Here is a 55,060-nt window from a genome sequence, read left to right on the forward strand (position 1 = left end):
GAGGTCACGCCCCGGGTAGCGCTCGGCCAGTTGGTCGGCGGGGTGGGCCGCGAGCAGCTTCTGTAACGCGGGGGAGGCGTAGTACTCCCCAGCCCTCGGGGTCGTCGGGATGCCGACCGGGGTGGGCGCGCTCGGGCCGGTCGCGGCGACGTCGATCCGGATGATCTGCTCGCCGTGGAAGTAGTCCTCCCGGGTCGACCACCACAGGGGATCGGCGTCGCCGCCCGTCGAGGCTTGGGGATGCACCGACGCGGCCCGGGTGAGCTGGGCGTTGACGGCGTTGACCCCGGCGAGGGTGGTCAGCAGCAGCCCGCTGCCGATCGCGACGGCGGCGGCGATGACGGCCAGGCGGGTGAGCGCCTCGCGGCCACCGGCCACGGCGAGACGGAGCCCGAAGCCGATCATGAGGCGATCCGGTCCGGCGCGTTGACGCGCCCGTCGCGGACCATGACCTCGCGGTCGGCGTACGCGGCGATCCTGGCCTCGTGGGTGACCAGGATGACCGTGGTGCCCTGCTCGCGGGCAGCGCTGACCAGCAGGTCCATGACCTGCTCGCCGGTGAGCGAGTCGAGCGCGCCGGTCGGCTCGTCGGCGAAGAGGACCTGCGGCTCGGCGACCAGGCCCCGGGCGAGGGCGACCCGTTGCGCCTGCCCGCCGGACAGCTCACCGGAGCGGCGCTGCTCCATGCCGTCCAGGCCGAGGCGTTCGAACCAGGCGTACGCCCGGCGCAGCGCCAGCGTCCGGCGCACGCCGCTGAGCAACAGCGGCAGGGCGACGTTCTCCGCCGCGGTGAGCTCGGGGACGAGCTGACCGAACTGGAACACGAAGCCGAAGCGGTCGCGCCGCAGACTGCTGCGCTCGGGCTCGGACATGGTGTCGACGCGGACCCCGTCGAAGAGGATCTCGCCGGAGTCGGGCACGAGGATGCCGGCCAGGCAGTGCAGCAGGGTGGACTTGCCCGAGCCGCTGGGACCCATGATGGCGAGGATCTCGCCCGCGTCCACGGCGATGCTGGCGCCGCGCAGCGCCGGGGTCCGGCCGAACGCGAACTCCGCGTCGCGTGCTTCGATCACGACGCTCATGGCCGCACCGCCTTCCTCAGGGCGTCCAACCGGGCGCCGGTTATCTCGATCCATCGGAGGTCCGCCTCCAGGTGGTACAGGCCGTGGTCGGCGAGCAGCGCGTCGACCAGACTGCCGCCACGCTTGATCTCGGTGAGCTCGCGCATCCGCCGCAGGTGTGCGCTGCGCTGGGTGTCCAGGTATTCGTCGGCGGGGCGGTCCAGCATCAGCGCGAGCACGACCTTGGCGAAGAGCACCGTCTGCAGGTGCGGCTCCGGGTCGACCGGCTGGGTCAGCCACTGCTCGACCTCGGTCGCGCCCAGATCGGTGATGATGTAGCGCTTGCGGTCGGGGCCGGAGCCGGGGGCGACGTCGCTGATCACCACCTTGCCGTCCCGGGCCAGTCGGCTGAGGGTGGAGTAGACCTGGCCGAACGGCAGCGGCTTGCCCCGCCCGAAGAAGGCGTCGTAGTCGCGTTTCAGGTCGTACCCGTGGCTGGGCTCCCGTTCGAGGAGGCCGAGAAGGGTCAGTGGCACGCTCATGCCAGGAGACTACCCTGAGGGTATACCCCGCGTATATACCCTCGGTATCTTCTTCGCGGGCGGCCGGGCAGGCGTGGGCACTCGGCATGAGGGGTGGACCGCCGCGCGGTCAGCCCAGCAGGGCGCGGGCCAGGGCGTACCCGGCGGTGGCCGCGGCGAGCCCGGCGGCGACACTGCCCGCCACGTTGGCCAGCGCGAGGAGGCGGTGGCCGCCCTGCGCCAGTCGCAGCGTCTCGTAACTGAAGGTGGAGTAGGTGGTCAGCGCGCCGCAGAATCCGGTGCCGAGCAACGCGCCGACCACCGGGCCGGCCGGCATCCCGACGAGGGCGCCGAGCAGTAGCGACCCGATCACGTTGACGGTCAGCGTGCCCCAGGGGAACGCCGAGTCGTGCCGGGACTGCACGGCCCGGTCGGTGAGATAGCGCAGGGGCGCGCCCACGGCCGCGCCCAGGGCGATGAGCAGCACGGTCATCGGGCTGCCCTCCGTCGTAGCAGTCCGGCGGTGACGGCATCGCCCAACCCGACCGCGACGAGTGCCCCGAGCACCGTCGCGGCCAGGTACGCCAGCGCGATGCCCGGAGCGCCCGCCACCAGCGCCTGCTGGACGTCCACCGCGTAGGTGGAGAAGGTGGTGAAACCGCCGAGCACCCCGACCCCGAGGAACGGGCGGACCAGCGGACGCCCGCTGCCGAGGTGCCCGAGCACCGCCATCAGGACGCCGATCAACAGGCAGCCGGACAGGTTGATCCCGAACGTCGCCCACGGGAAGCCCGTCGGCGGGTGCGGGGCGGCGTGTTGCAGGCCGGCCCGGGACAGCGCGCCGAGCACCCCGCCGGCCGCGATGGTGAGGAGGATCGTTGCCGGGCGCGCGGTCAGCTCGCCCCGGTCGGCGGGGACGCGGAGGTCGACGTCGGGGTCGGTGCGCGGCTCGAACGGCTCTGACACGTGTCCTCCCCACCAGCACGGGCGTCACTGGCAGGGACCGTTGGCGAGCGGCGTCGCGGTTCTCCCGGCGCGTACGCGGGACGGCGGGCCCCACCGCCGGGAGCCGTCCGGCTCCGCGGCCAGCATATCGTCGTCGAACCGTGCTCCCTCAGCGCGTCACGCGACGGCAGGTCAGCGCACGGCCGCGACGGCGGCGTCGGGACCGCCACGCCACACGGTGCCGACCTCGCCGAAGCCCGCCGCGGTCAGGGTGGCCAGGTGCCAGGAGACCGGCGGGTTCCACTCCGGGCTGTGCCCGGTCGGGTAGATGGCGCTCCGTTGGGCGACCAGGGGCGCGAGCGCCGGGTCGGCGCCGGCCCGCTCCCACCAGTCCGACCAGGAGGGGACCGCTCCTGCGGCGTACCGGGCGGCGCGACGGTCCCGCGCCCGGTCGAGCAGCCGCTTGGTCAACTCGGGAAGGGTGTCGTCGGGCATGTGGTCGGCGTTGACGAAGATCCCGCCGGGCCGCAGCACGTCGCGGATCTCGCCGTAGAGCAGTCCGAGGCGGTCCGCCGGCAGCCAGTGCAGCGCGGTGGCGGTGAGCACGGCGTCGTACTCGCGGTGGGGCAGCGCGGACAGCCAGTCGGGGGTGCCGAGGTCGGCGGTGACGATGGTGGCCCGGTCGGTCAGCGAGGCGCCGGCGATGGCCAGCAGCGCCGGGTCGAGGTCCACGAGGGTCACCTCGGCGGTGGGGAAGCGCGCGAGGGTTCGCAGCGAGATGGTGCCGGTGCCGCCGGCCAGGTCGAGCAGGCGCGGCGGTCGGCCGTCGAGGACCGCGTCGACGGCGTCGAGCATCGCGGTGAACCGGTGTTCCCGATCCGGCAGGTACGCCTCCTGCTGGCGGTCCCAGCTCTCCTGCCACGCCGACGCATCCGTGATGTAAGGAGTCATGCCGATCAGGCTAGTTACCACTCGCGGAGCCTGTCCAGACCTTGTTGCACATAATTTGCAATTGCTGGATGATGGCAACGCGATGATCACCGTGGCGCCGGGTCGGGCGGTCCGCCCGACCCGGCGCCACCCGCGCCAGCGGCGCGGCAGGGGTCACGCCGCGGTGCCGACCAGGTCGGTGTCGGCCGTCGTCGGCCCACTCCGGCGGGCCAGTCGGATCGCCCCGAGCAGGACGACCAGGCCGGCCAGGGTGATCGCGGCGCCGGCCCAGATCGGCGCGGTGTAACCGAGCCCGGCGGCGATGGTCACCCCGCCGATCCAGGCGCCGAACGCGTTGCCGAGGTTGAACGCCGCGATGTTCGCCCCGGAGGCGAGGGTGGGCGCCTGGTGGGCGTACCGCATGATCCGCATCTGCAGCGGCGGCACGGTGGCGAAACCGAACGCTCCCATCAGCACCAGGGAGGCGATGGTCAGCGTCTGGCTCGTCGCGGTCAGGGCGAACCCGACGAGCACCACGGTGAGCGCCGCCAGGACGGTGACCAGGGTGCGCGACAGTGACACGTCCGCCGCCCGGCCGCCGAGCAGGTTGCCGGCGAACAGCCCCACCCCGAAGAGGACCAGCAGCCACGGCACCGTGCCGGTGGCGAAGCCGCTGACCTCGGTCAGCGTGTAGGCGATGTAGGTGAACGCGCCGAACATGCCGCCGAAGCCCAGGATCGTGACCACCAGGGAGAGCCATACCTGCGGGTGGGTGAAGGCGCGCAGTTCACCGCGCAGCCCACCGGTGGCGGTCTGGGCGTCGGCGGTGCCGCGACCGGGAACCAGCAGCGCCAGTCCGATCAGTGCGACCACCCCGATGCCGGTGATCGCCCAGAACGTCGACCGCCAGCCGAAGTGCTGGCCGAGGAAGGTGCCGAAGGGCACGCCGAGCACGTTCGCGATGGTGAGCCCCGCGAACATCATGGCGATCGCGCCCGCGCGGCGGGCCGGTGCGACGAGGCCGGCGGCCACCACCGCGCCGATCCCGAAGAACGCGCCGTGGCAGAGCGCGGCGACGATCCGGCCGGCCATCATCACGGCGTAGTCGCCGGCGACCGCGGAGAGCAGGTTGCCGATGATGAAGAGCACCATCAGGCCGAGGAGCACCGGCTTGCGCGGCAGTCGGGTGACCGCGGCGGTGAGGGCCACCCCGCCGACGGCCACGCTGAGCGCGTAGCCGGAGATCAGCCAGCCGGCCACCGGCTCGGTGACCGCGAAGTCGGCGGCCACGTCGGGCAGCAGCCCCATGATCACGAATTCGGTGAGCCCGATGCCGAAGGCGCCGAGGGCCAGGGCGATCAGGCCGGGCGGCATGGACGTGTGGCGTACGGACATGGTCGTCCCATCGGGGAGGGGTCAGATAGCTGGCGCGTGCAACTACCCGCGCCTACAACAAGATAGTTGCACGCGCCTTATATCGGCGCAAGCGTGGTAGCCTGGGCCGTCCAGGTCACACCCGAGGAGGCCGGCATGGGCATCGCCGACGACGCGGTCGAGATCCGCGCGCAGGGCTGGCGCACCCTCGCCGCCCTGCACGGGCTGATCGAGACGTCCCTGGAGCGGGCGTTGCAGGCCGGCCACGCGCTGTCCGTCGTGGAGTACACCGTGCTCGACGCGCTCTCCCGGCAGGACGGCTGGCACATGCGCATGAGCCAGCTCGCCCGCGCGGCCGCGCTCTCCGGCAGCGCCACCACCCGCCTGGTCACCCGGCTGGAGCACCGCGGCCTGCTGACCCGGATCCTCTGCGCCGACGACCGGCGCGGCATCTACACCGAGCTGACCCCGGCCGGCTCCGACCTGCTCGCCCGGGCCCGACCCACCCACGACCGGGTGCTGGCCGACGCACTGTCCCAGGCGGAGGCCACCCCCGAGCTGGCACCACTGGTCGACGCGCTGCACCGCCTGCCGACCGCCCGCTGACAGCCCCCACCGCACCACTGGTGCGGCCGGGCGTACGGTACCGGCAGCCACGCCGGGACCGTCGCGCGAAGGAGGCAGGGCGATGCAGGACCGCACCCCTCGTCCGGAGGAGCTGGAGCCGATCGAGCGGGCCGGCGTCGACGAGCTGCGCACCCTGCAGCACGAACGGCTGCGCTGGTCGTTGCGGCACGCGTACGACAACGTGCCGCACTACCGCCGTGCGTTCGACGCGGCCGGGGTGCACCCCGACGACTGCCGCGACCTCACCGACCTGGCCCGCTTCCCGTTCACCGGCAAGGCGGAGCTGCGGGAGAACTACCCGTTCGGCATGTTCGCCGTACCCCGGGAGCGGGTCGCCCGTCTGCACGCCTCCTCCGGCACCACCGGCCGGCCGACGGTCGTCGGCTACACCCGCGACGACCTGCGCACCTGGGCGCGGCTGATGGCCCGGTCGATCCGGGCCTCCGGTGGCCGTCCCGGCGACCGGGTGCACGTGGCGTACGGCTACGGGCTGTTCACCGGCGGGCTCGGCGCCCACTACGGCGCGGAGGAGCTGGGCTGCACCGTCATCCCCGTCTCCGGAGGCATGACCGAACGGCAGGTCATGCTGATCCGCGACTTCGAACCCGAGGTCATCATGGTCACGCCCAGCTACATGCTGGCGATCGTGGACGAGATGCAGCGCCAGGGCGTGGACCCGCGGGCCACCTCGCTGCGGGTCGGCATCTTCGGCGCGGAGCCGTGGACCGAGGACATGCGCCGCGAGATGGAGGACCGGCTGGACATCCACGCGGTCGACATCTACGGGCTCTCCGAGGTGATGGGCCCGGGCGTGGCCACCGAGTGCGTCGAGACCAAGGACGGGCTGCACCTCTGGGAGGACCACTTCTACCCGGAGATCATCGACCCGGTCACCGGGGAGGTCCTGCCCGACGGCGAGCAGGGTGAGCTGGTGCTCACCTCGCTCACCAAGGAGGCCATGCCGGTCGTCCGGTACCGCACCCGCGACCTCACCCGCCTGCTGCCCGGCACGGCCCGCCCGATGCGCCGCATCGAGAAGATCACCGGTCGGACGGACGACATGATGATCGTGCGCGGGGTGAACATCTTCCCGACCCAGATCGAGGAGCTGATCCTGCGGACCCCGCAACTGTCGCCGCACTTCCAGTGCGTACTCGACCGGCAGGGCCGGCTGGACACCCTGACGGTGCGGGTGGAACGGCGGGCCGAGGTCACCGTGGACGCCGCCGAGCGGGCCGGCGCGACCCTGGTCGAGCTGGTGAAGAACACCATCGGGGTGAGCGTGGCGGTCGACGTCCTGGCCCCGGACGGGGTGGAGCGCTCGGTGGGCAAGATGCGGCGCATCGTCGACCAGCGGCGGGCCGGCTGACGTGCCGGAACAGCGCAGTCCGGCATACGCCATGTTCGACGCCGACGCGGCCTCGCGGGGCCTCGGCATCGAGCTGGTCGAGGCCGGCGAGGGTACGGCGGTGGCCCGGATGCGGGTGACCGACCAGATGCTCAACGGCCACGCCATCGCCCACGGCGGCTTCGTCTTCCTGCTCGCCGACACCGCCTTCGCGCTGGCCTGCAACAGCCACGGCCCGGTCACCGTCGCCGCCGGCGGCGAGATCACGTTCGTCCGGCCCGCCCGCGCCGGCGACCTGCTCACCGCCCACGCCACCGAGCGCACCCGGTACGGCCGCAGCGGCATCTACGACGTCACCGTCACCCGCGACGACGGCGAGGTGGTCGCGGAGTTCCGGGGACGCAGCCGCACCCCGGCCGCACCACCGTCGAGCTAGGACCCCACCGCCCCGCGTGGCCGCACCGGATGGCTGCCCACCTGGGGCAGGATGACCGGATGCGACACGTCGTGCTGTTCCACTCCGTGTACGGGCTGCGGCCCGCCGTGCGCGCCGCCGCGGACCGGCTCCGCGCCGCCGGGCACCGGGTCGTCACCCCCGACCTGTACGGCGTCCCGGCCGCCGACACCGTCGAGGAGGGGTTCGCGCTGCTCGACAAGATCGGCCAGGAGGTGGTGCTCGACCGTGCCCGGACGGCCCTGCGGGAACTGCCGGCCGAGACCGTGCTCGCCGGCTTCTCGATGGGTGCCGGCGTCGCCGGGGCGCTGCTGGCCGAACGCCCCGACGCCACCGGTCTGCTCCTGCTGCACGGCACCGGCGGCGCACCGGAGGCGGTCCGCCCCGGGTTGCCGGTGCACCTGCACCTCGCCGACCCCGATCCGTACGACACGCCGGACGAGGTCGACGAGTGGCAGCGGGCGATGACCGACGCCGGCGCCGACCTGGCCGTGTTCCGCTACCCCGGCGTGGGGCACCTGTTCACCGACCCGGACCTGGCCGAGTACGCCCCGGACGCCGCCGCGGCGGCCTGGCCCCGCGTGCTGGCCTTCCTCGACTGAGCGTCGACACCTGCCGGGCCGGCACCGGTTTGTCCTGCTCCGGCGGTCAGCGGGTGCCGGCGCCGATGCGCGGGGGCGTGGCGGTGCCGTGAACGCGCTTGGCGTGCGCGGCATACACCCGGGGTGCCATGACCGGCATGAGCAGCCGAGCCGGCAGCGGGGCGTGCGCGAGCACCGCCTTGATCACCTCGGGGTCTCCCTCGTACATCGCCATGCCGAAGCTCAGCGGCAGCCGCTTCTTCGGCGTGTCGCGCAACCCGTGCTCACCGAGCTTCGCCCACTCCGCCGCGGTGACGTGCCTCTTGGCCAGCGGGAGGATCTCGGCCTCTTCCATGGCCATGTGCTCGGTGGTCACGGCGCGGAGACGCTCCAGGGCGTCAGCCAGTTCGCTTCCCTCCCGCGCCGTCCGACGCCAGTCGGGAAGCAGGGCGACCACCGCCGCGTAGGCCTCCTCGATGGCGTGGTGCTGTGCCTGCATGGTGGGGACGATGGCGGTCGCCTCCGCGCCACCGCGCCCGGCGAGCAGCGGCCACAGGAACATGTCCTCGCCCTCGTGGTGCAGGTGTAGCTGCTGGCACATGAGCGCGGCGTGGGCGCCGACGACCTCCGCGCGCTTCACGTCACCCGGCCGCACGTCGCGGACGAGCTGCGGAAGCAGGCCGAACTCGCGACGGAACATGATGTGCACCATGTACATGTCGCGGACGTCGGCCATGGCTTCCTGGTGTTTCTGGTTCACGGTGACCTTTCCAAGGGCTTCAGTGGGTCGAACACGTCGATCATGTGTGCTGTGACTTGTAGGCGGCTTGGAATCCCGCAACCGGGACGGGTCAGTCGGCCAGCGCCGCCGTCGCCTCGGCGAGCCAGTGCGGCGACTCCCACCGGCGGGCCACCGTGGCCGCCAGCGTGAAGTGCCGCGCCGCCTCCTCGGTGCGGCCCAGGAGTCGGAACAGCTCCCCGAGCGTCAGCGCGACCGGCCGCAGCACCGCCGCGGTGGTGGAGAAACCGGCCAGTTGGTCACGCACCGGGAGCAGTGCGTCGACCACGGGCTGCGCCAGGTCCCGTCGACCCAGCGCCACGATCACCATCGCCCGCACGGAGAGCAGCGATGACTCGAAGTAGTCGGGGCGGTAGGTGTGCCGCCCGATCGGCATGGCCCGCGCCTCGTCCACCCGTCCGCTCTCGATCAGCGCCAGCGCCAGCAGGTCGTCCACGATCGGCCCCAACAACCCGCGCACCCGCCGGGTCGGCTCCAGGTGCTCGCCGAAGCGCCGCTGGCTGATCAGCAGGGTCGCCGTGGAGAAATAGTGGAAGGCCTCGGCGTGCAGCGAACCCTGTCGCCGCATCTGCTCGGCAACCTCGTCGTAGTGTCGCCGCGCGGCGACGAAGTCACCGGCGATGTGTGCGAGGGCGCCCCGTGCGCACAGGTGGATCACCTGCGCCTCGTTCAGCTGGTACGTCTCGGCCAGCCACCCCTGCCGGGCGACACTGACGCGCAGCTCGTCCGGCTCGTTGAGCGCGGCGGCGGCATGGCCGAGCACCTGCTCGGCGACCCAGCGGTAGGTCACCAACCCGTGCTCGTCGGCGAGGTCGCGCAGCTCCAGGGCCAACTCCCGGCGTTGCGACGCCTCCCGCTCGTAGCTCATGGTGCGGACCCGCGCGGCCAGCCCGAGGGCGCGCAGCTCGGGGTCGTCCAGCCGCCGCGAGATCGCCAGCGCCTCCCGTCCGGCCGCCACACCCCGAGGATCGGATTCGCCGTCCAGCTCCGTAGCCAGGGCGTCGAACAGCCGGCAGCGCTCGACCGGGTCCAGGCCGTCGGCACGCAGCAGCCGGGTGAGCAGCTCCACGACCTTGTGTTCGACGACGCCGTACTCGTGCGTCAGCCACGGGGTGGGGACGGTCCACGCGGTGAACGCCGCGACCAGCAGGTCGTCGCGGCCCGACGCGGCGGCGACGTCGATGGCCCGGGCGCGGGTCCGCTGGGCGGCGGCCACGGCACCGGCCCGAGCCTGGGCGCGCAGCAGCCGGCCGAGCAGATCGACCCGCAGAGCATCGCGGTCCCCGGCGACCGTCTCGACGGCGTCGACGGCGTTGCTGAGCAGCTCGATCGCGGCGTCGTACGCGTACCGGCGCTCGGCCAGTTCGGCCGCGCGGACGGCGTAGTCGACGGCGAGGGGCGCGGTGTCGGCCGACGCGGCACGGGCGTAGTGGTGGGCCAGCGCCGGATAGTCGTCGGGCGCCAGCCGGCGGGTGGCGGCGGCGATCCGCGCGTGCAGGCGGGTGCGGCGCAGGTGCGGCAGATCCGTGTAGATGGTGTCGCAGACCAGTCCGTGCACGAACCGCACCCGACCCGGCGCCGGTTCGGTGAGCAGACCGGCGGCCAGCCCGGCTTCCAGCGCTTGCAGGACGGTGCCCTCGTCGGTGCCGGCGGCGTCGACGAGTGTGCGCACGTCAGCCTCCCGGCCGACGGCGGCGCAGAGGCGCAGCACCGATACCGCCGCCGACGGCAGGCGGGAGAGGCGCCGGCGCAGCACGTCGCGTACCCCCTCCGGCACGTCCGAGATGGCGACGAGCGTGCCCTCGGAGGCGAGCAGCCGGGCCGACTCCCGGACGTAGAACGGGTTGCCGCCGGTCCGCTCGGCCAGCGCGGCGACCGTGTCCCGGTCGACGGTGGTCCGGGCCAGCGCGCCGAGCAGCCGTTCGACCTCGGACGTCGTCAGACCGCCCAGCTGTATGCGGTGGGGTGACCGGCGGGCCAGCACGGCCATCGTGTCGGCGAGCCGTTCGGGGTTGTCGGCGGGTCGCAGCGCCGCGACGAACAGGACGGCGCCACCGGTCATCTCGGTGACGCTGTTCAACAGGAGCAGCGTCTCGGCGTCCGCGGCGTGCAGATCGTCGAGAACGACGGCGACCGGTCGGCCGACCGCGGCGGCGTCCAACCAGGCGGCGACGGCGCGGTGCAACCGGAACCGGCCGGCGGTGACGTCGCCGCCCGGCTCGCCGTCGCCCCCACCGAGCAGCGGGGCGAGCGCCGGCGCGAGATCGCCCGGCGGTGCCTCCGTGGCGAGCTGCCGCAGCGCCTCGACCCAGCCCCAGGCCGGCGGGGCGCCCTCGACCTCGGGGCAGCGGCCGACGGTGACCAGCCAGCCGCGGGCGGTGAGTTCCTCCTGGAGCCTGGTGAGCACACTCGTCTTGCCGGCCCCGGCCTCCCCGCTGACCAGCGCGACCCGCGGCCCGCTCACCACCGCCTCGGCGGCTGCCTGCCCAAGAGCCGCCAGCTCGGCCTCCCGCCCGACGAACACCTCCTCCGACACCGATCGCTCGGCGTCGACGCGCGCCGCCGTCGCGGCCACCGGTGGGAGCAGGTCGAGACGCTGGCCCAGGATCGCGGACTCCACCTCGACCAGCGCCGGACCCGGGTCCAGGCCGAGCTGATCGGCCAGGGTCGCCCGGGCCCGCCGTAGCGCCGCGAGCGCGTCGCCCTGCCGACCGGTACGCCACAACGCCAACGCCAGCAGTCGCCAGCTCTCCTCCCGCAACGGCGCCTGCCGGGTCAGCGCCTCCGCCTCCGGCACCGCCTCGGCCGCGTCGCCGCAGCGCACGGTCACGTCGAGCAGCAACTCCCGGGCGGCGAGACGCAGCTCCTCCAGCCGCATCACCTCGGCCTGCGCCCACGGCTCGGCAGCGAATTCGGCGTACGCGGGACCGCGCCACAGGTCGAGCCCGGTGCGCAGCAGCAGGCGTGCGCGCCCTGGGTCGGCGGAGCTGACCGTGCGCGCCTCGGCCAGCAGCGTCTCGAACCGAGCGGCGTCCACGGCGTCGGTGGGCACCCTGATGGCGTAGCCGGGCGGCACGGTGACCAGGACCCGCGCCGGTGCGCGGCGCTCGCGGCCCGGCTCCAACACGCGGCGCAGATGCGAGACGTACGCCTGGAGGGAGACGATCGCCCGGGGTGGCGCGTCACCCCGCCACAGCTCGTCGATCATCCGACCGACGGAGACGACCTCGCCTCGGGCCGCCAGGAGGAGCGCGAGCACGGCGCGTTGGCGGGGGCCGCCGAGGTCGACCGGGCCGCGTGTGTCGACCTCGACCTCTAGCGGCCCGAGCACCCGTAGCAGCATGACTGCGCCAATCCTAGTCACGCGTGTGGGCGGCTTTCCGATCCCGGCGCAGACACCCTCGTCCGATACGGTGGCAGTTCGGCGGGCGGTGGCGGACCCTCAGGCGGCGGCCAGGCCGTCCCGCCTACGGATCAACGGTGGGCGGGGTACGGCGCGCACCGTGCCCGGTCCAGCGCCGACGCCAGCAAGCGCGCGGTGTTCGGCTGACCTCCCAGCCATCGGGCGGATCGGCGCCGAGGGTCGGTCTTCGACCGGGGGCCGGTGATTCGTCCGGTCCGGTGACGCCGCTGCGGCCCGCGTCGGCGCCACGTCGCCCGCCGACGTGATGGCTCGGAGCCAGCGGGAGGCCGGGGGACGGTTGGTCGCTGGAGCCAGCGCGGCCGCTGTCGGGGTGCGGACGCGTCCGTGTGACGGCGCCGGACCAGCCGGGCCGGCCGGCCGTGCCGGAGTCAGTGCCGCGAAGGCGTCGTCGAGGCGGCCGGCTCGGGCCCGAACGGCGTCGAGGCGCACGACCTCGGCGGACCGCGCGACGGAGCCACCGACCTCGGTGCCGGCGTGGACCGCGGCAGGTCGGCCCGCACCGGCGGGGAAGTCGGAGTTGACGGCGTCCGGGCGGACGGTGTCGAGGCGCGGGGCGTCGGTGGCCCGGTCGGCGAAGACGGCGCGCAGGGCACGGGGCAGCCGCTCGGCGGCGATCCGGCGCAGCGCGGGCGCGGCGAACGCGTACCCGCCGGCACGGTGGGGGACCAGCAGCCCGGCGGCGACGAGCACACGCAGCGCCGGCTCGGCCCGCCCGGGCGTCCAGCCGAGGGCCCGGTCCAGCGCCGCGCCGGAGACCACGCCGCCGAGGGTGGCGGCGGCCATCAGCACCGCCCGGCGTTCGCCGTCGAACCGGTCCAGCTCCGCGCCGACCGCCCGGCGCACCGGCTCCGGCAGCGGGGGCGCAGCCGGGTCCGCGCCGTCCACGATCGATGCCACGTACGCCGCCGCGTGCCCCGGCCGACCGCCCACCAGCGGCAGCAGCCGGTCCACCAGGGCCACCGGTTGCCCGGCGCGGGCCAGCAGTTGGCGCAGCAGTCGCCCCGACTGCACCGTGGCCAGCGGCCGGATCGCCACCCGTCGGGCGGGACCCGGCCGGGTGTCGGCCCACTGCGGCTGGTGCAGGGTGACCAGCGCCAGCGGCAGCCGGCGCGCCGTGGCCGCGGTGAACAGCGCGTGCAGGAATCGGCTCACGGCGGGCGCGGCCCGGTCCACGTCGTCCACGGCGACGATGAGCGGCCGGTCGGCGGCCAGTCGCAGCAGCGCGTCCCGGCAGATCGCCGCCCCGGACAGCGCCTCGGCCGAGGAGTCCGGGGCGGCCAGCAGCCGTTGCAGCGCCCGCACCGCCGCCGCGACGCGGGCCGTCGGGAGCAGCGGCGTGAGGGCTTCGGCCAGCCGGTCGCGGACCGTCTCCGGGCCGTCACCGTGACGGATCCCGGCGAGGTCGCGGAGCAGCTCCGCGACCGGCGCCAGAACCTGATCGGGGTACGGCTGGCAGGTCGCCACGCACCAGCGCACCGCCACGCCGTCCACAGTGGTCAATGATCGGGTCAGCTCGTGCAGCAGCCGGCTACGGCCGCTGCCGGTCGGGCCCACCAGGGACACCCAGCGGGGGTTGTGCTCGCGGACCGCCCGGTTCAGCTGGTCACGGACGGTGGCCAGCTCGCGGCGACGGCCGATCAACGGACCGTCGTGCCGGTCGGCACTCGGGCGAACGGGGCCGACGGCGTGCCACACCGGCATCGGGGGCATCCGGCCGCCGACCGGCACCGGCACCAGCTGGCGCTGGGCGATCAGGCCGGCGGTGGCCCGGGCGGTGGCCGCGCAGAGCGCGACGGCGCCGGGTGGCGCGTACTCCTGCAGGCGGGCAGCGGTCGTGATCACGGCACCGCTGGCCACGCCGTGGCCGCCGCTGACCGCGACGCCCAGGTCGACCACCACCTCGCCGGTGGCCACGCCGACGCGTACCCGCAGTTTGACGCCGCCGACCAGCTGCCGGCGGTCCAGCGCGGCCTGGATCTCCAGTCCGGCGCGGACCGCGCGGTAGGCGTCGAACCCGTCGGAGTGTCGCGCTCCGAAGAGGGCCATCACCGCGTCACCGACGTACTTCTCGACCACGCCGTGCCAGCGGTGCAGCACGCCGGAGACGGTGTCGAAGTAGGCCCGTTGCAGCGCCCGGACGTCCTCCGGGTCCAACCGCTCGACCAGCGCGGTGGAACCGACGATGTCGACGAAGAGCACGGTCACCGTGCGTCTCTCCTCCGGCACCGGCCAGTGTGGGCGAGTGGTCCGCTGCGTGTCGATGACGGTGGTGGTCATGGGTATCGCACCGGCCTTTCCCCTCGCGGTGATGGTTGGCGACCTCCGGAGATTGGCATTGCTGGGCCGACAGGGGATCGGCAGAACGACGTATGTCGGCCACACGCAACCTTTAGTCGCAATGTCGACGCGAGGAGTACCACAAGCGGCAGATGGCCGTAGAACGTTACGGGGGCGTGTGATTAGGCTGCGTGCCATGGCCAGCGATGTGGACACCGCCCCGCTCGTGGGCCGAGCGGAGCTGGTGCAGACGGTTCGGTCCGCGCTGCTCGGTGACGGCGCGCACGGGCAGACCGCCGCCGTCTTCCTGACCGGTGAGAGCGGCGTGGGCAAGACCCGGCTGCTCGGCGAGATCGGCGCCCGGCTGCGCGACCAGGGCGCCCTGGTGCTCACCGGCAGCTGCCTGGACATCGGCGACGCCTCCCCACTGCACCCGCTGTTGCAGGCGTTGCGGCGCTTCGACGCGGATCTGTCCACCGCGCACGCCCGCACCTCGTCGGCGGTCCGCGGGCTGTTGCAGATGTTCGCCGACGAGACCGCCGGCCCGGACGGCGCGGGGGCCCTGCTGGAGCGGGTCTCCCGTGGGTTGCACCTGATCGCCGAGGGGCGGCCGCTGGTGCTGATCCTGGATGATCTCCAGTGGGTCGACCGGAGCACCCGGCAGTTGCTGCTGTACCTGCTGGCCGGGCTCGGTGACCTCCAGCTCTCGGTGCTGGCCGCGGTGCGTGCCGAGTCGTTGCAGGGCGCGCACCCACTGCGCCGGGTCCTCACCGAGCTGCGCCGACTGCGGACGGTGCGCGTGCTCGACCTGGCCCCGCTGGACCGGCCGGACACCGAACGGCTCGCCGCCGCCGTGGTGGGCCGGCCCCTGTCCGCCGACGCGGCCGAGCAGGTGTGGCAGCGCAGCGGCGGCAACCCGTTCGTCATCGAGGAACTGGCCCGCGACCTGCGCGACGGTCGGGACGGGCTGTCCGAGACGCTGCGGGAGATCTTCCTCGACCGGGTCGACGCGCTGCCCCAGCACGCGCACGAGGTGGTGCACGCGGTGGCCGCCGGCGTCGAGCCGGTGCAGCACTGGCTGCTGGCCCAGGTGCTCCGGCTGCCCGAGGACGAGCTGATCGACGCGGCCCGCGCCGCGGTGGCGCACCGGCTGCTGGTCGGCGACGACGACGGCTACCGGCTGCGGCACCGCCTCGTCGCCGAGGTGCTGGCGCACGAGCTGCTGCCGGCCGAGCGCTCGGGGCTGCACCGCCGCTACGCCGAGGCGCTGACCTCGGCACCGGGCGAGCTGCACCAGGCGCGGCTGGCGCACCACTGGCGGCTGGCCGGCGAGCCGGCGCGGGCACTGCCGGCGGCCGTGGCCGCCGCGCAGGAGGCCGAGCGGCTGCACGGCTACGCCGAGGCGCACCGCCACTGGTCGGTGGCGTTGCAGCTGGCCGGCGACCCGGCCTCGGTGGCGGTGGACCGGGTCGAGTTGCTCGGGCACGCCGCCGAGGCGGCCCACCACTGCGGTGAGCACGCCCGGGCGTTGGCCCTGCTGGAGGAGTTGGCCTCGGTGCAGGGTGGTGAGCCGAGCTGCGCACTGCACATCCGTCGGGCCCGCTACCTGGCCGCCGCAGGGCGTTCGGCGCTGGCCGAGGAGGAGTACCAGCGGGCGCTGGAGGCGGCGGACTGCTCGCCCCGCGACCGGGCCACCGCGGCCGCCCACCTGGCCGAGCTGCTGCTGCACCTGGGCCGGTACGCCGACGCCGGCCGGCGGGCCCGGGAGGCGCTGGAGTTGGCCGCCTCGGTGGAGGGCTCCGCCACCGAGGTGGTGCTGGCCAGTGCGGCGCTCGGCTTCAGCGACGCCTACCTGGAGGACCCGGACGCCGGGCTCGCCGTGATGCGCCAGGCCCTCGACACCGCCGAGCGGGCCGGCAAGCCGGAGGATGTGGCCTGCGCGTACCTGCACCTGGCGGAGCTGCTGACCGGGCCGCTGAACATCCTCGAAGAGGGTGTGGTGGTGGCCCGGCGGGGCGCCGAGCGGGTTGCCGAGTTGGGGCTGGGCCGCACCTGGGAGACCCGGCTGCTGGCCATCGCCACCAACGGCCTGTTCCGGGTGGGCCAGTGGGCCGAGGCGGAGAAGGTGGTCGCCGCCGCACTGCGGCACCGCCCGTCCGGCGCGGACGCCGTCGAGCTGCTGCTGGCCCGGTGCCGGCTCTCGGTGGGCTACGGCGACATCACCGCCGCCGACCGGGACCTCGACGCGGTCGCCACCGTGCTGGCCGGCGGCGGCGCACGGCACGTCATCCCGCTGCTCACCCTGCGCGCCGGGCTGGCCATGTGGGAGGGCCGGCACGATGTGGCGCGGCAGGCGGTGCAGCGCGGCCTGACCGAGAGCCGCTCCGACGACGTGACGATCCTGTCCGCGCTGGTCTGGCACGGCCTGCGGGCCGAGGCGGAGGCGCACGCCAGCCGCACCGTGGCGGTCGACCCGACGGCGGTGCGCCGGCTGCGGGAGACCGCCGAGCGGGTGGCCCGCAAGAGCGCGTCCGCCGCCCGGCCGGTGCGTTCGGTGGTGGACGCCTTCCTGGCGCTGTGCGCCGCCGAGGTGAGCCGCCTGGACGGCAGCGACCCGGAGCTGTGGGCCAACTCGGTGACCGAGTGGGACCGCCGCAACCACCCCTATCCCGCGGCGTACTCCCGCCTGCGCCAGGCCGAGGCGCTCCTGGCCCGGCGCAGTCGGGTGGCCACCGCCGGCAAGCTGCTGCGCGAGGCGTACGCGGTGGCGCAGGGGTTGGGCGCGGTGCCGTTGACCTCGGAGATCCGGGAGCTGGCCGGGCGTGCGCGGGTGCCGCTGGAGGAGCGCGAGGCCCCCAACGGTGCCCCGGGCGCGGCGGCGGCCGAGCCAGTCGACGACGAGCTGGCGGCGCTCACCGCGCGGGAGCGGGAGGTGCTCTCCCTGGTCGCCGAGGGGCTGACCAACAGGGAGATCGGGCAGCGGCTGTTCATCAGCGAGCGGACCATCGGCGTGCACGTGTCGCACATCTTCGACAAGCTCCAGGTCCGCACCCGCGTCCAGGCAAGCGCGATCCAGCTGCGCAGCCGGCGCGCCTGACCGACCGGTCGGTCAGCCGGCGGCGTGTGCGCGCCGGGATACGTCGTTCTACTGATCCGGCGTACGGGTGTCGGCTGAAAGGCTGAGCATCGTCGACGACGGCACGGGGGTGCCGCGGACCACCATGGAGGAGAGATGACCGAACCGGTCTGGGGACCCGTGCACCGGGACATCGTCGACCTGCTCGCCGACCATCCCGCGGACGTCCCGGCGGTGGTCGACCACCTCACCAAGCTCCAGGACCTGCTGGTGCGGCTGCCTCCGTTGGAGGAGAGCTGCCCGTTGGCCGACTTCAACAAGCTGTACCTGACCATCACCAGCAGCGTCCTGGACGGGCTGTACGACGACCGTTTCGTCGACCCGGCGTTCCTCTCCCGGTTGGACGTCGAGTTCGCGGCGCGGTACTTCGACGCGATACGACTGTGGACCGACTCCAGCCCGGGCACGCCGAAGGCCTGGTCGTGCCTGTTCGAGCGGATGCGTGGGCCGGATGCGCGTCCCCTGCCCTCGGCGGCCGCCGGCGTCAACGCACACATCAACTTCGACCTGCCGTTCGCGCTGGTGACCACGTTCGATCACCTGGAGTCGGAGCCGGTCGACGGCAGCGACCAGCACCACGACTACCTCGAGATCAACAACATCTTCGCGGACAAGATCCCCGGCCTTCGCCGGGGCTACCTGGAGCGGTGGCAGCTGCTCATCGACATGCTCAACGGTGACATCGACGACTGGTACCAGGGGGAACTGGTCGAGTACACCCGCGATGTCGCCTGGCGTAACGCGCAGAAGATCTGGCGGTGCCGGCACGACCCGGACGCCCGCGAGTGTGAGCGCACGCGGTTGGACGACAACGCCGCGGCGCTCGGCCGGCTGCTGCTCTCGCCCCTGGGGGCGTTCCTGCAGTAGCCGGGACGGGGGGTTCCCGCGCTCCGCCCCGGGGGGTGGGCGGAGCGCGGGGACGCGTCCCGTCCGCCAGCCCGCGCATCCCGTACGGCCGTCCGAGGGTTCCGGGCGGCACCGGGGGAACGGTCGGTCGGCCCGGGGGGTGTCGACCGGCTGTCACCGCCGGCCGGCCCGGGGCGGGCCGGCCGGCGGGTGGGGGCGGAAGATCCGGCGATCCGGGGGTGTCGCCCGGCCCGTTGCGGGTACGCCCGCGCCATGACCGTCCTGGCCCGGCGCCGGCCCGCCGCCCGCCCCCGGCCCGCGCGGCCCGGCCCTCTGCGGCCGGGTGGCCCGGTGTCGCGACCCGTGCTCCGACCGGGTGCCGGATGACCGGCGCCGTGACGCGGTTCCCGTTCCGCTTCGAGCCGGTGTTCCGCCCGGCACTGGCGCTGCTGGGCGTCCGTCCGGCTACGGCGTGGGTCGCCGTCACCGACCGGGAGCTGCTGATCCGGTACGGGCCGTGGCGGTTGCGGACGGACCGGGCCAACGTGACCGGCGTCGAGGTGAGCGGCCCGTACCGCTGGTGGCGGGCGATCGGTCCGCACGTGTCGCTGGCCGACCGTGGCGTGAGCTTCGGCAGCAGCACCGCCGCCGGGGTCTGCCTGCGCTTCCGGGTGCCGGTGCGGGCCATCGCGCCCGCGGGGTGGCTCCGGCATCCGGCAGCCACGGTGACGGTCGCCGATCCGCCCGCGCTGGCCCGGTTGTTCGCTCGTCCGGACCTGCCCTGAGCAGGCCATCCGCCTGCCCGGTTCCGCCGGTCGGGTCGCTGGGCACCGCCTACCGTCGGATCAGGACCTGCGAGGGTGGGACGGGCGATGGCTGAGGAGCACCGGGGGAAACCTCGACGCGGGGGCGGGCGTCGCCACCCGCCCACCGGTCTGGACCCGGCGCTGCGCGCCGCTCGCGACCCGGCCCGCCCGCACCGGGGCGGCCGGCAGGGCGTGGTGATGCCGGAACGGGTGGCCAGCCCGGTCCGGCCGGCGGCGCCGGACAGCCCGCTGCGCCGGTGGCTCTTCCAGCACCGGGTGCAGCCACCCGGCCCGGAGGCCACCGAGGGGCAGAGCCGGGCGCACGCGTGGTGGCAGGTGATGTGCCTGACCGGCGTGGACTACTTCTCCACCCTGTCGTACCTGCCGGGCATCGCGGCGGTCGCGGCCGGGGCGCTCTCCCCGCTGGCGACTCTGCTCATCGTCGCACTCACCCTGTTCGGGATGCTGCCGATGTACCGCCGGGTGGCCCAGGAGAGCCCGCACGGGCAGGGCTCGGTGGCGATGCTGGAGCGGCTGCTGCCGTTCTGGCGAGGCAAGGTCTTCGTGCTCGTGCTGCTCGGTTTCGTGGCCACCTCCTGGATCATCACGATCACCCTGTCCTCGGCCGACGCGACCGTGCACCTGTTGGAGAACCCGTACCTGCCGGACGCCCTGCACGGCCCGTGGGTCCCGGTCGTGGTGACCGTGGTGCTGCTGCTCATCCTCGGTGGGGTCTTCCTGCTCGGCTTCCGCGAGGCCGTGGTGGTCGCGATCCCGCTGGTCGCGGTGTTCCTGCTGCTCAACGCGGTGATCGTGGTGGTCGCGGTGATCCGGATCACGACCGAGCCGGCCATCGTGTCGGACTGGACCGCCGCGCTGACGACGGAGGGTGGCGGGCCGGGCCAGGTGCTGCTCACCGCCGTGCTGGCCTTTCCGCTGCTGGTGCTGGGGCTGTCCGGGTTCGAGACCGGAGTCAGCATGATGCCGCTGGTGGCGGCCGGGGGAGTGGACTCCCAGGCCCGGCTGGCGACCCGGATCCGCAACACGCGGCGGCTGCTCACCACCGCCGCGTTGATCATGTCGGTCTACCTGATCTCGACCACCTTCGTGACCACGGCGCTCATCCCGGCGGAGGAGTTCCAGCCGGGTGGTGCCGCGAACGGCCGGGCGCTGGCCTTCCTGGCGCACGACTCCCTGGGCGAGCTGTTCGGCACCGTCTACGACGTGAGCAGCGTGCTCATCCTCTGGTTCGCCGGCGCCTCGGCGATGGCCGGCCTGATCAACATCGTGCCCCGCTACCTCCCGTCGTACGGCATGGCCCCGGAGTGGGCACGGGCGGTCCGCCCGGTGGTGATCGTCTATACCGTGGTCAGCGTCGCCATCACGATCGCCTTCCGGGCCGACGTCAACGCCCAGGCCGGGGCGTACGCCACCGGGATCCTGGCGATGATGGTCTCCGGCGCGGTGGCGGTGACCATCTCCGCGGCCCGCCGCCACCGGCGCTCGGCCGCCATCGGCTTCACCGTGCTGACCCTGGTGCTGCTGTACGCGCTGTTGGAGAACGTCATCGAGCAGCCGGACGGCATCACCATCTCCGCGCTGTTCATTCTCGGCATCATCGTGGTCTCGTTGGTCTCGCGGGTCACCCGGACCACGGAGCTGCGCGCCGTGCGGATCGAGTTCGACGAGCCGGCCCGCCGGTTCATCGCCGAGTCGCTGGCCCACGACGGGCAGCTGCACCTGATCGCGAACAAGCGGCAGAGCGGCTCGGTGAAGGAGTACACGGTCAAGGAGCGGGCGCAGCGCGGGATGAACCCGGTGCCCGGGGCCGCCGACGTGCTGTTCCTGGAGATCGACGTGGTCGACCCGTCGGAGTTCAGTCAGGTGCTGCGCGTGCGCGGGGTGGAGGTGGGCGGTTTCCGGGTGCTGCGGGCCGACAGTCCCGCGGCGCCCAACGCGATCGCCGCGATCCTGCTGGCCCTGCGCGACGCCACCGGGGTTCGGCCACACGCGCACTTCGAGTGGTCGGAGGGGAGCCCGATCGCGCACCTGCTGCGCTACCTCATCCTCGGTCGGGGGGACACCCCGCCGGTGGTGCGGGAGATCATTCGCCGTACCGAGCCCGATCCGCTGCGGCGTCCCGGCATCCACGTCGGCGGCTGACGGGGGTAGGTGCGGCGTACGCGTGGGGCGAATTTGAAGGTGAATGACAGCACTATTCACGTTCACACCTTCCTGTCCGTATTGCGGATTTATCGTGGCGTTTGGTGGCCGGCGGCACGTCGAGCCCCCCGCGCCCGGATCGATGCGCGGTCACGTCACGCAGGCAGGAAGGTAGGCACCTCATGTCCACGTACCGAGGAGGAGACCGCCCGGCTCGACCAAGACGGCGGTCCCGATGGTTCTTAGCCGGTGGGTTCCTGGCCGGGAGCCTCGTGGTGGGAGCGGCCGGCGCGGCCGGGGTCGCCGCCGCCGCCGACCGGGACCTCTCCCTCCCGGGCCTGGGCAGGTTGACCGCCGCCGCACGGGATGACGACGACCGGCGGGCCGGTCCGGAGCGCGACGGTGGCGAGCAGGGCCGACCGGGCACGCCGGGCACCGGCAAGCGCGGGGTCGTGTCGGTGCCCTGCGACGCGGCGAAGCTGGTGGCGGCGCTGGTGACTGCCAACGCCGAGGGCGGCGCGGAGCTGCGGCTGGCGCCCAAGTGCCGGTACACCCTCACCGAGGCGTTCCACGAGACCGACCGGTACGACGGCGGGATCCGGGACGCGCGGGAGGCGGCCGACGCCGCCGAGACCCCGGGTGACGCTGAGGCGCCGCCGCGCAACCCGGCCGACGACACGGCCGGCCTGCCGGTGATCTACCAGCCCATCACGATCGACGGCGCCGGAGCCACCATCGCCCGCGACGCCCATGCCGCGGCGTTCCGCTTCTTCACCGTCCGCGACGGTGGCGAGCTGACCCTGCGCGACGTGGAACTGCACAACGGCCGGTCGGCCATCGAGGGCGGCAGCCTGCACGTGGTGCACGGCGCCACGGCCGTCGTGGAGCGGGTCACCGTCACCCAGAGCACCTCACTGTCCCCCGAGGGCGGCGGTGGCGGGATCTTCAACGACGGCAACATGGTGGTCACCGACTCCACCTTCATCGGCAACAGCGCCGCCGGCGCCGCGGGCAAGGGCGGGGGCCTGCTCAACGGTGGCGTGTTGACGCTGAAGCGCTCCGAGTTCCACCGCAACAGCGCGAACGCCTATGGCGGGGGGCTCGGCAACTACCGGGGCGCGGCCGAGGTGGAGAGCACCTCCTTCGCGCAGAACAGCGCCACCCAGGGCGGCGGGCTGGCCAGCTTCTCGGCCCGGACCAAGGTGTACGACACCGAGCTGCTGAACAACACCGCGCAGGTCGGCGGCGGCGCCGCGAACTCCGACGCGGTGCTGGTGATGCGTAAGATGACCATCCGCGGCAACACCTCCACGGTCAACGGCGGCGGCATCTCCAGCGTGCAGGGCCTGCTGCCGCTGGACGACAGCGTGGTCGACGGCAACACCACCCACGGCATCGGCGCCGGCATCTACGCCGCCAGGTCGAACCTTCTGGTGCGTGGCAGCGACGTGACCGGTAACGAGGCGGTCGGCGCGGCGTCCAAGGGCGGTGGCATCTACGCCACCGCGGGCTCGGTGGCGATCTTCACGAGCAAGGTCACCCGGAACGCGGCCACGGTGAAGCCGGGCGGCATCTTCGGCGAGCACGCCCAGGTCAAGATCGACGACGAGAGCGTGGTCGTCGACAACGAGCCGACCAACTGCGAGGGCAGCGCGGTGCCGATCGCGCACTGCTTCCGCTGACCGGCGACCCGCGCGCCCATCCCGAGCGCGACCGGCCGCCCCGACGATCGTCGGGGCGGCCGGTGTCGTCCCGGACGACGGCGTCAGCCCGACGCGCGCAGCCGCCCGGACAGTTCGCCGGCGAAGAAGTCGAGGAAGCCGTCCGGGTCGGGGCCGGCGTTCTGCAGCACGATGTGGTCGAAGCCCGCCTCCACGTACGACCGGACCTTGGCCACGTGCGGCTCCGGGTCCGGTCCGACGGCGAAGAGTTGGCGGATGTGCTTCTCCTCGACGTACGAGCTGGCCGCGTCGAAGTTGACCGGGTTGGGAAGTTCGCTCATCACCTTCCAGCCGGTGACCATCCACCGGCTGGTCTGCAGGACCGCCTGGACCGCCTGCGGCTCGTCCGTGGCCCAGGCCAGTGGCACCTCGGCGTAGCGGGGGCCCGCCCCTCCGGCGCGCCGGTAGTGCTCGACGATCGACGCCTCCGGCTCGGTGGCGAACAGCCCGTCGCCAAGCTCGGCGGCGAGCCGGGCCGACGCCTCACCGCTGGCCGCGACGGCGATCACGGGCGGATTCTCCGGCAGGTCGAAGACCCGCGCGTCCTCCAGGTGCAGGTGCCGGCCCTCGTACGACTGGTAGCCGCCCTGCCACAGCAGCCGGATGATCTTCAGCGCCTCGCGCAGCCGTTCGTGCCGGCCTCGCACGCTGGGGAAGCCCTGCCCGACCACGTGCTCGTTGAGCCGCTCGCCGGCGCCGACGCCGAGGGTGAACCGCCCGTCGGAGATCAGCGCCATGGTGGCGGCGGCCTGCGCGATGATCGCCGGGTGGTAGCGGACGGTCGGGCAGGTGACGCCGGTGGCCAGGCGCAGGGTGGTGGTCTTCGCCGCGATGGCGCCCAGGACGCTCCAGGTGAACGACGAGTGGCCCTGGACGTCGAGCCAGGGGTGGAAGTGGTCGCTCATCTCCACGAAGTCGAAACCGACCTGCTCGGCCCGGACGGCCTGCCGGATGATCTCCTGTGGCCCGTAGCCCTCCGAGGCCAGCTTGTAGCCGATCTGCATGCCACACTCCCGTGTTCCGTCCCGCGGCTGACGCCGCGTCGTTCCCGGCCTCCGAGCCGACAAACGTGACCGAGCCTGGCGAGATAGCCTCCTAGGACGGCTTAGGCGAGGTGGCGGTCGTCCCGGCGCTGACAGAGAACCCCTGCTGTGGAGGCGCGGTTCTGGTCCGGACAGAGAACGGCCCGCGCCCCGGAGGAGGGCGCGGGCCGGGCGTCTTCGTCCTACTTGGACGGCTCGGGCAGCTTGCAGTCGACCTTCGGGTTGGCGCCGATGTAGTTCAGGGGCCCGGCCACGATGGTGACCAGGATGGTGCCGGCTTCGGCGCAGTTGGTGTCGTCGCCGCTGTAGTAGCCCCGCTGGCCGCCGGCGATCGCGCCGATAATCAGCCAGATCACGACGATGACTCCGAGTATCGAGGTGCCGCGCATCGCTGCCTCCTGAGGGAATGTGGTGGATCGAGGTGCAGGCGTTGTACCCAATCCCGTCTCGCGGCTAACGGTTGCCCGTGACGACCCCCGGGGATCGTCCGTCCGGCCGGCACTGTCCGCCGTCGGTACGGCCCGGGATCGGCCGCCCGCATCGCCCGCGGCCGGTCGGCTATCGGATCGACGACCAACCCGGCCGCGGTACGGGCCGCCGGACGTAGAACTGCCTCAGGCCCCCGCCGAGGAGGACTCATGGACGCCCCGACACCGCCCCTGTACATCGACCGCCCCGAGGACGTCGCGGCCGCTGCCCGCGCGTTGGCCGGCGGCGCGGTTGTCGCGGCGGCGTTCGCCAACTTCTACGTCATCGTCACCCGACCGGACGCGGCCACCGTCCGCCGGGTCAACGTGGCCAAGGGCCGGCCGGTCCACCAGGTCGGCAGCATCACCACCGCGGTCGACCGGATCCCCGCGATGTTCGACTGGTCCCGGATCTCGCGCCGGTTGCCGGTCGGCCGGGTGCGGGCGCTGATGGACGCCCTCTACGGTGCCGGGCCGTTCGGTTTCCGGGGCCCGGCGGCGGACCGGCTGCCCGAGCACCTCACCCAGATCGACCGGGGGCTGCGCACCACCCAGGTGATCGCGCCCGGGTTGACCTGCCCGTCCAACGCCTTCTTCGAGCGGGCGCTCGTCGAGACCGGATCCGACCACCTCTACATCACCTCGGCGAACCGGTCGCGGCACCTCACCGGCGCAGCCGAGGAGCCGGCGCACTGGAAGGCCGACGGTCTCGCCGCCGACTTCGCCCACCTCGACGACCTCGTGGTGCTCGCCCACCCCGACGAGGCGGCCGCCCGCGCCGCCTACCCGGGCTACCTGACGACCTCGGTGACCCTGCTGTCCTTCCACGCCCCGGAGGGCGAGCTGGAGGAGCCGCCGGTGCTCACCGTGGACCGGCACGGCTCCCTGCACCTGGACGACGTGCGTCGCGCGGCCGCGCCGCTCGGCCTTCAGGTGCGCCTCGGCCGCACCGCCGGACAGCGCCTGCGGGTCCGGGGGTACGCCGGGGCGCTGGTGTGAGCGGCTACCGGATCGGCCTGGTGGTGCCGAGTTCGAACACCACCATGGAGACCGAGATCCCGGCGATGCTGCGCCGGCGTGAGACCGTCGACCCGACGGTCCACTTCACCACCCACGCCAGCCGGGTCCGGCTGCACCAGGTGACCCCCGACGAACTGGCCCGGATGAACCGCTCGGCCGTCCGGTGCGCCGCCGAGCTCGCCGACGCCCGCTGCGACGTGCTCGCGTACGCCTGCCTGGTGGCGGTGATGTGCGAGGGCGCCGGCGCGCACGAGAGAGCCGAGCGGCGGTTGGGCCGCGCTGCCGGGCGCGCCGGTCACGAGATGCCGGTGGTGACCAGTGCGGGCGCCCTGGTCGCCGGGCTGCGCGTCCTGCGTGCCCGCCGGGTGGCGCTCATCGCGCCGTACCTGCCGCCGCTGACCGCGACCGTCGCCGCCTACCTCGCCCAGCACGGCGTGCGGGTGACCGAGGCGGTGAGCCTCAGCGAACCGGACAACGTCGCGGTCGGCCGGATCCCGGCGCAGCGCCTGGTGGAGCTGGCCGACCGGCTGGACGTGACCGACGTGGACGCCGTGGTGCTCTCCGCCTGCGTACAGCTGCCGTCGCTGGCCGCGGTGCCGCGGGTGGAGGCGCGTGTCGGCCGTCCGGTGCTCACCGCAGCCACCGCCACCGTGCACCAACTGCTCACCGGTCTGGGCATCGAGCCGTACGTGCCGGACGCCGGTCGGCTGCTGGCCGGCACGCGCTGAGCGCAGCGGTACGCCGTTCACGTCTTCGTGCCACAGCACCGGTTTCAGTGTGGCGGTGCGGGCTCCTCCGGCGGCTTTCCGCGACTGCGCCGGTAATCGGCGTACGCGACACCGGTCAGCACCAGCAGTGCGCCCAGGGATGCGAAGACCGGCGGGAGGTACAGCGTAGCGGGGGCGATGGTCAGCAGCGCCAGCAGGCCGCCGGGGCGGGACAGCGACACCCGGCTGAACACCTCGTACTCGAAGGCGGCCCGGCCGGCCAGGAACAGTGCGGGGCCGCCGAGGATCACCGCGAGCCAGGCCGGCGGGGTGCGCCCGGTCGGCTCGTGCAGCACCAGGTGGAACCCGGCGGCCGTCGTCACCACCCCGGCGACCATCAGCAGATGGGTGTACGGGGCGGTGAACAGGAACTTGCTCGGCTCCCTGGACGCCTGGATGGCCACCGGCAGCAGTTCTCCGGACTTGTGTACGTAGATCCGCCAGAGCACCAGGGTGGTCAGGAACGCCACCGCGAACGAGCCGATGTTCTCCGCCTCGGAGTGCGCCAGGCTGAACATGGTGCCGATGGTCAGGATGGCGTCGCCGAGGGCGATGATGAAGAACTGCTGGTAACGCTCGGAGAGGTGCTCGGCCGTGACGTTGCGTTGCTTCTCCGGCACGACCCCGAGGCCGGGCACCGGGTACGCCAGCCGGAAACCGCCGTAGTCGATGGCGAGCGCGACGGCCCAGCAGATGATCCGGGCGTCGTCGCTGACGTATCCACCGATGATCCAGGGGATCGCCGACACGGCGAACCAGACGAAGATCCGCGCAGCCCTGCGCTGGGTCTCCGGATGGCGGCGCACGATGGGCATCAGGAACAACCCGCGGCCGAGGTGGATCGCCACGTAGGTGGCGGCGAAGACCAGCCCTCGGGCGCCGAACGCCTCGGGGATGGCGGTGGTCATCAGCAGCGCGCCGAACATCACCGCCGTGATCAGCAGCTTGATCTCGGTGCGTTCCGGGTCGTACATGTCGGTGACCAGGGTGGTGATGGCCCAGGTCCACCAGACGGCACCCAGCAGGATCAGCGCCTCGGCGGCCCGGTGCCAGTCGAGGCCGACGACCATGCCGCGGGAGATGAGCGCGAGCGCGACGACGTACACCAGGTCGAAGAAGAGTTCGAGCAGCGTCACCCGGCGCGGGGACTCCGGGTCGCGCACCGGGGGGCGGGACCCGGGCTCCGGCGCGGCGAAGTGCACGGGTTGCTCCTGCGGGGCCGGTCGACGTTGGCGGGCCGCTCCGGCCACCTCGACCGACGGTAACGAGCAGCCGGGAGCCCTACCCCGGATTCATCGCGTTTTCTCCCGACCGGGTTCGCCGCCGGTCCGATCGCCCTGCCTGGCGGTCGACCCGCGGGCTTTCCGCCCGAACGGCTGAGCCCCCGGCCGGCCGTCGCGTGGACGGCCGCCGGGGGCTCGGAGTAGGACCTCAGCCCTGGCTGCCGTCGGGCAGTACGGCGACCATCTCGTCGCCGGCGCCGGCCAGGACGCGGGCCTGCTGCGGCCAGGTGGCCAGGCCGGGGGCGGCGCGCAGGCCGGCGGCCCGGATCAGGTCGCGCAGCGCGGGCTCGTCCAGCTCGCCGAGCTGGCCGTAGGTGCGCACGCCAGCGGCCTGCAACGCGGCGGCCATCTTCGGCCCGACGCCCTGGATCCGGCGGAAGTCGTCGGCCGGGCCCGTCGGGTCGGTGTCCGCTCCGGTCGGCGGGGTGGCGGCGGTCGGGCGCACCGGCGGGGTGGCGGTGGCGGTCGGGCGGACCGGCGGCGTGGCCCGCACCGGCTCCGCGTCGACGTCAGCCGGCGTCGTGTCGACCGAGGCGGTGTCGGCCGGCGTGGTGTGGGCGGGCGTGGTGTCGGCCGGCGTGGTGTCCACCGGCGTGGCCTCGACCGGCGCGACCTCCGTCGGCGCGACCTCCGTCGAGGTGGCCTCGATCGGTTCGGCACCGGTCAGCGGGGCTTCGGTCAGCGGCGCGTCGGTGGGCGTGCTGTCGTCCACCGGCTGGCGGGGGGCGACGACGACCGCCGGAGCTGGCTGCTCCTGCACCGCGACCGGCGCGGGTTCCGGGTCCGTGACCGGCACCGGCGGGAGGTCGTCCGCGTCGGACCGTTCAGCGGCGGGGCCGGCGGGCGGGGCGTCGGTCAGCGCCATGTCGCCCGGGTCGACAGTGCTCGGCGCGGAACCGTCCGGCGTGGTGATCACCGCTGCCGGCGCGCTCACCGTGTCCACCGGGGTCGGCTCGTCGAGGACCGCGGTGGGCGCCGGGTCGACAGCCGCCTCCGGCCGGGCCTCGTCGGTGGTGGCCGCCGGCGCCGGGGTGGCGACCACGGCCAGGCCGGCGACGGGACCACCGTCCACGATCGACGGAGCGTGTCCGCTGGCCCGTACGCCCTGCCGGCCGCGCAGCAACCACCCGGCGGCCAGACCCAGCAGCAGTGCCAGTACCACTATCAGCGAGTGTCCGATAGACCACGCCACGGCGAACCTCCCTATCACCTCGTCGGAAAAGTCACGAGAAAAACTCGCCGCAGCTTTGCACACGCGCGTTCACGACGACAGGCAGGATGGGTCGGCTGTGGTACGGGTGGGACGGTCGCCGCACGCGGTGCGCGGCGGGTGACGCAGCGTCGCGCGGAACACGTCGAAACCCGGGCCCGGCGCGGTGCCGGGCCTGGGTTTCTCGAACCGGGATCAGTCCTGGTCGCCCTCGTAGGTGTGGAAGTCGTCGACGAACCGGCGCCGCAGTCGGGGCACCCGGCTGGTGACCCCGAAGTAGCCACGCGCGCCGAGCAGCGCGAGCCGACCCACCACCGGCCGGTACATCCGGTCGTCGCCGCTGGTGCCGCTGCGGTTCAGTGACTCGGTGACACGGGCGAAGCCGTACGGGACCATCGCGGCCTCGTAGTCGGCGACCGCCTGCAGCAGTGTCTTGTCGCCGGCGACGGCGCGGCTGAGCTGCTGGCAGAGCAGGCGGGCGTCGCGCAGCGCGGTGTTCGCGCCCACCCCGCGACCCGGTGTCATGGTGTGGATGGCGTCGCCGAGCAGGGTGACCGTGCTGCTCTTCCACGGCGGCACCGGCTCGGACGTGGTCACCTTGATCGGTAGGGCGCTGTCCGGGTCGCTGCGGGTCAACAGCTCCCGCAGGTGCGGGTGCCAGTTCGGGGTGAGGTCCAGGGCGACCCGCACGAGATCCTCGCCCCGGCGCTGCATGACATCCGCCGGGAAGCGGCGGGACGCGCTCCAGACGATCAGGTTGATGTTGTCGGTGGTGGTGTCGTGGGCCAGGCCGGGCCAGTCACGCAGCAGGGCCGCCTCGGTGTCGTCGACGCCGGGTTTGATCGCCCGCCCGGCGTCCCACCGGAACTCCATCACGTGCAGGACGCCCATCATCCCGCCCGTGCCGAAGATCAGCGAGATGCCCTGACGGACCCGTTCGGGGACGAGGTCGCGGGTGTGCGCGGTCAGCGGGATGCGGGTGGCGATGTTGATGGTGCCGGCGTCCCGGGTGACCGCGTGCGGCAGGTACTGGCGGCGCACCGCCGAGTGCGTGCCGTCCGCGGCCACCAGCAGGTCCCCGGTGGCGCTGGTGCCGTCGGCGAAGTACGCGGTGACCGTGCCATCGTCGCGCTGCTCGTAGCGGACGAAGGTCCGGTCGAAGTGCACCACGTCGTCCAGGCCGGTCAGCAGCACCTGGCGCAGCACCATCCGGGCCACCGAGTGCTCGGTGTGCACCGGGTCGGCATCCGGTCGCAGCTCGAACGAGGCGGTCTGCCGCAGCCCCTGGGTGACCACGTTGAAGTAGCGCGGCGGCCGGGCGCAGGTGGCCAGGAACGTGGCGAACAGTTCCGGTGGCAGGCACTCGCGCAGTGCCCGGCTACCGGTCGGGCCGATGCCCACCCGGTAGCCGAGCAACCCCTCGGCGCGGTGGTGGTGCCGCTCGTAGACGGCGACGCTGATCCCGGCGCGACGCAGCCCGTGCGCCAGGCACAGCCCACCGGTGCCGGCGCCGATGATCAGGACGTGCGGTGGCGGGGCGGACACGTCGGCCGTCCGCTCAGCCGGCCGGGTGCGCCGCGGGCGCCTCGGCCGCGTCCCACCGGTAGAAGCAGCCGGCGATCGCGTCCCGGGGGGAGCGCCACGTCGGCAGGTACGGCGAGGTGTGCGCGGAGAGCCGCTCGTTGACCTGCCGGAAGAGCGGGTGGTTGCGGGCCGCGGCGAGCGCGTCCGGGTCGACGTCCGAGGTCTCCATGAGGTGCACGTACAGGTCGTGCAGGCAGTACAGGGACCGGTGGGTGACACCGGTGAGACCGGGCAGTTCGGTGGCGTCGGATTCGGCGAAGATCTGCGCGACCCGCCCCTCCGCGCCCGGGATGATCCGGCTGACGATCAGTAGACGACTCATGGGACCCCTTCCGCCGGTGGCTCCCCGACCCTCGCGTCGACGGCCACGTGCTCCTGGTGCCCACCGTGCCGCAGCGCCTGTCACGTCACCGTCACGTGCGCCGGCCGACCGGTGACGGCCGGCCGGCCGCCTCCCGGCTCGCCTCGCGGATCGGGGCGAGGGTGTCGTCGAGCAGGGCGCTCATCGCTGGGCTGGGTTCCAGGCGCAGCTCCCGGCGCAACAGGTCCCGGTAGACGTAGAAGGCGTGCACGGCCTCGAACGCGTTGCCCTCGGCGAGGTGGATGCGCACCACCAGACGGTGGGGCGTCTCGCGCAGCGGCTCGGCCGCCATCGCCTCCAGAGCGGCCTCCAGCGCCTGACCGTGCCGCCCCGCGACGAGGTGCTGCCCGGCCACCTGCTCCAGCATGTGCAGGCGCAGTTGGCGCAGTCGTTCCCGGTCCAGCAGGACCCAGTCGTCGTACCAGCCGGGCAGCAGGTCGTGCCGGCCGGCGGCGAGCGCTCCGGCGGCGGTACGGGGGTCGTCGCCGTCGCGCACGCGGGCCGCCGTGCCGACCAGGTCGTCGACGTCGAGTCGGACGGCCGGGCCGAGGCGCACGGTGTCACCGGCCACGGTCATCGGGCAGCACGGGTCCTGCCGCAGCCGCCACAGGGCGGTACGCAGCGACGACAGCGCCCGCTCCTCCGACGCGTCGGGCCAGAGCAGGCCGGCCAGCTGGCTGCGGGTGGCGCCGGGGCGCAGCCCGATCAGGGCGATGACCCGTTGCAACCCGCGCGGCACCACGACCGGCGTCGCGCCGCGCAGTAGTCGGAAACCGCCGAGCAGGTGCAGTGAGACGCCAGCGTCGGGAGGACCTCCGGCGGTCGGCACGGACGGATCAGCGGCCACGGCGGCACCCCCTGCGGAACGCTCGTCCCGACTGTCTCCTGTGTCCCGGATGGCTGCCCGTGACGCCACTGTCGACCCCAACGTCGGGGCGCGACCACGGCTGTCGGGGCGGGGCCCCGCCCGCCGGAGCCGCCGGGCTGACCACGGTGAAGATTATCAATAGCGGTCACGGTGCGTCAACGGCGGCGTGGACCTTCTATCGGTGACGGTCAACCATGAGATCGCTTCTGAACTGGTCAAACTTACACGGGGATCCGTCGGTCGAGGGCGGCGCGGCACATAGCTGATACACAGGTTGCGTCAACGCAGCGTCACCAGTGAGCGTCGCAGAACGGCCCGTCACGGTGACGCCGCCGTGACGAGGACTGACGCATCGTGTCGGCAGTCGTCCAGCGCGTCCGGGGGTCACCCGCCGCCGGCCCGGACGCCGTGGGGGGAGGCCCAACCATGGACCGATCGCTGATCGTCGCGAAGGTGGTCCCGACCGCCGAGGAGCGGGTCGCCGAGATCTTCGCCGAGTCCGACGCGACGGAACTGCCGCGCCTGGTCGGCGTCCGGCACCGTTCGCTGTACCGCCTGCACGACCTCTACGTGCACCTGCTCGAAACCGAGCAGCCGGCACAGGGCGCGGTGGAGGCCGCCCGCGGCCATCCCGAGTTCGTCCGGGTCAGCGACCGGTTGCGCCCATACGTCTCGCCGTACCTGCCGACCTGGCGGGAGCCGCGCGACGCGATGGCGCGCTGTTTCTACCGGTTCGACGCCGCGGACGCCGGGCGGCGGTCGTGACGGCCACCGCGCCGCGCGAGGAGCAGCTCTGGTCCCGCTGCGCCGGCTGCGCGAGCCTGCTCTACCGCAAACGCCTGCGGCGCAACCTGGACGTCTGCCCCGAGTGCGGAGAACACGCCCGGCTCGGCGCCCCGGAACGCCTCCGCCAGCTCGTGGACCCGGGGTCGTTGCGCCCGCTGTCCGGGCGACTGCCCGAGGCGGATCCGATCGACTTCGTCGACGTGCTGCCGTACCCGCACCGGCTCACCGCCGCCCGGGCCAGCACCGGGCTGGCCGAGGCAGTCGTCTGCGGCACCGCCACCATCGGCGGGCACCCGGCCGTGCTGGCGGTCATGGACTTCCGGTTCCTCGGCGGGAGCCTGGGCTGCGCGGTGGGCGAGCTGATCACCCGGGCGGCCGAGCGGGCGCTGGACGACCGCAGCGCGCTCATCCTGGTCACCGCCTCGGGTGGGGCGCGCATGCAGGAGGGCGCGCTGTCGCTGATGCAGATGGCCACGGTCAGCCAGGCCATCGCCGCCCTGCGCGAGGCGGGTCTGCTCACCGTCAGCGTCCTCACCGACCCGACCTACGGCGGGGTGGCGGCCTCGTTCGCCACCAACACCGACCTCGTGCTGGCCGAGAGCGGCGCCCGGATGGGCTTCGCCGGCCCCCGCGTGATCCGCCAGGTCACCGGACGGGCGTTGCCGGAGGGCTTCCAGACCGCCGACTTCCTGCTGCGGCACGGTCAGGTCGACATGGTGGTGCAGCGCCGGTCGCTGCGCGGACGGTTGATGGCGCTGCTGGCCGCGACCCGCGCCGCCCGTCCGGTCCGTCCACCCGTACCCCGGCAGGAGCTGGCGCCGCGCCGCGAGCGCCTGGCCGGCGCCGAGTCGGCGCCTCCGCCGGCCGACGACGGCCGGGACGCGGTCACCGGGCGGCCGGGCACCCCCGCGCCCGGCGGCGAGCCGGGGTCGACGGCGTGTGACGCGTGGGACACCGTGCGGGTGGCCCGCCACCCCGGACGGCCGACCACACTGGACTATCTCGACTCCGTCTTCGACGGGTTCGTGGAGCTGCACGGCGACCGGCTCGGTGCGGACTGCCCGGCGGTCGTCGGCGGCGTGGCCCGCCTGGACGGCCGGCACGTGATGGTGATCGGCCACCAGAAGGGGCACACCACCGCCGAGCTGGTCGCCCGCAACTTCGGCATGGCCAGCCCCGCCGGGCACCGCAAGGCGCTGCGGCTGATGCGCCTCGCCGCCCGACTCGGTCTGCCCGTGGTGACCCTCGTCGACACCCCCGGCGCCGACCCGGGGGTGGACGCCGAGGAGCAGGGCCAGGCCGCCGCCATCGCGGAGAACATCCTCACCCTGACCGTGCTGCCGACCCCGGTGCTGGCCGTGATCACCGGCGAGGGCGGCAGCGGCGGCGCGCTGGCACTGGCGGTCGCCGACCGGGTGCTGATGCTCCAGCACGCCGTCTACTCGGTGATCAGCCCGGAGGGCTGCGCCGCCATCCTCTGGCCGGACCGGTCCGCCGCGCCGCAGGCGGCCCGGGCGCTGCGGTTGACCGCGCCCGACCTGCGGCGGCTCGGCGTGGTCGACGAGATCGTGCCGGAGCCGGCGCCTGCCGCGCACGACGACCCGGCGGAGACCGCCCGACGGCTGCGCGCCGCGTTGCTGGCCAACCTGCTGCCGCTGCTGGACGTACCGCCCGCGATGCTGGTCCGCCTCCGCCGGCAGCGGTTCCGGCGGTTCGGCGCGGCGCGCTTCGCTGCCCGGGCGGGTGCCCGGTGACCGCCGCCGAGCGAGTGTCGTCCGCTGTGGAGGACCCGGCCGGCGACGCCGCGCCCGCCGCCGGGTCGCCGGGCGCCGACCGTCGGCCGGCCGGGCACGACGGCGCGTGTCTGCATGCCGATCCAGGCGACCAGGTCCGCCCCGGGGCGGGCCATCCGGCGCAGGGGAGTCGACCCGACGACGCCGGGGCGCGCGACGAGGAGGTGCTGGCCGGGCTGCGCCGGCAGGCGCGGCAGCTGGTCGCCGAGCTGACCGGGCCGGTGCGCCGGATCCGGCTGCGCAGCGGTCCGGCGGTGCTGGAGGTGGAGTGGCACCCCGGCGAGGCGGCGCGACCGGACGTACCCCCGGCTCCGCTGCCGGATGGGGAGGCGACGGCGCCGCCGGCCGCGACGGTGCCCGGCCCACCGGCGGCGCTCATCCGCCCGCCGGTGCCGGGGCGCGGCGCGGTGCGGGCGCCCATCGTCGGCACCTTCTACCGGGCGCCGGAGCCGGGAGGGGCGCCGTTCGTCGCGGTCGGCGACCTGGTCCGCCCGGGTCAGCCGGTCGCCATCGTCGAGGCGATGAAGCTGATGAACGAGGTGGTCGCCGACCGAGCCGGTCGGGTGGTCGCGATCCTCGTCGACGACGGCCAGCCGGTGGAGTACGACCAGCCGCTGGTCGAGCTGGATCCGGCCTGATGGCGCGGGTGGGGTGACCGATGTTCGAGACCGTGCTGATCGCCAACCGGGGTGAGATCGCGCTGCGGGTGCTGCGGGCGTGCCGGGAGCTCGGCATCCGGACGGCGGTGGTCTACTCCGCCGCGGACGCCGACTCGGCGGTGGTCCGCCTCGCCGACCAGGCCGTCCGGATCGGGCCGGCGTCGAGCCGCCGCAGTTACCTCAACGCCGCCGCGATCGTGGAGGCGGCGCGGCAGGTGGGCGCGCAGGCCGTGCACCCCGGCTACGGTTTCCTCTCCGAGGACGCCGACTTCGCCGAGATCTGCGCCGACAACGGTCTGGTCTTCATCGGCCCGCCGCCGGCGGTGATGGCGGCGCTGGCCGACAAGTCCTCGGCCCGGGCCCTGATGAGCCGGGCTGGCCTGCCACTGCCGCCGGGCAGCGTCCAGCCGGTGCCGAGCGCCGCCGCGGCCGCCGAGGTGGCCGACGCCATCGGCTACCCGGTGATCGTGAAGGCCGCCGCGGGCGGCGGCGGCCGGGGAATGACCGTGGTACGCGCCCCGGGCGAGCTGGCCCGGGCGTACACCCGCACCCGGGCCGCCGCGCAGGCCGCCTTCGGCGACGACCGGGTGTACGTCGAGCGGTACCTCACCGAGGCCCGGCACGTGGAGGTGCAGGTGCTCTGCGACTCCCACGGCAACGGGGTGCACCTGGGCACCCGGGACTGCTCGGTGCAGCGCCGGCACCAGAAGCTGGTCGAGGAGGCGCCCGCGCCGGCGCTGCCCGCCAGCACCCTCGACGCCATCGCGGAGACCGCGTTGCGCGGCGCGCTGGAGGTCGGCTTCGTCGGCGCCGGGACGCTGGAGTTCCTCGTCGACGCGGAGGAGCGGTTCCACTTCCTGGAGATCAACTGCCGGATCCAGGTGGAGCACCCGGTCACCGAGATGGTCACCGGAATCGACCTGGTGCACGAGCAGTTGCACATCGCCGCCGGGGTGCCGCTGCGCTGGCGGCAGGAGGAGATCCGGCTGCACGGCGTCGCGGTGGAGTGCCGGGTCAACACCGAGGATCCCGAGCGCGGCTTCGCGCCGACCCCGGGCCGGCTGGAACGGTTCGTGCCGCCCGGCGGCCCGTTCACCCGCGTCGACACCCACGCCAGCGCCGGCTACCTGGTCGGTCCCTGGTACGACTCACTGCTGGCCAAGGTGGTGGTCTGGGCGCCCGACCGGGAGCTGGCGCTCAACCGGCTGGAGCGCGCCCTGGAGGAGTTCGACATCGCCGGGCCGGGCGTGCGCACCACCATTCCGTTCGTCCGGCGGGTGCTCGACGACGCCGCATTCCGCAAGGGCCGCTACACCACCGGCCTGGTCGACCGCCTGCTCGCCGCGCCCGGTCCGGCGCCGGCGCAGCGGCCGGCGGCCACCCCCGCACCGAGCCCTGCTCCCGTGGCGGAGCCCGACGTATCCCACAGGAGGACCCGATGACCGTCACCCATGGTCGCCCGTTGACCGCCGAGATCACCGACATCCTGGTGGCCCACTGCGGGTTGGACGCCGACGCCGCGGCCAGGGCGCCCGCCGCGTCGCTGGAGGAGCTGGGCATGGACTCGCTCGCCCTGCTGGAGCTGTCCGCGGTCGTCGCCGACCGGTGGCAGGTGAGCATCCCCGAGCAGGCCGGCGCACTGAGCATCCCGGCGGTGGCCGACCTGGTCGCCCGCCGCGCCGACCCGCCCGGGCACACCGAGAACGGCGTGCTCATCGACGCGCCGCTGGCACTGGTCTGGGAGATCACCAACGACGTGGCGAACTGGACGGAGCTGTTCACCGAGTACGCCGTGGTGGAGATCCTGCACCGCGACGGGCACACGGTGCGGTTCCGGCTCACCATGCACCCCGACGAGAACGGGGTCTCCTGGAGCTGGGTCAGTGAACGCACCGCCGACCCGGTGAGCCGGCAGGTCCGGGCGCACCGGGTGGAGACCGGGCCGTTCGAGTACATGCGCATCCACTGGCGCTACACCGAGGAGGCCGGCGGCACCCGGATGACCTGGACGCAGGACTTCGCCATGAAGCCGACCGCGCCGGTCGACAACGCCGCGATGACCGAGCGGATCAACACCAACAGCGCCATCCAGCTCGCGGTGATCAAGGACCGGGTGGAGCGCATCGCCCGGCAGCACGCCGACCAGGGCCGCCCGGCGGCCGGCGACGAGGCGACGGAGGCCGACGATGAGTGACCTGAGCACCCGGCCGATCGCCGCCAAGGACGTACCCGCCGACCGGCGGCGCGGCGGTGAGCTGCGGGTGCTGCTCGGCCCGCGCACCGTCGGCAGCACCTCCGGTTTCCTCGGGGTGGCCGCGCTCGCGCCGGGGGAGCGGATCGCCGAGCACTACCACCCGTACAGCGAGGAGTTCCTGTACGTGGCGCGCGGGTCGATCACCGTCGACCTGGACGACCAGCCGACGCTGCTGACCGCCGGCGAGGCGCTGTTCGTGCCCGTCAACGTGCGACACCGCCTGCGCAACACCGGCGTCGAACCGGCCGAGGTGGTCTTCCACCTCGGTCCGCTGGCCCCCCGCCCGGAGCTGGGGCACGTCGACACCGAGCTCGTCGAACAGCGAGGCGGGTCGTGAGCGCGAGGAGTGAGCCGGGTTTGCGAGCCCCGCAGTCGCGAACCAAAGCCGGCAGGGTGAGCGCGAGGAGTGAGCCGGGTTTGCGAGCCCCGCGGTCGCGAACCGAGGTGGTGTCGTGACCGGGCGACGCACGGTGGTGACCGGCATCGGGGTGGTCGCGCCCGGCGGTGCCAGCCGGGACCGCTTCTGGAAGACCATCACCGAGGGGCGGACCGCCACGCGGCGGATCAGCTTCTTCGACCCGTCGGCGTTCCGCTCGCAGATCGCCGCCGAGTGCGACTTCGACCCGGTCGCCGCCGGGCTCACCGAGGTGGAGCAGCTCCGGGCCGACCGGTACGTGCAGTTCGCGCTGGCCTGCTCCGCCGAGGCGGTCGCCGACGCCGGGCTGGTGCTCACCGACGCCGAGCGGGACCGGGCCGGGGTGGTCCTCGGCACCGCCGTGGGCGGCACGATGGCCCTGGAACAGGAGTACGTGGCGGTCAGCGAGCACGGCCGGCGCTGGCTGGTCGACGCGGCGCGGGGCGGCCCGTACCTCTACCAGGCCCTGGTGCCCAGCAGCCTGGCCGCCGACGTGGCCTGCCGGCACGGGCTGCACGGCCCGGCGCAGGTGGTCTCCACCGGCTGCACCTCCGGCATCGACGCCATCGGCTACGCCCATCAGATGATCGTGGACGGTGAGGCCGACATCATGCTGGCCGGCGCCGCCGACTCGCCGATCTCGCCGGTCACGGTCGCCTCGTTCGACGCGATCAAGGCGACCAGCCCGGACAACGACGACCCGGCGCACGCCTCCCGCCCGTTCGACGCCGACCGGCACGGGTTCGTGCTGGCCGAGGGCGCGGCGGTTCTGGTGCTGGAGGAGGCCGGGCACGCCCGCCGGCGCGGCGCGCACGTCTACTGCGAGGTGGCCGGGTACGCCAGCCGCAGCAACGGCTACCACATGACCGGGCTGCGCCCGGACGGGCTGGAGATGGGGTTGGCCGTCAGCGACGCGCTCAAGCAGGGGCGGATCGCGCCGGAGCACGTCTCCTACATCAGCGCGCACGGCTCGGGCACCCGGCAGAACGACCGGCACGAGACGGCCGCGTTCAAGCGGGCGCTGGGCCAGGCCGCGTACGGGGTGCCGATCAGCTCGATCAAGTCGATGGTCGGGCACTCGCTCGGCGCCATCGGGTCGATCGAGATGGCCGCGTGCGCCCTCGCCATCGAGTTCGGCGTGGTGCCGCCGACGGCCAACTGGACCACCCGGGACCCGGAGTGCGACCTGGACTACGTACCGAACGAGTCGCGGGAGGTGCCGGTGGACGTGGCGCTGTCGGTGGGTAGCGGCTTCGGCGGCTTCCAGTCGGCGATGGTGTTCCGCCGGCTGCCGGGGACGGTGGTGGCCCGGTGACCGCCCGGGCGGTGGTGACCGGCATCGGTGTGGTCGCGCCCAGCGGCATCGGCGCGGACGCGCACTGGCGCACGGTGGTGGCCGGTACCCGCCGGACCGGGCCGATCACCCTGTTCGACCCGACCGGCTACCCGACGCGCCTCGGCGGGGAGGTGCCCGACTTCACCGCCGACTCGTACGCCGACAGCCGGCAGTTGGTGCAGACCGACCGCTGGACGCACCTGGGCTTCGCCGCCACCCGGCTGGCGCTGGCCGACGCCGGCCTGCCCGAACGGGCACCGGACCCGTACGGCTACGCGGTGACCCTGGCCAGTTCGTCCGGCGGCAACCTGTTCGGGCAGCGCGAGTTGCAACGGCTCTGGGGCGGCTCGTCGCGCACCGTCGGGGCGTACCAGTCGATCGCCTGGTTCTACGCGGCCAGCGTCGGGCAGCTCTCCATCCATCACCAGTTCAAGGGCCCGAGCGGGGTGCTGGTCGCGGAGGCCGCCGGTGGACTGGACAGCCTGGCGCACGCCGCCCGCGCGGTGCGCCGGGGCACGCCCGTGGTGATCGCCGGCGCGACCGAGTGCCCGCTGAGCCCGTACGCGCTGGCCTGCCAGCTGCGCTCCGGCCTGCTCAGCGACGTGGCCGACCCGCAGCGGGCGTACCAGCCGTTCGACACCGCCGCCAGCGGCTACCTGCCGGCCGAGGGTGGTGCGGTGTTCGTGGTGGAGGAGCTGGGGCACGCGCTGTCGCGGGGCGCCCGGATCTACGGCGAGGTCAGCGGTTGGGGCGCCACCCACGACGCCGCGCACACCACGGCGGAGAGCGCCGGCGACCCGGCCCAGTACGCCCGGGCGATGCGGCTGGCCCTGGACCGGGCCGGCGTCGCCGCGGCCGGGATCGACGTGGTGCTGCCCGACGCCCTCGGCGTCGCCCGCTACGACCGCAGCGAGGCCGAGGCGCTGCGGGCCGTCTTCGCCGACCGGACGCCCCCGGTGACGACCCAGAAGCCGCTGACCGGGCGGGCCCATCAGGGCGGGTCGGCGCTGGACGTGGCCACCGCGCTGCTGGCCTTCGCGCACGACACGTTGCCCGCCTCCGCCGGCCCGGACGAGGTGGCCGACGGGTGCGAGCTGGACTTCCTGCGGGAGCACCGGCGGCCGCGCAGCCGGCTCGCGCTGGTGTGCGCGCGGGGCTTCGACGGTTTCAACAGCGCGCTGGTCCTGCGCGGGGCCGCGCCGGTGAGGGGAGAGACGCCATGAGCGATCAGCGGGCACGGGTGGTGTTCCTGGTGCGGGTGCCGGAGCCGCGCACCGAACAGTTCCTCGCCGCGTACGAGGCGGTCCGGCACCTGGTGGCCGGCGGGGTGCCGGGGCACCTCGTCGACCAGGTCTGTCGTTCGTCGACGGACCCGGAGCAGTGGCTGATCACCAGCGAGTGGGCGAGCCTGGCCGACTTCGAGAGCTGGGAGCGCAGCCCCGAGCACCGGGACCTGGTGCGCCCGATGCGGGAGTGCTTCACCGACGCCCGCTCGCTGCGCTTCCACATCCACGCCGAAACTCCCACCCCGGCGCTGGCTCCGGCGCCGCCGGGATGACCGTGTCGCTCCGCTGCGTCAACCGGCGGTGACGCGCTGTCGGCATACGCGGCCGATCCTGCCCGTCGAATGGCCTGCCGGCAACCGGCCAGCCGCCCGTTTGATCCACCCATTTGCACCTGGCGATGTGTTCGGTGGGCCTCGTAGGGTTCCGCGCAGAACCCGACAGGTGTACGTGACGGCCATCGATGATGGGTGGTGATCGGCAGTGGCGGCAGAGAGTCCAACGGCGACGGACGCCCGACGGGCCGGCGAGGTGGTGTTCACCGGCCATCCGCCGGCTGCCTGGCGCGCCGCGCCGCCGGGGATCCCGTGCCCGCCCGACCCGTCGCCCCGCACCACCGGCAGGGTGGTCCGCTCGGCTGACGCGCTGCCCTCGGCGGCCACGCCGTGACGGGCCCGCTGCACCGGGTGGACGTCGCCCCCGCGCCGACCGTCCGGCGGCCGTCCGGTCGCTCAGCCGGTCAGGCTGATCTCGGCCAGGTAGACGCAGGTCCGCTCCTCGTGGGAGGAGTAGTAGCTGACCCACAGCAGGTCGTCGTGCCAGACCAGGCCGGGGTAGCTGGTGTCGCCGCCGGAGGGCAGCGCGACCAGTTCGGTCAGCTCGCCCCGCTCCGGGTCCACGGCACAGACCGAGGTGCGCACCTCGCCGTCGAGCAGGCGCAACCCCGCTAGCAGTCGCCCGTCGGGCAGCCGGAGCAGCGTCGGCCCGCCGATCTGGACACCCAGGTCGGTCCAGTTCCAGTCCCGGTACGGCGGGCCGGAGCGGCCGAGCTGCGCGGTGGCGGCGTCACCGTCGCGGCGCAGCAGGCAGATGGCGGTGCCGTCCGGGTCGAAGACCAGCCCCGACTCGTTGGGGTAGCCGCCCTCGAAGAGCGTCGGCACCCACGGCCGGAGGTCGATGCCGTTCGCGCTGCGGTAGAGCCGGGCGAACCGTGGCTTCCGGGTGGCGTAGCCGACGCCGTACATCGCGCCGTCCTGCCAGGCCGCCCGCCACACCCAGACGTCCGGCTCGCCGACCGGGACAGGGTCGCCCCAGGCGTGCCCGTCGGCGGAGAGCCAGGTCAGTGTCTGGAACGCCTTGCTGGTCTCGCCTGTGGCCCCCGCCGCGAGCAGCTGTAGCCGCCCGTCGGGCCGCGGGACGAAGCGCGGGTCGCGCAGGTCGGTCCCGGCCTGGCGGACGACCGTCGCGGACGTCCACGACCGCCCGTCGGGGGAGGTCAGCACCCGGATCACGCCGTCCTCGGAGAGGTGGGTCCGGGCCTCCCGGAAGGCGCAGAACCAGCTCCCGGCGTACCGGACCAGGTCGGTGAACGCGCTGTGCGGCGCGCTGTCGCCGATCCGGTGGACGGCGGTGACCTCGGCCGTGGTGCGGCGGGTGGGTGACGACGTCATGCGCGGGGGCCTCCTGGCGCTGGGGATCGGGGCGTCCCGGGCGCCGGCCAGTGCCCGGTGCCGAGCGTCGTCCGGCCGCCCGGGCCTGGGCGCGGTGACGACGGCCGACGCTAGCGGCCCCTACCGACGCCCACCCGGCCAGGAGACGAACGCGCGACGAACTTCCCGGGCGGTGCGTGACCGCTGTCGGATTGATGTCGCCCGCGCGGCGGCGTCGGCGCGCTGGGCCGGCAGGGTGCCGCCCGCCGGTCACGATGGCGCGGGGACCGGCGCCCGGTCCGCGCGCCGGGCCGTTTGCGTGGGTGGGGAGGTGACAGGCGTGCTCAGTTCGTTCCTTCAGTCCCTGGCGACGAAACTGGTCGAGGAGATCCTCAAGCGGCTCGTCGAGTGGCTCGCGCCGAAGGCACTGCGGTCCGTGCCGCACCGGGCTTCGCTGAACTGCCCGCGCTGCGGAGGGTACGGCGTGGCCCGCTGGGCGCCCGGTAAGGTGCGGGCGCTCTTCGTGCCGTCCCTACTCGTCTTCACGTGGGGCTTCGCGGGACTTCTGATCGGCCTGCCGCTGGTGGTCTTGACACTGGTCGGCGGGGTGTTGTCCGACGGTACCGGCGCGATGCTGCCCGCCCTCCTCGCGCTGCTGGGCCTGCCGTTCTCCGCCTCCGTGATGATCGCGGGCGCGTTGGGGCTGGCCTATTACCACAGCTACCCGCCGAAACGGTGCAACCGCTGCCACGGCAGCTGGCCGCAGCGCGACCGCGACGAGTACCTGCGGGCGACCCGGCCGGTGTTCACCTGTGCGTGCGGCCAGCGGCTACGCGTACCACGGGCCGCCGGGGCGCGACTCCGCTGCCCGCGCTGCCGCACCGAACACGCCGCCCCGGCCGACCGCTGACGCCGCCGGTCGGGGCCAGCCTGGCCGTGGATGCCCGGCCACGGGGTTCACGCCCCAGCGGTCCCCAGGGCACGGTGGGCGGCGGCGAGCCGTTTCGGGGCTCGGGCGTACCACCCCTCGGTGATCACCTCGGTCAGCTCGGGCAGGCTGATCCGGTCGAGCCGGACCAGCACGGCCGGGTAGCCGTCGAAGTGTGGGGTGGTGAGGTAGACCGACGGGTCGTCGGCGAGCAGGGCCTCCATGACGCCCAGGTCGGGCACCCGCACGCCGAGCAGCGGCCCGTCGGGCGCGGCGGCGCCGAGGGCGGCGAGGTCGGCACGGCGCAGCGGTCGCTCCCAGACGAACGGCTTGTCCCGCACCCGCCAGGCGGGCAGCCCGTCGTACGAGGCCCGCTCGCTGGTCTCGGGCAGCGCGAGCGCGATCCGGCGGACGTCGTCCCAGCTGGCCATGTCCACACGGTACGGGTGTTCAGCGGGCCACGGTGTGCTCGGCGAGCAGTTGATCGAGCACGTGGCGAGCCTCGGCGGCCTTGGCCGGCTCGGCGTTGTCCAGGGTGATCAGCGCCTTCCACAGCGCCCAGCCGCGCCCGCGCGCCCAGGTGGCCACGTCGACGTCGAGCGCGTCGCGGAACGCGGCCCGGCTGGGGCCGTGCAGCAGTGTCCAGGCGATCACGGTGTCGCAGGCGGGATCGCCGACACCGCAGCAACCGAAGTCGATGACGGCGGCGAGTTGGCCGTCGCGGACCAGCAGGTTGCCGTACGCGACGTCGCCGTGGAACCAGACCGGCGGCCCGGCCCAGGTGGCGTCGAGGGCGGCCTGCCAGATGCCGGTGACCGTGTCGACGGGGAGCCGGTCGCGGTGCGTCTCGATCGCCGCCCGGGTCTCCGCGTCGTAGGTGGACAGCGGCCCGCCCCGCCAGGCGCTGTGCGGGCCGGCCGCCGGCCCGCCGGTCGCGTCGACGCTCCGCAGGGCGCGCAGGAAGCCGGCGAGGTCGGTGGCGAACCGCGTCAGGTCGTGGACCCGCTCGGGCCGGGCCGTCTGGCCGTCGATCCACCGGTAGACCGACCAGGGGTACGGGTAGCCGGCACCGGGCCGGCCGTGGGCGAGCGGCGTGGGCACCTCCAGCGGCAGCCGTGGGCCGAGCACCGGCAGCCAGCGCTGCTCCTTGGCGACCTGCAGGGCGTACCCCTCGCCGCTGGGCAGCCGAACGGTCATCGTGTCGCCCAGGTGGAAGGTGCGGTTGTCCCAGCCGCCGACCTCCACCGCGCGTACCGGCAGGTCGGCCCAGTGCGGGAACTGCTCGGCGACCAGGCGGCGGACCAGCGCCACGTCGATCCGCGCGGCCACGGCGTCGTCGGTGTCGGGTACGTCGGGCAGGTGTGGTGCGTCCATCCGTCTGAGCCTTCGGGGGCCGACCGGGGCCCGCAACCGGTTTTGCGTCGCGCGGCAGGGGTTGGTGGCGGGCGGGTTGCGGGGCCCATCATCGACAGCGGCTAGGTTCTGCACCGTCGTCGGGCGGGCGCCGGCAGCGGACGGTGCCGGGCGGCCAGACGATGACGTTTCTGTCGACCCCGAGGAGATGGCATGTCACCGGTGTCGCTCGACGACTACGCCGAGCGGGCCCGCGCGGTGCTGGCGCCGCCCGTGTGGGACTACGTCGCCGGCGGCAGCGCGGCCGAGGTGACCCTGCGCGCCAACCGGTCCGCCCTGGACCGCGTCGCGGTGCTGCCCCGGGTACTGCGCGGGGTGGGCACGGCCAACCTGGGCACCCGGCTGCTCGGCCGCCCGTACGCGATGCCCGTCGGGGTGGCGCCGATGGCGTACCAACGGCTGGTGCACCCCGACGGGGAGCTGGCGCTCGCGGCGGCGGCGGGTGCGGCCGGGGTGCCGTACCTGGCCAGCACACTGGCCAGTACGCCGATCGAGCAGGTCGCCACCACGGGCGCCGAGGTCTGGTTCCAGCTCTACTGGCTCCGTGAGCGGGCACTGGTCCGCGATCTGCTGGGCCGGGTCGTCGCGGCGGGTTGCCGGGCGCTGGTCGTCACCGTGGACGTCCCGGTGCTCGGCCGGCGCCCCCGCGACCTGCGCAACGCGTTCCGGCTGCCGGCCGAGGTGATCGCCGCGAACCTGCCCGGCGGGCGGGACGCCCTGGCGCACGCCGGCGCTCCCGGGCTGTCCGCGACCGACGCGTCGTTCGCGCCGGCGCTGGGCTGGGCGGATCTGGCCTGGCTGCGCGAGCACGTCGACCTGCCGCTGGTGGTCAAGGGGGTGCTGGACCCCCGGGACGCGGTCGAGGCGGTACGGATTGGCGCGGACGCGGTTGTCGTCTCCAACCACGGCGGCCGGCAGTTGGACGGGGCGCCGGCCAGCGTCGCCATGCTGCCGGAGGTGGTCGACGCGGTCGGCGACCGCTGCCAGGTGCTGCTGGACAGCGGCATCCGCGGTGGCACCGACGTGCTGCGGGCGCTCGCGTTGGGTGCTGCCGGTGTGCTGGTCGGCCGTCCGCTGCTCTGGGCGCTGGCAGTCGGCGGCGAGCCCGCCGCACGGGACGCGCTGGCGCTGCTCGCCGCCGAACTGCGCGACGCGTTGACCCTCGCCGGCTGCCCCGACCCGGCGGCGGCCGGCGAGCTGCGCACGGTCGCGGTGAGCTGAGCGTGGCCACGGCCCCGCTCGGAGTGTTGACACACCGCGTTCATCGGATGGCAAAGCGCGACGACCCGCCTGCGGCCGTCCTGGTTGGACGGTCATAATGGGCCGCATGGTTGCCTGGGAGTACGCCTTGCTCGTCCGCCGCTATCAGGGACAGGGCCGCAATTTCCACGTCTCGTTCATCTGGTACGGCCCGGACGGGTCACGGAAGGACATCACTCCCTACGGTGACACCGCCATCGCGCACCTCAACCGCGCCGGCCGGGAAGGCTGGGAGCTGGTCTCCGCCGGGGAGGACGTGAACAACGTGCAGGGCAGCACCGAGGTCCATCGCTACCACCTCAAGCGCCCCCTGGCCTGAGGCGCGAACCCCCACCCGCGTCGATCATGGAGTTGTGGTGGTGGACGAAAGCCGTCCACCCGCCCGTACCGGGCACCACGACTCCATGATCGACGCGACTGGGGTGAGGTGAGCTTCAGGCCAGGTCGATGGCGGGGTAGAGCGGGAACGGGGTCAGCAGGTCGGTGGCCTGGCGGGCGACCTTGTCGGCCAGCGCCGGGTCGAGGGTGTACTTGGCCTTCGACGGGGTGCCGTCGGCGTTGGCGCCGGCGGTGGTCTGGGTGAGCACCGTGTGGATCAGCTCCGCCGTCTGGTCCATCTCGGCGGTGCCCAGCCCCCGGGTGGTCAGCGCCGGGGTGCCGATCCGGATGCCCGAGGTGTACCAGGCCCCGTTCGGGTCCTGCGGGACCGAGTTGCGGTTGGTGACGATGCCCGAGTCCAGCAGAGCCTGCTCGGCCTGCCGGCCGGTCAGCCCGTAGCCGGACACGTCGATCAGCACGAGGTGGTTGTCGGTGCCGCCGGTGACCAGCTTCGCGCCCCGGCTCAGCAGCCCCTCCGCGAGGGCCTGCGAGTTGTCCACGATCCGCTGCGCGTAGTCGGCGAAGTCGGGGCGGCGGGCCTCCGCGAGCGCGACCGCCTTGGCGGCCATCACGTGCGGCAGCGGACCGCCGAGCACCATGGGGCAGCCCCGGTCCACCTGGTCGGCCAGCTCCGGCTGGCAGAGCACCATGCCGCCGCGCGGGCCGCGCAGCGACTTGTGCGTGGTGGTGGTGACGATGTGCGCGTGCGGCACCGGGTCGAAGTCGCCGGTGAAGACCTTGCCCGCCACCAGGCCGGCGAAGTGCGCCATGTCGACCATGAACGTGGCGCCGACGGAGTCGGCGATCTCCCGCAGGATCCGGAAGTTCACCTTCCGGGGGTACGCCGAGTAGCCACCGACCAGGATCAGCGGCTTGAACTCGCGGGCCGCCTCGGCCACCCGGTCGTAGTCGATCAGCCCGGTCTCCGGGTCGGTGCCGTAGCTGCGCTGGTCGAACATCTTGCCGGAGATGTTCGGCCGGAAGCCGTGGGTGAGGTGGCCGCCGGCGTCCAGCGACATGCCGAGCATCCGCTGGTTGCCCAGCTCGCGGCGCAGCGCGAACCAGTCGGCCTCGGTGAGGTCGTTGACCTGGCGGACCTGCGCCTTCTTCAGCGCGGGAGACTCCACCCGGTCGGCCAGCACCGCCCAGAACGCCACCAGGTTGGCGTCGATGCCCGAGTGCGGCTGGACGTAGGCGTGCGCGGCGCCGAACAGCTCGCGGGCGTGCTCGGCGGCGAGCGCCTCGACGGTGTCGACGTTCTGGCAGCCGGCGTAGAAGCGGCGCCCGACCGTGCCCTCGGCGTACTTGTCGCTGAACCAGTTGCCCATCGCCAGCAGGGTCGCCGGGGAGGCGTAGTTCTCGCTGGCGATGAGCTTCAGGGACTCCCGCTGATCGGTCAGCTCGGCGCCGATGGCGTCGGCCACCCGCGGCTCGACGGCCCGGATCACCTCAAGGGCACTCCGGAAAGCGGTGGACTCGGCGTTGCGCGACATGCGACCTCCTACAGACGTGCGGAAGGCCCAGGCGCTCGGCAAACGTCCTCGTGACGGGGCCGCTCCCCGATGGTTCTCCATCCCCACGCGCCAGTAACGGCCCGGGCCGATCCTACCGGGTCGGCCCGGAGCGACCCGGCCGACCTCCGCACGTCGTCGCCGGCCGCGTGGTTGAGCGGTCCGTGGCAGGGCACACCGTACGCAGGCGGGTCGCGCCGGTGCGGGTGCGGCCGCCGCCAGAACGAGAGGAGTCAACCACCATGACCACACCGAGTACCGCCCGGCCGCTCGCCGTGGTGACCGGAGCCTCCAGCGGGATCGGGTACGAGCTGGCCGTGCAGTTCGCCGAGCACGGCTTCGACCTGGTCGTCGCCGCCGAGGACGACGGCATCACGGCGGCGGCGGAGAAGCTGCGCCGCGACGGTGGGCCGCAGGTCCAGCCGGTCCGGGTCGACCTGGCCCGCGAGCAGGGCGTGGAGGAGCTGGCGGCGGCGGTCGCCGCGACCGGCCGTCCGGTGGAGGCGCTGGCGCTCAACGCCGGTCGGGGTGCGGGCGGGGCCTTCGTCGGCGGCACCGACCTGCGCGACGAACTGGAGGTCGTCGATCTCAACGTGCGCTCGACCGTGCACCTGGCCAAGCGGCTGCTGCCCGGGATGGTCGAGCGGGGCGCCGGCAGGGTGTTGTTCACCTCGTCGATCGCGTCCACCATGCCGGGGCCGTTCCAGGCGGTCTACAACGCGTCGAAGTCGTTCGTGCAGTCGTTCGCCGAGGCGCTGCGCAACGAGCTGAAGGACACCGGGGTCACGGTGACCTCGCTGATGCCCGGCCCGACCGACACGGAGTTCTTCGAGCGGGCCGACATGGAGGACACCCGGGTCGGCTCGGGAAAGAAGGACGACCCGGCGAAGGTCGCCGCGCAGGCCTTCACCGGCCTGATGAAGGGCGACCAGACGATCACCGCCGGTTCGCTGATGAACAAGGTGCAGACCGCCGCCGGCAAGATCGTGCCGGACAAGCTCAAGTCCGAGCAGCACCGCCGGATGGCCGAGCCGGGCTCGGGCGGCTGACGGCGGTTGCGCCCCGAGAGGTGACGAGGGCCCGGCGAGATGCCGGGCCCTTCGTCGTACGCGCACCGCTCAGGCGGTCACCGCGTCGATCGCCTTCTTGATCGCCTTCGGCTCGCTGGGGGTGCGCGGCGCGTCCGCACGCATCTCGATCATCTTCTCGCCGATCTCCTGGAGCTGCTTACGGCCGAGCCCCTCGCGCACCTTGGGGAACCACTCCTGCTCCTCCTCCTCGACGTGGTGCGTGACGTTCTCGATCAGCACCGTCGTCTTGGCGTTGAAGTGCTCGTCGTCGGCGTCCATGCTGGCCAGCTCGAAGCAGAGCAGGTCGGCCACGTGGTGTTCCTCGTACGACTCGAGGATGTCGTCCTCCAGGTCGGGCAGGAGCCGCCGGACCTCCGGGTACATCACCTCGTTCTCCAGGTAGGTGTGCACGGTCAGGGCCTCCAGGATCTGGCCCACCAGCTTCTGTCGCTGACTCGCCGGCCCCTCCTCGGCATCCTGGAAGGCCTTGAACAGGCGGCGCATCTCCTTGTGGTCCTCTTTGAGCAGAACGATGGCATCGGTGGACACCGGCACGACCTCCCTGGATCTCGTCTGGTGTCGATCCCGTACCCGGGCGATGAAGTGCGGAAACAGGGTTCCCCCGAACGGGTGCGGCCCGGCGCCGAAGCGCCGGGCCGCAGTGTCGTACCGCTGGTCAGCGGACCACGTCGTACGCGCTCACCATGCCCGCGCCGTAGAACCCGTTCCGCGCCCCGCCCGAGCAGGTCGCGTCGTAGGCGGCACCCAGCAGCGGGACCGGGTTGTAGACACCCTCAGGGCAGCTCCGCGCCTGGGCGGTGCGCTCCAGGAACGACGCCAGCTGGCCCGGGGACATACCGGGGTGGGCCGAGGCCGCCAGCGCCGCGACGCCGGCGACGTGCGGGCCGGACATCGAGGTGCCCTGCTTGTAGCCCCAGCCGTTGGTCCGCGTCGCCGTGTTGAAGGTGGTGGACAGGATGCCGTCGGTCAGGGTCGACCGGGCACCCTGGGTGCGGAACCGGGTGTCACCACCCGGAGCGGTGACGTCCACGACGCCCTGGCCGTACGAGGAGTAGTAGCTCTTCTCCCCGGTCGGGCCGACCGCGGAGACGGTCACCACGCCCGGCGCCTCGGCCGGCAGGTCGAGGCAGGCGCTGTTGATGTCGCGCACCTCGGGCGTGCCGTTGTTCGGGCTGCCCGCGTCGACCGTCTTGTGCGCCAGGTCGACGTTGGAGTTGCCCGCGGAGGCGACGTTGAGCACGCCCCTGCTGTTCGAGTAGCGGATGGCCCGCTGCACGGCCTGCCACACCGGGCGCTGACGCGCGTCGTTGCGGCAGTTGAACTCCCACGGGTCGATGTAGTAGCTGTTGTTCGTGACCTTCATGCCGTGCTCGGCGGCCCAGATGAAGCCGCAGACCGCCGCCTCGGGGTAGATGAAGCCGTCGTTGTTGACCACCTTGACGGCGGCCACCTTGACGCCCGGGGCGACGCCGGTGACGCCGACGCCGTTGATGGCGGCGGCGATGGTGCCCGCCACGTGGGTGCCGTGGTCGGACGTGGTCGGGTTCCAGGCCGCCTCGGTGGTGTCGACGACGCCGCCGAGACAGGACGTGCTCTTGTCCTTGGCGATCTGGCTGGCCAGGTCGGGGTGACTGGAGGAGATGCCGCTGTCCAGCACGCCCACCACCACGTCGGCGCTTCCGGTGGTGACGGCGTGGGCCTGCGGCACGCCGATCATCGGCATGTCCCACTGCTGGCCGAACAGCGGCTCGGCGGTCGGGTCGCCGGTGGCGCCGGCGACGGTGGCGGCGGAGACCTCCACGGTCTCGCCCTCGTCCAGTGCGGTGCCCAGCCCGGTGGTCGCGGCCACCGACTCGACGCCGGCGCCGGCCACCTCGGTGGCGAAGTCGGGGTTGGTGGAGCGGGCGACGAGCACACCGATCTGGTCGTAGCTGGCCACCACGCTGCCCTTGGCGGCGGCCACCCGGGCGGCGGCCCTGTCGTTCGCCGCGCCTTGCGGGGCGAGGACCAGGAACGTGGTGTCCGGGCCGGCGGCGTTGGCCGGCGTCAGTGCGCCGGTGACGGCGAGACCGACCCCGAGGGTCACCGCGGACGCGGCGGCCAGTGTCTTGTTGCGGAGGTTCTTCACGCGGACTCCCAGGAGCGGGGGACCAACCGGTGCCTCCCGGGCGGGGAGGGACCGGCTGAGGGCGGGCGGGATGCCCATCTCTGGTAGTCGAGCGCGGACGATCGATGTGGCGTTACACACACCCCGGCGGTTCGGGCGAAAGGTGTCAGACCGTTGCCAGGGTGCGGGGGATCTCGTCGAGCAGTTCCCGGGCCAGGAAACCGATCCGGCCGTAGCGGGGGATCAGCCGCTGGCCGCTGACCGCGTGCGCGAACGCCGCCCAGCAGGCGGCCTGCGCGGGCTCGGCCCCCCGGGAGAGCAGCCCGGCGAGCAGCCCGGCGAGCACGTCGCCGCTGCCCGAGGTGCCCAGCCCCGCGTCGCCGCTCTCCTCCCGCCAACACTGCCCGTCCGGGGTGGCCACGTGCCCGTAGAGCGAGACGACGGCCTCGTACCGGGCTGCCAGCTCGGCCGCCTCGGCGTCCAGGTCGTCGCCCGGGTCCCGACCCAGCAGGTGCCCCGCCTCGGTGACGTTGGGGGTCAGGACCACCGGCCGGCCCGAGCCGACCAGCAGCTTCGGCTCGTGGCTGAGCGCGCCGAGGGCGTACGCGTCGAGCACCAGCGGGGTGCGCGGCCCGGCCGCGTCCAGGACCAGCCGGAGCAGACGGCGGGTCTCGTCGATCCCCTTCAGCCCGGGGCCGAGGGTCACCACGTCGGCCCGTGCGACCAGCTCGCCGAGCTGGCCGTTCTCGTCGGCGGCGACCGCGCCGTCCGGCCTCTCCGGCAGGCCCACCACCAGCGCCTCGGGCACCTGGATGCTCAGCGTGGCGGCGGTGGAGTCGGCGGCGGCGAGCTGGAGCACCCCGGCGCCGGCGCGCAGTGCGGCGACACCGGCGAGCAGAACCGCCCCGGGCGTGAAACGGGACCCGCCGATCACCACCACGGTGCCCCGGCTCTCCTTGCCGCCGGCCGGCACCGGCAGCGCCCAGTCCCGCAGCAGCCCAGGCGTGATCACCTTCACCTCAGACCGGCTCGGCATGGACCTCGTCCTCCCTGGTCGGCTCGGCGCCCTGCTGACGCAGGTGGCCGACCTCGTTGAAGCCGTCCAGCTCCAGCCGGCCCTGCCCGTCGCCGGACCAGTACGTGATCGAACAGTTGGCGATGACATGTTGGCGGGTCAACTCCATCAGGTCCGCCTCGGTCATCCCCTCCACCAGATAACGCAGCAGAAAGACCAGAGCATCGTGACCGAACAGCAGCACCCGCTGGCCCTCGTGGTCCCGGCGCAGGTCGCCGAGGAGCGTCCGCAGCCGTAACGCCACGTCGGTCCAGGACTCCCCGCCCGGCGGCCGGTAGTAGAACTTGCCCAGCCGGGCCCGGCGCTCGGCCTCGTCCGGAAACCGCCGCCGCACCCCGTGGCCGGTCAGGCCGTCGAGGACGCCCAGCTCCCGATCGCGCAGCCGCTCGTCGCGGCTCACCGGCACCCCGGTGCCGTGCAGGGCCAGCTCGGCGGTGGAGACCGCCCGCAGGTACGGCGACACCACCGCCACGTCCGGTCGCCGGTCCGGGGGTAGCCCGGCCAGCCAGCGGCCGGTGGCCCTGGCCTGCTCCTCGCCGGTGGGGGAGAGCGGCACGTCCGCGTCCCGGTGGGAGAGCCCGATCAGTTCCTCGCCCGACGCCTCGGCGTGGGTCGCCGCCACGTTCGCGGTGCTCTCCCCGTGCCGGATGATCCAGAGCGTCGCCAGTTCCGCCATGCGGCACCCCTACCCGGCCCGGCATGCCGGTAACCGCGCCGTGGCGCGCGGGGCGTGAACGCCGTCCGGCCGGGTAAGCGCGGGCTTCGTCGAGAGCCGACAGGGGAGGTGCGCCATGGCGACCATGGCCAAGGAGCAGACCAGTCCGGTGAAGGACAAGAACTACGACCTGATCCGCGCGCTGCAGATGTCGCTGGAGAACGTGTACCGGATGGACACGTACATCGCCGACGCCGAGCAGCGCGGTGACAGTGAGCTGGCCAACTGGTTCCGGATGATCCAGGACGGCAGTCGCAAGGCGGGTGATCAGGGCAAGCAGATGCTGATGTCGCGGATGCAGCAGGAGAAGCGCTGACCGCGGTGGACACCGCCCGGGCGGAGGCGGATGCCGGTCGATGACCGGCATCCGCCGGCGCGTACCGCAACCTCCACGGCCGGTCCGGTTCGGGACAGCGCCGCGACAGTTTGATGGTGAACAATGTCCGTCCGGGGCGGCCGGACCGCCCCGAGACGGAGGGGTGGGTCGACGATGACGGTCGTCCGGGGTCTGCGGGAAGCGCTGCTGCTGTTCCTGATCGCCGCTGTTCTGGTCGCCGTCGCCGCGGCGGTGTGGGTCGCGGTCGACGGGGGCGACTACATCGGGCGGCTGGGCATCGCGTTGATGGTGGTGGGTGCGCTGTTCGGGGTGACCGGCGACCTGACGCTGAGTCGCATCGGCATGCTGGGTCCGCGGGCCACGTTCGGGGTCGCACCGGAGCGCGAGGAGGCGGGCGGAGGCCGCGTGCTCACCGGGGTCGGCATCTTCCTCTTCGTCGGGCTGCCGTTGATCCTGGTCGGCGTCCTGCTGGTCACCTGACGCCGCAGCGGTGGTCGTCGAGCGCCCGTTCCGCGCACGCCGCGCCCACTGGTCCGCGGTCGCTGACCGCAGACGGCCGCCGGCGTCGTACCCTCGGGGGCGTGGCCACCGCGGCGGAGGAGATCCAGGTGGGGGAGCGGCTGGTCCGCGTCTCCAGTCCCGACAAGCCCTACTTCCCGGAACGCGGGCTGACCAAGCTCGACGTGGTCCGCTACTTCCTGGCGGTCGGCGACGGCATCCTGCGTGCCCTGCGCGACCGGCCCACCATGCTGGAACGCTGGCCGCGCGGCGTCTTCGAGGGCGCGACCATCGCCACCCGGCAGACCAACCGGGGCGACGCGTTCTACCAGAAGCGGCTGCCGGCGGGCGCGCCCGACTGGGTGCGCACCGCCCACATCACCTTTCCCAGCGGCCGCACCGCCGACGAGGTGGCTCCGAGCGAGCTGGCCGTCGTGATCTGGGCGGCCAACCTGGGCACCCTGCGCTTTCACCCGTGGCCGGTCAGCGCCGCCGACGTGGAGCGCCCCGACCAACTGCGCATCGACCTCGACCCGATGCCCGGCGTCGGTTTCGACCAGGTGGTGCCGGTGGCCCGGGAGGTGCGGGCGTTCCTGGCCGAGCTGGGCATGACCGGTTACCCGAAGACCACCGGTGGGCGGGGTCTGCACGTCTACCTGTCGATCGAGCCGCGGTGGAGCTTCGGCGAGTGCCGCCGGGCGGTGCTCGCGCTGGGCCGCGAGATGCAGCGCCGACTGCCGGAGTTGGTCACCACCACCTGGTGGCGCGAGCAGCGGGACCGGCCGGTCTTCGTCGACTACAACCAGATGTCGCGCGACCACACGATGGCCTCGGCGTACTCGATCCGGCCGACGCCCCAGGCGCTGGTGTCGGCGCCGCTGGACTGGGCGGAGCTGGACGACGCCCGGCCGGAGGACTTCGACGTGCTGTCCATGCAGACCCGTTTCGCGCAGCGGGGCGACCCCCACGCCGGCCTGGACGGCGACCGGCACTCGCTGGAGCCGCTGCTGGAGCTGGCCGACCGGGAGGGCCTGGAGGCGCCCCCGGAGCGCTGACCCTGCGGTCGCCCGGACCTGGTGAACAGGTCAGAGCCTGGCGATCACGGGCTTGAGCGCGGCGCCCAGTTGCGGTGCGAGGGTCGTTGAGTACGTGGCGGTCAGGTGGTGGGCGTCGCGCCAGACGAGGACGCCACCGATGACGGGCGCGCAGCGGTCCGCGGGGCAGATCCAGTCGTTGAGGTTGATCAGGTGGGCGCCGGCGAGGTCCTTGACTGCCTCCTCCTGGGCGGGTCCGCCGCCGCGTCCGGTGGCCTCGGCCCGGGGTGTGGCGCACTTCGTCAGGCGGTTCGGGTTCTTGGAGACGCACTCGGCGACGTCCTTCAGGTGCAGCGGCGTGTCCCGTAGCACCACCACCGGAACGCCGCCGGTGATCATGGTGTTCCAGGTGTTGCGCAGCTCCCGGATCAACGCGGGCTGCCTGTTCGGCACCGACGCGCCCATGACCGGGTATTCGGCATGGGTGGTGATCACGATGTCGGGGCGGTCCTCGCCGAGCAGTGCCTCCCGAACCCTCTTGTTCCACTCGGTGCAGGACGAGTAGGGCCGGTCGTTCAGGGAGATCTCCGCCGCCAGGAACGGGCAGCCGGACTTCGTGTAGGAGACGAGGCGCCAGCCGTTCGCCTCCGCCGCCGCCTGGGCGGCTGGAAGCCAGTGGTGGGCGTGTGAGTCGCCGACGAGCGCGACCTTGGTCGTCGCATCCTGCTTCCCGTAGACGCAGGTCCTCGGGGTCGAGGATTCCAGCTCCACATGACAGCTCTTCGAGGTCGGGGACAGCGGCGTGTCCTTGGCCGCCCTCACCGGCTCTGGTGTGATCGAGGCGACCCGGTCGACGGGCACTCCGGCGCGACTGGTGCGGGGGGCGGAGCCGAGAGCCGCAGCGCCGGGCGCGGCGGGCGGT

The 55,060-nt window shown here is 73.6% G+C and carries 54 protein-coding genes and 1 riboswitch (2 of these 55 only partly in view); of the genes, 28 read left to right on the plus strand and 26 right to left on the minus strand.

The window, feature by feature from the left end:
- The 7 genes from ACTWLT_RS12555 to ACTWLT_RS12585 form a co-directional block, all read right to left on the minus strand.
- A protein-coding gene (locus ACTWLT_RS12555) for an ABC transporter permease (protein WP_445318529.1) crosses the window boundary here: on the minus strand, positions 1–405 show its 5' portion. 1,752 nt of this gene lie to the left of the window's left edge; only the first 405 of its 2,157 coding nucleotides appear in the window; its start codon is at positions 403–405; its stop codon lies beyond the left edge, outside the window.
- Positions 402–1,082 (minus strand): ABC transporter ATP-binding protein, encoded by a 681-nt coding sequence (locus tag ACTWLT_RS12560; RefSeq protein WP_445318530.1) that lies wholly within the window; start codon positions 1,080–1,082, stop codon positions 402–404. The genes ACTWLT_RS12555 and ACTWLT_RS12560 overlap by 4 nt, the downstream gene beginning before the upstream one ends.
- Positions 1,079–1,603: a PadR family transcriptional regulator gene (locus ACTWLT_RS12565; protein WP_445318531.1), complete on the minus strand. Its 525-nt coding sequence runs from the start codon at positions 1,601–1,603 to the stop codon at positions 1,079–1,081. The genes ACTWLT_RS12560 and ACTWLT_RS12565 overlap by 4 nt, the downstream gene beginning before the upstream one ends.
- A 109-nt stretch (positions 1,604–1,712) precedes the next feature.
- On the minus strand, positions 1,713–2,075 hold the full coding sequence (gene crcB, locus ACTWLT_RS12570; protein ID WP_445318532.1) for a fluoride efflux transporter CrcB: 363 nt from the start codon (positions 2,073–2,075) through the stop codon (positions 1,713–1,715).
- Positions 2,072–2,548, minus strand: a complete 477-nt coding sequence (locus ACTWLT_RS12575) for a fluoride efflux transporter FluC (protein ID WP_445318533.1) — start codon at positions 2,546–2,548, stop codon at positions 2,072–2,074. Before ACTWLT_RS12575 ends, crcB begins: the two co-directional genes overlap by 4 nt.
- 171 nt (positions 2,549–2,719) lie before the next feature.
- The gene (locus ACTWLT_RS12580; protein ID WP_445318534.1) at positions 2,720–3,478 is read right to left on the minus strand and encodes a class I SAM-dependent methyltransferase; all 759 of its coding nucleotides are present in this window, start codon (positions 3,476–3,478) and stop codon (positions 2,720–2,722) included.
- A 153-nt stretch (positions 3,479–3,631) separates the two neighbouring features.
- Positions 3,632–4,852, minus strand: a complete 1,221-nt coding sequence (locus ACTWLT_RS12585; RefSeq protein WP_445318535.1) for an MFS transporter — start codon at positions 4,850–4,852, stop codon at positions 3,632–3,634.
- Between the two features lie 135 nt (positions 4,853–4,987).
- Between ACTWLT_RS12585 and ACTWLT_RS12590 the strand changes: the two genes are divergently transcribed.
- From ACTWLT_RS12590 to ACTWLT_RS12605, 4 genes are all read left to right on the plus strand, one after another.
- Positions 4,988–5,437 (plus strand): MarR family winged helix-turn-helix transcriptional regulator, encoded by a 450-nt coding sequence (locus ACTWLT_RS12590; protein ID WP_445318536.1) that lies wholly within the window; start codon positions 4,988–4,990, stop codon positions 5,435–5,437.
- Between the two features lie 82 nt (positions 5,438–5,519).
- Positions 5,520–6,827, plus strand: coding sequence for a phenylacetate--CoA ligase PaaK (gene paaK, locus ACTWLT_RS12595; RefSeq protein WP_445318537.1), 1,308 nt, complete (start codon positions 5,520–5,522; stop codon positions 6,825–6,827).
- A 31-nt stretch (positions 6,828–6,858) separates the two neighbouring features.
- Positions 6,859–7,242, plus strand: coding sequence for a hydroxyphenylacetyl-CoA thioesterase PaaI (gene paaI, locus ACTWLT_RS12600; protein ID WP_445318538.1), 384 nt, complete (start codon positions 6,859–6,861; stop codon positions 7,240–7,242).
- A 59-nt stretch (positions 7,243–7,301) separates the two neighbouring features.
- Complete coding sequence (locus ACTWLT_RS12605; RefSeq protein ID WP_445318539.1) at positions 7,302–7,862, plus strand: dienelactone hydrolase family protein; 561 nt, start codon at positions 7,302–7,304, stop codon at positions 7,860–7,862.
- Positions 7,863–7,908: 46 nt separating this feature from the next.
- On the opposite strand, the gene ACTWLT_RS12610 is transcribed toward ACTWLT_RS12605, so the two are convergent.
- The 3 genes from ACTWLT_RS12610 to ACTWLT_RS12620 form a co-directional block, all read right to left on the minus strand.
- Positions 7,909–8,601, minus strand: a complete 693-nt coding sequence (locus tag ACTWLT_RS12610) for a hemerythrin domain-containing protein (protein WP_445318540.1) — start codon at positions 8,599–8,601, stop codon at positions 7,909–7,911.
- Positions 8,602–8,692: 91 nt separating this feature from the next.
- Positions 8,693–11,983, minus strand: a complete 3,291-nt coding sequence (locus ACTWLT_RS12615) for an ATP-binding protein (protein ID WP_445318541.1) — start codon at positions 11,981–11,983, stop codon at positions 8,693–8,695.
- Positions 11,984–12,082: 99 nt separating this feature from the next.
- Complete coding sequence (locus ACTWLT_RS12620) at positions 12,083–14,341, minus strand: AAA family ATPase (protein WP_445318542.1); 2,259 nt, start codon at positions 14,339–14,341, stop codon at positions 12,083–12,085.
- 196 nt (positions 14,342–14,537) lie between these two features.
- Here ACTWLT_RS12620 and ACTWLT_RS12625 point away from each other — a divergent pair, with 196 nt between their 5' ends.
- The 5 genes from ACTWLT_RS12625 (at position 14,538) to ACTWLT_RS12645 (ending at position 22,974) form a co-directional block, all read left to right on the plus strand.
- Entirely contained in the window at positions 14,538–17,438 is a 2,901-nt protein-coding gene (locus tag ACTWLT_RS12625) for a helix-turn-helix transcriptional regulator (protein ID WP_445318543.1), read from the plus strand.
- Between the two features lie 135 nt (positions 17,439–17,573).
- Positions 17,574–18,344, plus strand: coding sequence for a DUF5995 family protein (locus ACTWLT_RS12630; RefSeq protein WP_252415598.1), 771 nt, complete (start codon positions 17,574–17,576; stop codon positions 18,342–18,344).
- Positions 18,345–18,706: 362 nt separating this feature from the next.
- The gene (locus ACTWLT_RS12635; protein WP_445318544.1) at positions 18,707–19,108 is read left to right on the plus strand and encodes a hypothetical protein; all 402 of its coding nucleotides are present in this window, start codon (positions 18,707–18,709) and stop codon (positions 19,106–19,108) included.
- An 87-nt stretch (positions 19,109–19,195) separates the two neighbouring features.
- Positions 19,196–21,292 carry an APC family permease gene (locus tag ACTWLT_RS12640; RefSeq protein WP_445318545.1) on the plus strand — a complete coding sequence of 699 codons (2,097 nt, stop codon included), beginning with the start codon at positions 19,196–19,198 and terminating at the stop codon, positions 21,290–21,292.
- 182 nt (positions 21,293–21,474) lie between these two features.
- On the plus strand, positions 21,475–22,974 hold the full coding sequence (locus ACTWLT_RS12645; RefSeq protein ID WP_445318546.1) for a right-handed parallel beta-helix repeat-containing protein: 1,500 nt from the start codon (positions 21,475–21,477) through the stop codon (positions 22,972–22,974).
- A gap of 83 nt (positions 22,975–23,057) precedes the next feature.
- On the opposite strand, the gene ACTWLT_RS12650 is transcribed toward ACTWLT_RS12645, so the two are convergent.
- Positions 23,058–24,017, minus strand: a complete 960-nt coding sequence (locus tag ACTWLT_RS12650) for a TIGR03557 family F420-dependent LLM class oxidoreductase (protein WP_445318547.1) — start codon at positions 24,015–24,017, stop codon at positions 23,058–23,060.
- 221 nt (positions 24,018–24,238) lie between these two features.
- Positions 24,239–24,445: a hypothetical protein gene (locus ACTWLT_RS12655; protein WP_252415601.1), complete on the minus strand. Its 207-nt coding sequence runs from the start codon at positions 24,443–24,445 to the stop codon at positions 24,239–24,241.
- 249 nt (positions 24,446–24,694) lie between these two features.
- Here ACTWLT_RS12655 and ACTWLT_RS12660 point away from each other — a divergent pair, with 249 nt between their 5' ends.
- Together ACTWLT_RS12660 and ACTWLT_RS12665 are read left to right on the plus strand one after the other, a co-directional pair.
- Positions 24,695–25,522 (plus strand): hypothetical protein, encoded by an 828-nt coding sequence (locus tag ACTWLT_RS12660; protein ID WP_445318548.1) that lies wholly within the window; start codon positions 24,695–24,697, stop codon positions 25,520–25,522.
- Positions 25,519–26,271 carry a maleate cis-trans isomerase family protein gene (locus ACTWLT_RS12665; RefSeq protein ID WP_445318549.1) on the plus strand — a complete coding sequence of 251 codons (753 nt, stop codon included), beginning with the start codon at positions 25,519–25,521 and terminating at the stop codon, positions 26,269–26,271. Before ACTWLT_RS12660 ends, ACTWLT_RS12665 begins: the two co-directional genes overlap by 4 nt.
- Positions 26,272–26,315: 44 nt before the next feature.
- Here ACTWLT_RS12665 and ACTWLT_RS12670 read toward each other — a convergent pair whose 3' ends face one another.
- The 5 genes from ACTWLT_RS12670 to ACTWLT_RS12690 all read right to left on the minus strand — a co-directional run bounded on the left by ACTWLT_RS12670 (position 26,316) and on the right by ACTWLT_RS12690 (position 31,595).
- Positions 26,316–27,560, minus strand: coding sequence for a low temperature requirement protein A (locus ACTWLT_RS12670; RefSeq protein WP_445318550.1), 1,245 nt, complete (start codon positions 27,558–27,560; stop codon positions 26,316–26,318).
- A gap of 181 nt (positions 27,561–27,741) precedes the next feature.
- Positions 27,742–28,755 (minus strand): helix-hairpin-helix domain-containing protein, encoded by a 1,014-nt coding sequence (locus ACTWLT_RS12675; RefSeq protein ID WP_445318551.1) that lies wholly within the window; start codon positions 28,753–28,755, stop codon positions 27,742–27,744.
- Positions 28,756–28,998: 243 nt separating this feature from the next.
- Positions 28,999–30,348, minus strand: a complete 1,350-nt coding sequence (locus ACTWLT_RS12680) for an FAD-dependent oxidoreductase (RefSeq protein WP_445318552.1) — start codon at positions 30,346–30,348, stop codon at positions 28,999–29,001.
- A 13-nt stretch (positions 30,349–30,361) separates the two neighbouring features.
- Positions 30,362–30,709: a TcmI family type II polyketide cyclase gene (locus ACTWLT_RS12685; RefSeq protein WP_252415606.1), complete on the minus strand. Its 348-nt coding sequence runs from the start codon at positions 30,707–30,709 to the stop codon at positions 30,362–30,364.
- A 91-nt stretch (positions 30,710–30,800) separates the two neighbouring features.
- Positions 30,801–31,595 (minus strand): AfsR/SARP family transcriptional regulator, encoded by a 795-nt coding sequence (locus tag ACTWLT_RS12690; RefSeq protein WP_374557476.1) that lies wholly within the window; start codon positions 31,593–31,595, stop codon positions 30,801–30,803.
- A gap of 447 nt (positions 31,596–32,042) precedes the next feature.
- On the opposite strand from ACTWLT_RS12690, the gene ACTWLT_RS12695 reads away from it, so the two are divergent.
- The 10 genes from ACTWLT_RS12695 (at position 32,043) to ACTWLT_RS12740 (ending at position 40,811) form a co-directional block, all read left to right on the plus strand.
- Positions 32,043–32,381, plus strand: a complete 339-nt coding sequence (locus tag ACTWLT_RS12695) for a TcmI family type II polyketide cyclase (RefSeq protein ID WP_445318553.1) — start codon at positions 32,043–32,045, stop codon at positions 32,379–32,381.
- Positions 32,378–34,156 (plus strand): acetyl-CoA carboxylase carboxyltransferase subunit alpha, encoded by a 1,779-nt coding sequence (locus ACTWLT_RS12700; protein ID WP_445318554.1) that lies wholly within the window; start codon positions 32,378–32,380, stop codon positions 34,154–34,156. The genes ACTWLT_RS12695 and ACTWLT_RS12700 overlap by 4 nt, the downstream gene beginning before the upstream one ends.
- A 14-nt stretch (positions 34,157–34,170) precedes the next feature.
- Positions 34,171–34,833: an acetyl-CoA carboxylase biotin carboxyl carrier protein gene (locus ACTWLT_RS12705; protein ID WP_445318642.1), complete on the plus strand. Its 663-nt coding sequence runs from the start codon at positions 34,171–34,173 to the stop codon at positions 34,831–34,833.
- A gap of 20 nt (positions 34,834–34,853) precedes the next feature.
- The gene (locus ACTWLT_RS12710) at positions 34,854–36,296 is read left to right on the plus strand and encodes an acetyl-CoA carboxylase biotin carboxylase subunit (RefSeq protein ID WP_445318555.1); all 1,443 of its coding nucleotides are present in this window, start codon (positions 34,854–34,856) and stop codon (positions 36,294–36,296) included.
- Entirely contained in the window at positions 36,293–37,048 is a 756-nt protein-coding gene (locus ACTWLT_RS12715; RefSeq protein ID WP_252415611.1) for an SRPBCC family protein, read from the plus strand. The genes ACTWLT_RS12710 and ACTWLT_RS12715 overlap by 4 nt, the downstream gene beginning before the upstream one ends.
- On the plus strand, positions 37,041–37,445 hold the full coding sequence (locus tag ACTWLT_RS12720) for a cupin domain-containing protein (RefSeq protein ID WP_445318556.1): 405 nt from the start codon (positions 37,041–37,043) through the stop codon (positions 37,443–37,445). The genes ACTWLT_RS12715 and ACTWLT_RS12720 overlap by 8 nt, the downstream gene beginning before the upstream one ends.
- Positions 37,446–37,560: 115 nt before the next feature.
- Positions 37,561–38,838 carry a beta-ketoacyl-[acyl-carrier-protein] synthase family protein gene (locus ACTWLT_RS12725; protein WP_445318557.1) on the plus strand — a complete coding sequence of 426 codons (1,278 nt, stop codon included), beginning with the start codon at positions 37,561–37,563 and terminating at the stop codon, positions 38,836–38,838.
- On the plus strand, positions 38,835–40,082 hold the full coding sequence (locus ACTWLT_RS12730) for a beta-ketoacyl synthase N-terminal-like domain-containing protein (RefSeq protein ID WP_445318558.1): 1,248 nt from the start codon (positions 38,835–38,837) through the stop codon (positions 40,080–40,082). Before ACTWLT_RS12725 ends, ACTWLT_RS12730 begins: the two co-directional genes overlap by 4 nt.
- Positions 40,079–40,417 carry an antibiotic biosynthesis monooxygenase family protein gene (locus ACTWLT_RS12735; protein ID WP_252415615.1) on the plus strand — a complete coding sequence of 113 codons (339 nt, stop codon included), beginning with the start codon at positions 40,079–40,081 and terminating at the stop codon, positions 40,415–40,417. The genes ACTWLT_RS12730 and ACTWLT_RS12735 overlap by 4 nt, the downstream gene beginning before the upstream one ends.
- A 208-nt stretch (positions 40,418–40,625) precedes the next feature.
- Positions 40,626–40,811 (plus strand): hypothetical protein, encoded by a 186-nt coding sequence (locus ACTWLT_RS12740; protein WP_445318559.1) that lies wholly within the window; start codon positions 40,626–40,628, stop codon positions 40,809–40,811.
- 62 nt (positions 40,812–40,873) lie between these two features.
- Here the strand turns inward: ACTWLT_RS12740 and ACTWLT_RS12745 are convergent, their stop codons facing one another.
- Positions 40,874–41,812 (minus strand): exo-alpha-sialidase, encoded by a 939-nt coding sequence (locus ACTWLT_RS12745; RefSeq protein WP_445318560.1) that lies wholly within the window; start codon positions 41,810–41,812, stop codon positions 40,874–40,876.
- Between the two features lie 319 nt (positions 41,813–42,131).
- Here ACTWLT_RS12745 and ACTWLT_RS12750 point away from each other — a divergent pair, with 319 nt between their 5' ends.
- Entirely contained in the window at positions 42,132–42,701 is a 570-nt protein-coding gene (locus tag ACTWLT_RS12750; protein ID WP_445318561.1) for a hypothetical protein, read from the plus strand.
- A gap of 47 nt (positions 42,702–42,748) precedes the next feature.
- On the opposite strand, the gene ACTWLT_RS12755 is transcribed toward ACTWLT_RS12750, so the two are convergent.
- On the minus strand, positions 42,749–43,150 hold the full coding sequence (locus ACTWLT_RS12755) for an MmcQ/YjbR family DNA-binding protein (RefSeq protein WP_445318562.1): 402 nt from the start codon (positions 43,148–43,150) through the stop codon (positions 42,749–42,751).
- A gap of 19 nt (positions 43,151–43,169) precedes the next feature.
- A complete protein-coding gene (locus ACTWLT_RS12760; RefSeq protein ID WP_445318563.1) occupies positions 43,170–44,093 on the minus strand; it encodes an aminoglycoside phosphotransferase family protein in 924 nt (307 codons plus the stop codon).
- Between the two features lie 192 nt (positions 44,094–44,285).
- On the opposite strand from ACTWLT_RS12760, the gene ACTWLT_RS12765 reads away from it, so the two are divergent.
- Complete coding sequence (locus ACTWLT_RS12765; RefSeq protein WP_445318564.1) at positions 44,286–45,353, plus strand: alpha-hydroxy acid oxidase; 1,068 nt, start codon at positions 44,286–44,288, stop codon at positions 45,351–45,353.
- Positions 45,354–45,450: 97 nt separating this feature from the next.
- A complete protein-coding gene (locus tag ACTWLT_RS12770; protein WP_445318565.1) occupies positions 45,451–45,711 on the plus strand; it encodes a hypothetical protein in 261 nt (86 codons plus the stop codon).
- 115 nt (positions 45,712–45,826) lie between these two features.
- Here the strand turns inward: ACTWLT_RS12770 and ACTWLT_RS12775 are convergent, their stop codons facing one another.
- Positions 45,827–47,263, minus strand: a complete 1,437-nt coding sequence (locus ACTWLT_RS12775) for a glycine hydroxymethyltransferase (protein ID WP_445318566.1) — start codon at positions 47,261–47,263, stop codon at positions 45,827–45,829.
- 18 nt (positions 47,264–47,281) lie between these two features.
- Positions 47,282–47,371: riboswitch (ZMP/ZTP riboswitch) on the minus strand.
- A gap of 152 nt (positions 47,372–47,523) precedes the next feature.
- Between ACTWLT_RS12775 and ACTWLT_RS12780 the strand changes: the two genes are divergently transcribed.
- Positions 47,524–48,330, plus strand: coding sequence for an SDR family NAD(P)-dependent oxidoreductase (locus ACTWLT_RS12780; protein ID WP_445318567.1), 807 nt, complete (start codon positions 47,524–47,526; stop codon positions 48,328–48,330).
- Between the two features lie 69 nt (positions 48,331–48,399).
- Here ACTWLT_RS12780 and ACTWLT_RS12785 read toward each other — a convergent pair whose 3' ends face one another.
- From ACTWLT_RS12785 to ACTWLT_RS12800, 4 genes are all read right to left on the minus strand, one after another.
- Positions 48,400–48,900, minus strand: a complete 501-nt coding sequence (locus ACTWLT_RS12785) for a hemerythrin domain-containing protein (protein WP_252415624.1) — start codon at positions 48,898–48,900, stop codon at positions 48,400–48,402.
- Positions 48,901–49,027: 127 nt separating this feature from the next.
- Positions 49,028–50,500 (minus strand): S8 family peptidase, encoded by a 1,473-nt coding sequence (locus ACTWLT_RS12790; protein ID WP_445318568.1) that lies wholly within the window; start codon positions 50,498–50,500, stop codon positions 49,028–49,030.
- A gap of 145 nt (positions 50,501–50,645) precedes the next feature.
- Entirely contained in the window at positions 50,646–51,515 is an 870-nt protein-coding gene (locus ACTWLT_RS12795; RefSeq protein WP_445318569.1) for an NAD(P)H-hydrate dehydratase, read from the minus strand.
- Complete coding sequence (locus tag ACTWLT_RS12800; protein ID WP_445318570.1) at positions 51,499–52,230, minus strand: histidine phosphatase family protein; 732 nt, start codon at positions 52,228–52,230, stop codon at positions 51,499–51,501. The genes ACTWLT_RS12795 and ACTWLT_RS12800 overlap by 17 nt, the downstream gene beginning before the upstream one ends.
- A gap of 115 nt (positions 52,231–52,345) precedes the next feature.
- Between ACTWLT_RS12800 and ACTWLT_RS12805 the strand changes: the two genes are divergently transcribed.
- The 3 genes from ACTWLT_RS12805 to ACTWLT_RS12815 all read left to right on the plus strand — a co-directional run bounded on the left by ACTWLT_RS12805 (position 52,346) and on the right by ACTWLT_RS12815 (position 54,159).
- On the plus strand, positions 52,346–52,585 hold the full coding sequence (locus ACTWLT_RS12805; protein ID WP_201749190.1) for a hypothetical protein: 240 nt from the start codon (positions 52,346–52,348) through the stop codon (positions 52,583–52,585).
- A 174-nt stretch (positions 52,586–52,759) separates the two neighbouring features.
- Positions 52,760–53,086, plus strand: a complete 327-nt coding sequence (locus tag ACTWLT_RS12810; protein ID WP_252415628.1) for a hypothetical protein — start codon at positions 52,760–52,762, stop codon at positions 53,084–53,086.
- A gap of 101 nt (positions 53,087–53,187) precedes the next feature.
- Positions 53,188–54,159 carry a DNA polymerase domain-containing protein gene (locus ACTWLT_RS12815; RefSeq protein ID WP_445318571.1) on the plus strand — a complete coding sequence of 324 codons (972 nt, stop codon included), beginning with the start codon at positions 53,188–53,190 and terminating at the stop codon, positions 54,157–54,159.
- A gap of 30 nt (positions 54,160–54,189) precedes the next feature.
- Here the strand turns inward: ACTWLT_RS12815 and ACTWLT_RS12820 are convergent, their stop codons facing one another.
- Positions 54,190–55,060, minus strand: partial view of an acyltransferase family protein gene (locus tag ACTWLT_RS12820; protein WP_445318572.1) — the end only. Its footprint extends 1,181 nt past the window's final position; only the last 871 of its 2,052 coding nucleotides appear in the window; its start codon lies beyond the right edge, outside the window — the gene reads right to left on this strand; the stop codon is at positions 54,190–54,192.

The sequence above is a fragment of the Micromonospora yongxingensis genome, assembly GCF_052601155.1.

What these genes read in the sequence shown, in the direction of transcription:
- ACTWLT_RS12560 (WP_445318530.1), bottom strand. Translation starts at nt 1,082, where the DNA reads ATGAGCGTCGTGATCGAAGCACGCGACGCGGAGTTCGCGTTCGGCCGG.
- ACTWLT_RS12565 (WP_445318531.1), bottom strand. Translation starts at nt 1,603, where the DNA reads ATGAGCGTGCCACTGACCCTTCTCGGCCTCCTCGAACGGGAGCCCAGC.
- crcB (WP_445318532.1), bottom strand. Translation starts at nt 2,075, where the DNA reads ATGACCGTGCTGCTCATCGCCCTGGGCGCGGCCGTGGGCGCGCCCCTG.
- ACTWLT_RS12580 (WP_445318534.1), bottom strand. Translation starts at nt 3,478, where the DNA reads ATGACTCCTTACATCACGGATGCGTCGGCGTGGCAGGAGAGCTGGGAC.
- ACTWLT_RS12585 (WP_445318535.1), bottom strand. Translation starts at nt 4,852, where the DNA reads ATGTCCGTACGCCACACGTCCATGCCGCCCGGCCTGATCGCCCTGGCC.
- ACTWLT_RS12590 (WP_445318536.1), top strand. Translation starts at nt 4,988, where the DNA reads ATGGGCATCGCCGACGACGCGGTCGAGATCCGCGCGCAGGGCTGGCGC.
- paaK (WP_445318537.1), top strand. Translation starts at nt 5,520, where the DNA reads ATGCAGGACCGCACCCCTCGTCCGGAGGAGCTGGAGCCGATCGAGCGG.
- paaI (WP_445318538.1), top strand. Translation starts at nt 6,859, where the DNA reads ATGTTCGACGCCGACGCGGCCTCGCGGGGCCTCGGCATCGAGCTGGTC.
- ACTWLT_RS12605 (WP_445318539.1), top strand. Translation starts at nt 7,302, where the DNA reads ATGCGACACGTCGTGCTGTTCCACTCCGTGTACGGGCTGCGGCCCGCC.
- ACTWLT_RS12615 (WP_445318541.1), bottom strand. Translation starts at nt 11,983, where the DNA reads ATGCTGCTACGGGTGCTCGGGCCGCTAGAGGTCGAGGTCGACACACGC.
- ACTWLT_RS12620 (WP_445318542.1), bottom strand. Translation starts at nt 14,341, where the DNA reads ATGACCACCACCGTCATCGACACGCAGCGGACCACTCGCCCACACTGG.
- ACTWLT_RS12625 (WP_445318543.1), top strand. Translation starts at nt 14,538, where the DNA reads ATGGCCAGCGATGTGGACACCGCCCCGCTCGTGGGCCGAGCGGAGCTG.
- ACTWLT_RS12630 (WP_252415598.1), top strand. Translation starts at nt 17,574, where the DNA reads ATGACCGAACCGGTCTGGGGACCCGTGCACCGGGACATCGTCGACCTG.
- ACTWLT_RS12635 (WP_445318544.1), top strand. Translation starts at nt 18,707, where the DNA reads ATGACCGGCGCCGTGACGCGGTTCCCGTTCCGCTTCGAGCCGGTGTTC.
- ACTWLT_RS12640 (WP_445318545.1), top strand. Translation starts at nt 19,196, where the DNA reads ATGGCTGAGGAGCACCGGGGGAAACCTCGACGCGGGGGCGGGCGTCGC.
- ACTWLT_RS12645 (WP_445318546.1), top strand. Translation starts at nt 21,475, where the DNA reads ATGTCCACGTACCGAGGAGGAGACCGCCCGGCTCGACCAAGACGGCGG.
- ACTWLT_RS12650 (WP_445318547.1), bottom strand. Translation starts at nt 24,017, where the DNA reads ATGCAGATCGGCTACAAGCTGGCCTCGGAGGGCTACGGGCCACAGGAG.
- ACTWLT_RS12655 (WP_252415601.1), bottom strand. Translation starts at nt 24,445, where the DNA reads ATGCGCGGCACCTCGATACTCGGAGTCATCGTCGTGATCTGGCTGATT.
- ACTWLT_RS12660 (WP_445318548.1), top strand. Translation starts at nt 24,695, where the DNA reads ATGGACGCCCCGACACCGCCCCTGTACATCGACCGCCCCGAGGACGTC.
- ACTWLT_RS12685 (WP_252415606.1), bottom strand. Translation starts at nt 30,709, where the DNA reads ATGAGTCGTCTACTGATCGTCAGCCGGATCATCCCGGGCGCGGAGGGG.
- ACTWLT_RS12695 (WP_445318553.1), top strand. Translation starts at nt 32,043, where the DNA reads ATGGACCGATCGCTGATCGTCGCGAAGGTGGTCCCGACCGCCGAGGAG.
- ACTWLT_RS12710 (WP_445318555.1), top strand. Translation starts at nt 34,854, where the DNA reads ATGTTCGAGACCGTGCTGATCGCCAACCGGGGTGAGATCGCGCTGCGG.
- ACTWLT_RS12715 (WP_252415611.1), top strand. Translation starts at nt 36,293, where the DNA reads ATGACCGTCACCCATGGTCGCCCGTTGACCGCCGAGATCACCGACATC.
- ACTWLT_RS12720 (WP_445318556.1), top strand. Translation starts at nt 37,041, where the DNA reads ATGAGTGACCTGAGCACCCGGCCGATCGCCGCCAAGGACGTACCCGCC.
- ACTWLT_RS12735 (WP_252415615.1), top strand. Translation starts at nt 40,079, where the DNA reads ATGAGCGATCAGCGGGCACGGGTGGTGTTCCTGGTGCGGGTGCCGGAG.
- ACTWLT_RS12745 (WP_445318560.1), bottom strand. Translation starts at nt 41,812, where the DNA reads ATGACGTCGTCACCCACCCGCCGCACCACGGCCGAGGTCACCGCCGTC.
- ACTWLT_RS12755 (WP_445318562.1), bottom strand. Translation starts at nt 43,150, where the DNA reads ATGGCCAGCTGGGACGACGTCCGCCGGATCGCGCTCGCGCTGCCCGAG.
- ACTWLT_RS12760 (WP_445318563.1), bottom strand. Translation starts at nt 44,093, where the DNA reads ATGGACGCACCACACCTGCCCGACGTACCCGACACCGACGACGCCGTG.
- ACTWLT_RS12765 (WP_445318564.1), top strand. Translation starts at nt 44,286, where the DNA reads ATGTCACCGGTGTCGCTCGACGACTACGCCGAGCGGGCCCGCGCGGTG.
- ACTWLT_RS12770 (WP_445318565.1), top strand. Translation starts at nt 45,451, where the DNA reads ATGGGCCGCATGGTTGCCTGGGAGTACGCCTTGCTCGTCCGCCGCTAT.
- ACTWLT_RS12775 (WP_445318566.1), bottom strand. Translation starts at nt 47,263, where the DNA reads ATGTCGCGCAACGCCGAGTCCACCGCTTTCCGGAGTGCCCTTGAGGTG.
- ACTWLT_RS12780 (WP_445318567.1), top strand. Translation starts at nt 47,524, where the DNA reads ATGACCACACCGAGTACCGCCCGGCCGCTCGCCGTGGTGACCGGAGCC.
- ACTWLT_RS12795 (WP_445318569.1), bottom strand. Translation starts at nt 51,515, where the DNA reads ATGCCGAGCCGGTCTGAGGTGAAGGTGATCACGCCTGGGCTGCTGCGG.
- ACTWLT_RS12800 (WP_445318570.1), bottom strand. Translation starts at nt 52,230, where the DNA reads ATGGCGGAACTGGCGACGCTCTGGATCATCCGGCACGGGGAGAGCACC.
- ACTWLT_RS12805 (WP_201749190.1), top strand. Translation starts at nt 52,346, where the DNA reads ATGGCGACCATGGCCAAGGAGCAGACCAGTCCGGTGAAGGACAAGAAC.
- ACTWLT_RS12810 (WP_252415628.1), top strand. Translation starts at nt 52,760, where the DNA reads ATGACGGTCGTCCGGGGTCTGCGGGAAGCGCTGCTGCTGTTCCTGATC.